This window comes from Streptomyces sp. MAR4 CNX-425 (assembly GCF_048656465.1).
GTDB lineage: Bacteria > Actinomycetota > Actinomycetes > Streptomycetales > Streptomycetaceae > Streptomyces.
The window spans coordinates 455,128-512,379 of record NZ_JBMDLF010000005.1; the positions used below are offsets into that span (position 1 = coordinate 455,128).

Annotated in this window: 45 protein-coding genes, 1 tRNA gene and 1 pseudogene (2 of these 47 cut by a window edge); 29 read left to right on the top strand and 18 right to left on the bottom strand. The window is 74.7% G+C overall.

Going from position 1 to position 57,252, the window contains the following annotated elements; genetic code table 11:
* Together ACHZ99_RS17680 and ACHZ99_RS17685 are read left to right on the top strand one after the other, a co-directional pair.
* Positions 1 to 323 carry the 3' portion of a hypothetical protein gene (locus ACHZ99_RS17680; RefSeq protein WP_420305561.1) on the top strand. It extends 1,156 nt beyond the left edge of the window, so only the last 323 of its 1,479 coding nucleotides appear in the window; its start codon lies off the left edge, out of view; its stop codon occupies positions 321 to 323.
* Between the two features lie 84 nt (positions 324 to 407).
* Positions 408 to 1,064, top strand: a pseudogene (locus tag ACHZ99_RS17685) (SURF1 family protein); the annotation flags it as partial.
* Positions 1,065 to 1,149: 85 nt separating this feature from the next.
* Here the strand turns inward: ACHZ99_RS17685 and ACHZ99_RS17690 are convergent.
* The 3 genes from ACHZ99_RS17690 to ACHZ99_RS17700 form a co-directional block, all read right to left on the bottom strand.
* Positions 1,150 to 3,222: a S9 family peptidase gene (locus ACHZ99_RS17690; protein ID WP_420305562.1), complete on the bottom strand. Its 2,073-nt coding sequence runs from the start codon at positions 3,220 to 3,222 to the stop codon at positions 1,150 to 1,152.
* 102 nt (positions 3,223 to 3,324) lie between these two features.
* Positions 3,325 to 4,620 carry a DNA methyltransferase gene (locus ACHZ99_RS17695; protein WP_420305563.1) on the bottom strand — a complete coding sequence of 432 codons (1,296 nt, stop codon included), beginning with the start codon at positions 4,618 to 4,620 and terminating at the stop codon, positions 3,325 to 3,327.
* A gap of 204 nt (positions 4,621 to 4,824) precedes the next feature.
* On the bottom strand, positions 4,825 to 5,430 hold the full coding sequence (locus ACHZ99_RS17700; RefSeq protein ID WP_420305564.1) for a superoxide dismutase: 606 nt from the start codon (positions 5,428 to 5,430) through the stop codon (positions 4,825 to 4,827).
* A gap of 309 nt (positions 5,431 to 5,739) precedes the next feature.
* Between ACHZ99_RS17700 and ACHZ99_RS17705 the strand changes: the two genes are divergently transcribed.
* Positions 5,740 to 8,319, top strand: coding sequence for a polysaccharide lyase family 8 super-sandwich domain-containing protein (locus ACHZ99_RS17705; RefSeq protein WP_420305565.1), 2,580 nt, complete (start codon positions 5,740 to 5,742; stop codon positions 8,317 to 8,319).
* Between the two features lie 112 nt (positions 8,320 to 8,431).
* Complete coding sequence (locus tag ACHZ99_RS17710; RefSeq protein ID WP_420305566.1) at positions 8,432 to 9,028, top strand: hypothetical protein; 597 nt, start codon at positions 8,432 to 8,434, stop codon at positions 9,026 to 9,028.
* A gap of 153 nt (positions 9,029 to 9,181) precedes the next feature.
* On the opposite strand, the gene ACHZ99_RS17715 is transcribed toward ACHZ99_RS17710, so the two are convergent.
* Complete coding sequence (locus ACHZ99_RS17715) at positions 9,182 to 9,523, bottom strand: VOC family protein (RefSeq protein ID WP_420305567.1); 342 nt, start codon at positions 9,521 to 9,523, stop codon at positions 9,182 to 9,184.
* Between the two features lie 170 nt (positions 9,524 to 9,693).
* On the opposite strand from ACHZ99_RS17715, the gene ACHZ99_RS17720 reads away from it, so the two are divergent.
* The 9 genes from ACHZ99_RS17720 (at position 9,694) to ACHZ99_RS17760 (ending at position 18,807) form a co-directional block, all read left to right on the top strand.
* Positions 9,694 to 10,182, top strand: a complete 489-nt coding sequence (locus ACHZ99_RS17720) for a hypothetical protein (protein WP_420305568.1) — start codon at positions 9,694 to 9,696, stop codon at positions 10,180 to 10,182.
* A gap of 115 nt (positions 10,183 to 10,297) precedes the next feature.
* Positions 10,298 to 11,455, top strand: coding sequence for a PLP-dependent cysteine synthase family protein (locus ACHZ99_RS17725; protein ID WP_420305569.1), 1,158 nt, complete (start codon positions 10,298 to 10,300; stop codon positions 11,453 to 11,455).
* Entirely contained in the window at positions 11,452 to 12,738 is a 1,287-nt protein-coding gene (locus ACHZ99_RS17730) for an MFS transporter (RefSeq protein WP_420305682.1), read from the top strand. The genes ACHZ99_RS17725 and ACHZ99_RS17730 overlap by 4 nt, the downstream gene beginning before the upstream one ends.
* 130 nt (positions 12,739 to 12,868) lie before the next feature.
* Positions 12,869 to 13,519: a class I SAM-dependent methyltransferase gene (locus ACHZ99_RS17735; protein ID WP_420305570.1), complete on the top strand. Its 651-nt coding sequence runs from the start codon at positions 12,869 to 12,871 to the stop codon at positions 13,517 to 13,519.
* Between the two features lie 77 nt (positions 13,520 to 13,596).
* Positions 13,597 to 14,160, top strand: a complete 564-nt coding sequence (locus ACHZ99_RS17740; RefSeq protein WP_420305571.1) for a DUF664 domain-containing protein — start codon at positions 13,597 to 13,599, stop codon at positions 14,158 to 14,160.
* 128 nt (positions 14,161 to 14,288) lie between these two features.
* Complete coding sequence (locus ACHZ99_RS17745; RefSeq protein WP_420305572.1) at positions 14,289 to 14,828, top strand: SigE family RNA polymerase sigma factor; 540 nt, start codon at positions 14,289 to 14,291, stop codon at positions 14,826 to 14,828.
* The gene (locus ACHZ99_RS17750) at positions 14,809 to 15,714 is read left to right on the top strand and encodes a hypothetical protein (protein WP_420305573.1); all 906 of its coding nucleotides are present in this window, start codon (positions 14,809 to 14,811) and stop codon (positions 15,712 to 15,714) included. The genes ACHZ99_RS17745 and ACHZ99_RS17750 overlap by 20 nt, the downstream gene beginning before the upstream one ends.
* On the top strand, positions 15,711 to 16,469 hold the full coding sequence (locus ACHZ99_RS17755; protein ID WP_420305574.1) for a hypothetical protein: 759 nt from the start codon (positions 15,711 to 15,713) through the stop codon (positions 16,467 to 16,469). The genes ACHZ99_RS17750 and ACHZ99_RS17755 overlap by 4 nt, the downstream gene beginning before the upstream one ends.
* 37 nt (positions 16,470 to 16,506) lie before the next feature.
* On the top strand, positions 16,507 to 18,807 hold the full coding sequence (locus ACHZ99_RS17760; RefSeq protein ID WP_420305575.1) for an NB-ARC domain-containing protein: 2,301 nt from the start codon (positions 16,507 to 16,509) through the stop codon (positions 18,805 to 18,807).
* On the opposite strand, the gene ACHZ99_RS17765 is transcribed toward ACHZ99_RS17760, so the two are convergent.
* Positions 18,767 to 20,371 (bottom strand): hypothetical protein, encoded by a 1,605-nt coding sequence (locus ACHZ99_RS17765; protein WP_420305576.1) that lies wholly within the window; start codon positions 20,369 to 20,371, stop codon positions 18,767 to 18,769. The genes ACHZ99_RS17760 and ACHZ99_RS17765 overlap by 41 nt on opposite strands.
* A gap of 335 nt (positions 20,372 to 20,706) precedes the next feature.
* On the opposite strand from ACHZ99_RS17765, the gene ACHZ99_RS17770 reads away from it, so the two are divergent.
* Entirely contained in the window at positions 20,707 to 22,827 is a 2,121-nt protein-coding gene (locus ACHZ99_RS17770; protein ID WP_420305577.1) for a tetratricopeptide repeat protein, read from the top strand.
* Here the strand turns inward: ACHZ99_RS17770 and ACHZ99_RS17775 are convergent.
* Positions 22,808 to 24,622, bottom strand: coding sequence for a hypothetical protein (locus tag ACHZ99_RS17775; RefSeq protein ID WP_420305578.1), 1,815 nt, complete (start codon positions 24,620 to 24,622; stop codon positions 22,808 to 22,810). The two genes, ACHZ99_RS17770 and ACHZ99_RS17775, sit on opposite strands and share 20 nt — an antisense overlap.
* A 103-nt stretch (positions 24,623 to 24,725) precedes the next feature.
* Here ACHZ99_RS17775 and ACHZ99_RS17780 point away from each other — a divergent pair, with 103 nt between their 5' ends.
* Positions 24,726 to 25,310: a toll/interleukin-1 receptor domain-containing protein gene (locus tag ACHZ99_RS17780; protein WP_420305579.1), complete on the top strand. Its 585-nt coding sequence runs from the start codon at positions 24,726 to 24,728 to the stop codon at positions 25,308 to 25,310.
* Here ACHZ99_RS17780 and ACHZ99_RS17785 read toward each other — a convergent pair.
* The 3 genes from ACHZ99_RS17785 to ACHZ99_RS17795 form a co-directional block, all read right to left on the bottom strand.
* Positions 25,296 to 27,242, bottom strand: coding sequence for an SPFH domain-containing protein (locus ACHZ99_RS17785; RefSeq protein ID WP_420305580.1), 1,947 nt, complete (start codon positions 27,240 to 27,242; stop codon positions 25,296 to 25,298). The two genes, ACHZ99_RS17780 and ACHZ99_RS17785, sit on opposite strands and share 15 nt — an antisense overlap.
* Positions 27,239 to 28,636, bottom strand: coding sequence for a TIR domain-containing protein (locus ACHZ99_RS17790; RefSeq protein ID WP_420305581.1), 1,398 nt, complete (start codon positions 28,634 to 28,636; stop codon positions 27,239 to 27,241). The genes ACHZ99_RS17785 and ACHZ99_RS17790 overlap by 4 nt, the downstream gene beginning before the upstream one ends.
* A gap of 93 nt (positions 28,637 to 28,729) precedes the next feature.
* Positions 28,730 to 29,632: an SDR family oxidoreductase gene (locus ACHZ99_RS17795; RefSeq protein WP_420305582.1), complete on the bottom strand. Its 903-nt coding sequence runs from the start codon at positions 29,630 to 29,632 to the stop codon at positions 28,730 to 28,732.
* A 78-nt stretch (positions 29,633 to 29,710) separates the two neighbouring features.
* Here ACHZ99_RS17795 and ACHZ99_RS17800 point away from each other — a divergent pair, with 78 nt between their 5' ends.
* The 5 genes from ACHZ99_RS17800 (at position 29,711) to ACHZ99_RS17820 (ending at position 39,195) form a co-directional block, all read left to right on the top strand.
* A complete protein-coding gene (locus tag ACHZ99_RS17800; protein WP_420305583.1) occupies positions 29,711 to 30,307 on the top strand; it encodes a TetR/AcrR family transcriptional regulator in 597 nt (198 codons plus the stop codon).
* 110 nt (positions 30,308 to 30,417) lie between these two features.
* On the top strand, positions 30,418 to 31,989 hold the full coding sequence (locus tag ACHZ99_RS17805) for a protein kinase domain-containing protein (RefSeq protein ID WP_420305584.1): 1,572 nt from the start codon (positions 30,418 to 30,420) through the stop codon (positions 31,987 to 31,989).
* A gap of 382 nt (positions 31,990 to 32,371) precedes the next feature.
* Positions 32,372 to 34,537 carry a M4 family metallopeptidase gene (locus tag ACHZ99_RS17810; protein ID WP_420305585.1) on the top strand — a complete coding sequence of 722 codons (2,166 nt, stop codon included), beginning with the start codon at positions 32,372 to 32,374 and terminating at the stop codon, positions 34,535 to 34,537.
* Between the two features lie 91 nt (positions 34,538 to 34,628).
* Positions 34,629 to 36,233 (top strand): M28 family peptidase, encoded by a 1,605-nt coding sequence (locus tag ACHZ99_RS17815; RefSeq protein WP_420305586.1) that lies wholly within the window; start codon positions 34,629 to 34,631, stop codon positions 36,231 to 36,233.
* A gap of 145 nt (positions 36,234 to 36,378) precedes the next feature.
* Positions 36,379 to 39,195 (top strand): AAA family ATPase, encoded by a 2,817-nt coding sequence (locus ACHZ99_RS17820; RefSeq protein WP_420305587.1) that lies wholly within the window; start codon positions 36,379 to 36,381, stop codon positions 39,193 to 39,195.
* Between the two features lie 57 nt (positions 39,196 to 39,252).
* On the opposite strand, the gene ACHZ99_RS17825 is transcribed toward ACHZ99_RS17820, so the two are convergent.
* Entirely contained in the window at positions 39,253 to 39,678 is a 426-nt protein-coding gene (locus tag ACHZ99_RS17825; RefSeq protein ID WP_420305588.1) for an ArsI/CadI family heavy metal resistance metalloenzyme, read from the bottom strand.
* A gap of 132 nt (positions 39,679 to 39,810) precedes the next feature.
* Between ACHZ99_RS17825 and ACHZ99_RS17830 the strand changes: the two genes are divergently transcribed.
* Positions 39,811 to 40,863, top strand: a complete 1,053-nt coding sequence (locus tag ACHZ99_RS17830; protein ID WP_420305589.1) for a flavin-containing monooxygenase — start codon at positions 39,811 to 39,813, stop codon at positions 40,861 to 40,863.
* 543 nt (positions 40,864 to 41,406) lie between these two features.
* On the opposite strand, the gene ACHZ99_RS17835 is transcribed toward ACHZ99_RS17830, so the two are convergent.
* The 3 genes from ACHZ99_RS17835 to ACHZ99_RS17845 form a co-directional block, all read right to left on the bottom strand.
* Entirely contained in the window at positions 41,407 to 41,670 is a 264-nt protein-coding gene (locus ACHZ99_RS17835) for a GNAT family N-acetyltransferase (protein WP_420305590.1), read from the bottom strand.
* A gap of 239 nt (positions 41,671 to 41,909) precedes the next feature.
* A tRNA-Pro gene (locus ACHZ99_RS17840) sits at positions 41,910 to 41,983 on the bottom strand.
* A 51-nt stretch (positions 41,984 to 42,034) separates the two neighbouring features.
* Positions 42,035 to 42,967 carry a metallophosphoesterase gene (locus ACHZ99_RS17845; protein ID WP_420305591.1) on the bottom strand — a complete coding sequence of 311 codons (933 nt, stop codon included), beginning with the start codon at positions 42,965 to 42,967 and terminating at the stop codon, positions 42,035 to 42,037.
* Between the two features lie 94 nt (positions 42,968 to 43,061).
* On the opposite strand from ACHZ99_RS17845, the gene ACHZ99_RS17850 reads away from it, so the two are divergent.
* On the top strand, positions 43,062 to 43,532 hold the full coding sequence (locus ACHZ99_RS17850) for a GatB/YqeY domain-containing protein (RefSeq protein WP_420305592.1): 471 nt from the start codon (positions 43,062 to 43,064) through the stop codon (positions 43,530 to 43,532).
* A gap of 187 nt (positions 43,533 to 43,719) precedes the next feature.
* Here the strand turns inward: ACHZ99_RS17850 and ACHZ99_RS17855 are convergent, their stop codons facing one another.
* Positions 43,720 to 46,026, bottom strand: a complete 2,307-nt coding sequence (locus ACHZ99_RS17855) for a transglycosylase domain-containing protein (protein ID WP_420305593.1) — start codon at positions 46,024 to 46,026, stop codon at positions 43,720 to 43,722.
* A 385-nt stretch (positions 46,027 to 46,411) separates the two neighbouring features.
* On the opposite strand from ACHZ99_RS17855, the gene ACHZ99_RS17860 reads away from it, so the two are divergent.
* The gene (locus ACHZ99_RS17860) at positions 46,412 to 46,768 is read left to right on the top strand and encodes a WhiB family transcriptional regulator (protein WP_027753002.1); all 357 of its coding nucleotides are present in this window, start codon (positions 46,412 to 46,414) and stop codon (positions 46,766 to 46,768) included.
* 162 nt (positions 46,769 to 46,930) lie between these two features.
* Here ACHZ99_RS17860 and ACHZ99_RS17865 read toward each other — a convergent pair whose 3' ends face one another.
* The gene (locus tag ACHZ99_RS17865; RefSeq protein ID WP_420305594.1) at positions 46,931 to 48,166 is read right to left on the bottom strand and encodes an ArsA family ATPase; all 1,236 of its coding nucleotides are present in this window, start codon (positions 48,164 to 48,166) and stop codon (positions 46,931 to 46,933) included.
* Positions 48,163 to 49,146, bottom strand: coding sequence for an ArsA-related P-loop ATPase (locus ACHZ99_RS17870; RefSeq protein ID WP_420305595.1), 984 nt, complete (start codon positions 49,144 to 49,146; stop codon positions 48,163 to 48,165). Before ACHZ99_RS17870 ends, ACHZ99_RS17865 begins: the two co-directional genes overlap by 4 nt.
* 144 nt (positions 49,147 to 49,290) lie before the next feature.
* Between ACHZ99_RS17870 and ACHZ99_RS17875 the strand changes: the two genes are divergently transcribed.
* The 4 genes from ACHZ99_RS17875 (at position 49,291) to ACHZ99_RS17890 (ending at position 52,048) form a co-directional block, all read left to right on the top strand.
* Positions 49,291 to 49,446, top strand: a complete 156-nt coding sequence (locus ACHZ99_RS17875) for a DUF4177 domain-containing protein (RefSeq protein WP_106963055.1) — start codon at positions 49,291 to 49,293, stop codon at positions 49,444 to 49,446.
* The gene (locus ACHZ99_RS17880) at positions 49,446 to 49,913 is read left to right on the top strand and encodes a RidA family protein (RefSeq protein WP_420305596.1); all 468 of its coding nucleotides are present in this window, start codon (positions 49,446 to 49,448) and stop codon (positions 49,911 to 49,913) included. Before ACHZ99_RS17875 ends, ACHZ99_RS17880 begins: the two co-directional genes overlap by 1 nt.
* A gap of 100 nt (positions 49,914 to 50,013) precedes the next feature.
* The gene (locus ACHZ99_RS17885) at positions 50,014 to 51,009 is read left to right on the top strand and encodes an NUDIX hydrolase (RefSeq protein WP_420305597.1); all 996 of its coding nucleotides are present in this window, start codon (positions 50,014 to 50,016) and stop codon (positions 51,007 to 51,009) included.
* A 205-nt stretch (positions 51,010 to 51,214) separates the two neighbouring features.
* Positions 51,215 to 52,048, top strand: a complete 834-nt coding sequence (locus tag ACHZ99_RS17890) for an MBL fold metallo-hydrolase (protein ID WP_420305598.1) — start codon at positions 51,215 to 51,217, stop codon at positions 52,046 to 52,048.
* Between the two features lie 64 nt (positions 52,049 to 52,112).
* Here ACHZ99_RS17890 and ACHZ99_RS17895 read toward each other — a convergent pair whose 3' ends face one another.
* Positions 52,113 to 52,787 carry a Crp/Fnr family transcriptional regulator gene (locus ACHZ99_RS17895; protein ID WP_420305599.1) on the bottom strand — a complete coding sequence of 225 codons (675 nt, stop codon included), beginning with the start codon at positions 52,785 to 52,787 and terminating at the stop codon, positions 52,113 to 52,115.
* 427 nt (positions 52,788 to 53,214) lie between these two features.
* Here ACHZ99_RS17895 and ACHZ99_RS17900 point away from each other — a divergent pair, with 427 nt between their 5' ends.
* Both ACHZ99_RS17900 and ACHZ99_RS17905 read left to right on the top strand, forming a co-directional pair.
* Positions 53,215 to 54,243, top strand: a complete 1,029-nt coding sequence (locus ACHZ99_RS17900) for an ATP-binding cassette domain-containing protein (RefSeq protein WP_420305600.1) — start codon at positions 53,215 to 53,217, stop codon at positions 54,241 to 54,243.
* Entirely contained in the window at positions 54,240 to 55,061 is an 822-nt protein-coding gene (locus ACHZ99_RS17905; RefSeq protein ID WP_420305601.1) for an ABC transporter permease, read from the top strand. The genes ACHZ99_RS17900 and ACHZ99_RS17905 overlap by 4 nt, the downstream gene beginning before the upstream one ends.
* Here ACHZ99_RS17905 and ACHZ99_RS17910 read toward each other — a convergent pair.
* Positions 55,058 to 57,252, bottom strand: partial view of an AfsR/SARP family transcriptional regulator gene (locus ACHZ99_RS17910; RefSeq protein WP_420305602.1) — the 3' portion only. The gene runs 1,279 nt beyond the window's last position; the window shows 2,195 of its 3,474 coding nt (coding positions 1,280-3,474); the start codon falls outside the window, past its right edge — the gene reads right to left on this strand; it ends in the stop codon at positions 55,058 to 55,060. The two genes, ACHZ99_RS17905 and ACHZ99_RS17910, sit on opposite strands and share 4 nt — an antisense overlap.

Here is a 57,252-nt window from a genome sequence, read left to right on the forward strand (position 1 = left end):
GGGTGCCGGAGGCCAGCGGCGACGGCGGCTGCACCACCTCCCACGCCTCGCCCAGCCCGGACCCCAGCGACGGGACGGACACGGCCACGCAGGACGAGACCCAGTCCGAGCCGGACCAGGGGACCGACGCCGGCGGTACCGAAGCCGGCGGCACCGACACCGGCGGCGGGACCGGCGAACCGGGCGACGGCGACGGCAACGCCGAAGGCTCCGTCACCCTGACCCACTCGCCGGAGGCCGACTCCTCCGCCGTGGCCGAGGTCACGGTCGAGAACGCCTGCGCGGGCACCGTCTACTACACGGAACCCCTCCCGAACGCCTGACCCTGGGACGGGCGCCCGCCGGGGAGGCCGTACCGTGGTGGCGTGTACCGGTTCCTGCTGACGCCCCGCTGGTGGGTCGTCAACGTGCTCGCCGCGCTCGCCATCCCGGTCTGCCTCGTCATGGGCAGCTGGCAGCTGGGCCGCTTCGAGACGCGGGTGGACACCCACCGGGAACAGCAGGAGCAGCGGGCGGAGCAGGCAGGCGACGGCGTCGCCGGCCGGCCGATGGGCGAGCTGCTGCCCGTGACCCAGGACACCACCGGCGAACCGGCCACGGTCACCGGCCGCTACGGTCCCCAACTCCTCGTCCCCGACCGCACCCTCGACGGCGAGACCGGCTTCTACGTCCTGACCCTCCTGCGCACCGACGACCCCGTGGGCGGCGACGGCGACACCGGAGCCCCTACCTCCGTTCCCGTTCTGCGTGGCTGGCTGCCCGGCGAGGCCGACCCGGCGCAGGCTCCCGAGCCGCCCGCCGGCGAGGTCACCGTCACCGGCGCGCTGCAGGCGTCCGAGCACCGGGGCTCCCCCGGCGTGCACACCGAGGGCGGCCTGCCCCGCGGCCAGGTCGGCATGATCAGCGCCGCGGCGCTGGTCAACGTCGTGGACGACCAGGTCTCCACGGCCTGGATCACCCTCCTTGAGGCCGACGGCGGGATGCGGCCCGTCCCCGCCGAGGTGCCGCAGGGCAGCGGGCTCGACCTCAAGGCGTTCCAGAACCTCGGCTACACGGCCCAGTGGTTCGTCTTCGCCGGCTTCGTGATCTTCATGTGGTACCGGCTGTTCCGCCGCGAGGCGGAGGTCGCACGCGACGCGGCCCTGGGCCTCACCTCCCCCGGTCCTGCGGCGGCCGCCGGGAACCCGGACCCGGATCCGGATCAGGACGCTGCGGATGCTGTGGGCGCTGCGGATGCCACGGACGCGGAGCCGTCGGCCCAGCAGGCAGATGACGCCGGGCGAAGTCCAGCTCCAGCCTCAACTGCTTGATCCGCTCCGCGACGACCAGGGAGCCGTGTCCCGCGTCGTAGCGGTACACCTCGTGCGGATGGCCGCGCTCCGCCAGCCGGCCGATGTAGTTCTCCACCTGCCGGATCGGGCACCGCGGGTCGTTGAGCCCCGCGGAGACGAACACCGGCGCCCGCACCCGGTCCACGTACGTCAGAGGCGACGACGCGGCGTAGCGCTCCGGGACCTCCTCGGGTGAGCCGCCCATCAGCGTGCGGTCCATCGCCTTCAGGGCCTCCATCTCGTCCCGGTACGCCGCCACGTAGTCGGCGACGGGCACTGCCGCCAGGCCCAGCGCCCAGCTGTCCGGCTGGGTGCCGAGGGCGAGGAGCGTCAGATACCCGCCCCACGAGCCGCCGCCGATCACCAGCCGCTCCGGGTCCGCGAGTCCGGAGGCGACGGCCCACTCCCGCACCGCCGCGATGTCCTCCAGCTCGATCAGCCCCACCCGGTGCTTCAGCGCGTCGGTCCACTCCCGGCCGTAGCCGGTGGAGCCGCGGTAGTTGACGCGGACCACGGCGAAGCCGTGGTCGACCCAGGCCGCCGGGCCGGCCGCGAAGGCGTCGTCGTCCTGCGCCGTCGGCCCGCCGTGCACGTCGAACAGGCACGGGAACGGGCCCTCGCCCGGCGGCCGCTGCACCAGGGCGTGGATCCGCCCGCCGGGCCCGTCCACCCAGGCGTCCGCCACGGGCACCGAGCGCGGCGCCGCGGGCCCCGGCGGCCGCAGCACCACGGCCCCGTCGGCGGACCGCACCTGCGGCGGCTCCGCGCCCGACGACCAGTGGAACTCCACCGCGCCGTCGGGCCGCGCCGTCGCCCCCGAGATCGTCCCCGGCGGGGTCTCCACCCGGGTCAGCGCGCCGGAGCCGGCGCCCTCCAGCCCGTACCGCCAGAGCTCGCTGCGGGCCTGGTACGTGTGCAGCAGGAGCAGCGCGCTGCCGTCCGGATACCACTCCGCGGACACGTCCCCCGGTAGATCCAGCTCCAGCTCCGTCGTCCGCCCGGCGACCGGGTCCCAGATCATCGGCTCCCACCGGCCGCGCCGCTGGTGCCCGACGAGCAGCCGGGTGTCGCCCGCCACCGGCGCGAAGCCCAGCACCTCCAGGCCCAGCTCCTCCCGGCCGCCCTTGGTGTCGTCCAGCTCGGCGACCGTGACGTCCGCGCCGGGGGCACCGCCGATCCGCAGCACGCGCAGGGCGGCGTGCATGGCGTCGCCGTGCTCGGTGTGCTCGACGGCGAGCAGCCCGCCGTCGTACGAGAGGTCGCCGACGCCGGCGGACTCCGGGTGCCGGTAGATCTCGCTCGGCTCGCCGCCGGGCCGGACGAGGTGGATCGTCGTGCCCGTCTCCTCCGTGGAGCGGCCGACCACCGCCGTGCCGTCCCGCGCGAGCGCGAGGCCCGCCGAGTAGGCCGGGGGGAGGCCGGGCGCCGCGGCCCGGTCCTGCCCCGGGGCGGCGCCGGCGAACGGCTGCCGCCGCCACACCCCGAACTCGTCCCCGTCGGTGTCGCAGAACCACCAGACCCACTCGCCGTCCGGCGTCAGCGCGCCGTCCGTCGTGCCGTTCGGCCGGTCGGTGACCTGGCGGACGCCGCCCGTGCGCCGGTCCCAGGCGTACAGCTCGAACGTGCCCGTCACGTTCGACACGTACAGCGCGCGGTCCGGCGCGTCCTCCGCCCACCCGGGCAGGCTGATCCGCGGCGCCCGGAACCGCTGCTCCCACACCGGCGCCGCACCCGCGGGCGCTCCGCTGTCGCCGCCTCCGCTGTCGCCGCCTCCGCTGTCGGCGCCTCCTCTGCTCCCGCCGCCTCCGCCGCCTCCGGCCTCGTCGCCCCCGCCGGCGCCGCCCACGACGCCACCGGCACCTGCCGCTTTGCCCCCGTCGATCTCGCTCATGCCGACATTCTGCGGCCTGGCCGGAGCCCGGCGGCGCCCGCAGCGCCAATCTGTGGACAACTCCCCAGTTGTGGATAAAACCTGCCGCCGCCGGCGCCGCGCCTACCGCCGCACGCCCGACACCGCGTACTCGAAGAGCGCCTTGTTGCTGTTCCGCTTCCGGATGACCTCCACCTCCACCCCCGCGAACCCCGCCGCCCCGAGCAGCGCCGCGTACCACTCCTGCGCCGGTACCTGGTTCCCGTAGAAGGTCGAGTTCCCGATCACGTAGACCGCCCGGCCGCCGCCGCGCACGTTCTTGTACGCGGCCCGGAAGTGCCCCCACATGTCGTGCACGTACTTGCCCACGTAGTTGGCCAGCAGCGGCCCGTTCCGCCCGCCGTCCCGCCGGATCGCCGCCTGCGTCCGGGCCAGCTCGCCCGCGACCGGCTCCGGCACCCCCGCCGCCGGACCCGGCGGGATCCAGGCCCGTACGCGCGAGGTGGCCGCGCCCCAGGTGCCGCCGATCGCCTGCCAGTCCAGCCGGCCCGCGTCCTCCGCCCGCCGCAGGTGCCGCATCCAGTACATGTACGGGCGCAGCTCCCGGATGTACGACATCCGGTTGACGTACGGCGGCGAGGTCAGCAGCAGGTCGCAGGGGAGGAGCCGGCCGGCGGCGGGCTGCATGTCGCGGGAGTCGCCGTACAGCACGCGCGCGGTGCCGGGCAGCGGTGCCGCGGCGCTCGCGAGCGTGGTGTCGGCCTCGCGCCGGAAGTCCTCCAGCACGGCCCGGGCGGCGTCGAGGCCGAGCGCCCGGAGAGCGGCCGCGTCCGCCGCGGGCGGCGTGCTCTCCTCCCGCTCCTGTTTGAAGGACATGCTCTGGTGGTTGAACGCCGCGTTGCTCGACGCGATCAGCGTCCTGCAGAACGCCACGTCCAGCAGGTCCCGGCCGCCCGGCGGCAGCCCGCCCGCCGCGACGTCCAGCGCCCGGCGCACCGCCTTCAGCGCGTCCAGCGCGCTCCACGCCCACCACCGGCCGATGTTGTGCAGCTCCGGCTGCCACAGCCCGCCGGCCTCCGGCAGCAGCTCCTCGGCGCGGCGCACCAGCGGGGCGAGCGCCTGCCGGGTCTCGCGCAGGTGCGCGGGCTCGTACGCGGCCGTCTTCGTCTTCCCGAGCCAGATCAGGAACGGGTTCACGTCGAGCGACTGCCCCGTCAGCCCGTGCTCGGCGGCGGCGAGCGGGGTGGTGCCGGTGCCGGAGAAGGGGTCGGTGACGACGGATCCGGGCGGCATCTCGGCGGCGTAGCGGCGCACCAGGCTCACGGAGTAGGCGGGCGTCAGCCGGAGCCAGCCGTGGCGGCCGGCGCCGGCGTTGGCGCGGTAGGTGAGGTGCGCGTTCTGGCGCGTGTCCGACCGCATGCTCTCGCTCTCGCCGACGGAGGTGGGGGTTGCGTGGATCGTAGTCGGCGGCGGGTGCCCGGCCCGTGGGAACGGCCAAGTCCCCTCCTGCGGAACGTACGGAACGGCGGCGCAACGCAACGGCCGCCCCCTCGCCGTGCGCGAGAGAGCGGCCCGTCGACTTCTTACGGTGTTTCCCGTGAAACCTCCGCCCGCTGCCGGATCTCAGCCGCGCGCCGTGGCCTCCGCGTAGCGTGCCGCGACGTCCTCCCAGTTCACGAGGTCCCAGAGCTTCTGGACGTAGTCCGGGCGGACGTTCTTGTACTGCAAGTAGTACGCGTGCTCCCAGGCGTCGAAGACCAGCAGCGGCGTGCTGCCCTGGCCGACGTTGCCGTGGTGGTCGTAGACCTGTTCGACGATCAGCCGCCGGCCCAGCGGCTCCCACGCCAGCACGCCCCAGCCCGAGCCCTGCACCGACGCCGTGGCCGCGCTCAGCTGCTTCCGGAACGCCTCGAAGCCGCCCAGGTGCTCGTCGATCGCGTCGGCGAGGGCGCCGTCGGGGCGGTCGCCGCCGTCCGGGGAGAGGTTCTCCCAGAAGATCGTGTGCAGTACGTGCCCGGAGAGGTTGAAGGCGTAGGTCTTCTCCAGCCCGACCAGGCTGCCGAACTGCTCCTTGTCGCGCGCCTCGGCGAGCTGCTCCAGCGTGTCGTTGGCGCCCTTGACGTAGGCGGCGTGGTGCTTGGCGTGGTGCAGTTCGAGGATCTGCCCGGTGATGGCGGGCTCCAGTGCGGCGTAGTCGTAGGGCAGATCCGGTAGCGCGTACGTGCTCATGGGGCGCTGCTCCTTTCGTGGGACGTCCGTCCGGGGATCACCCTACGCGCTTATTGCACAGGACTTGCAACAACTTCTTGTGTGCATCAAGCTGGTTGTGCCGGGCGGGGCCCGGCGGTAGGCGATCGTCTTCCCGCCGGTGCGCTCCGGCTACCTGTGCGCCGGGCCCCACCCCTCACGACGCCTGATGCCCCGGACCGACCGCCGGGCCCGTTCTCCCGTACGGGCCTCGCAAGCGCTTGTCGGCGCCTCGCCCGTCTGCTTGACTCCGGCTGCCAGTGCCCCAACGCACCGGAAGAGGACGACCCCATGGACTTCACCCGCAGACGCCTGCTGTCCACCCTGCCCGCCGCCGGCCTGCTGGCCGTCCTCCCGGCCCGCGCGGCCGCCGGGGCCACGGAGAGCGCCGCGGAGAGCGCCGCGGCCGGAGACGCCGCCCTCCTCCTCGCCCACGTCCGCGCCGTCTTCGCCGGCACGCCCGGGACCAACGCCCGCCCCGAGACCGCCGCCAAGGTCGCCGACGTCCACGACACCGCCCGCGCCAACCTCGCCGCCATGGCCGACCCCGGCGCCGCCACCGACGAACTCTTCGCCGGCGTCCCCCTCGGCACCAGCGACGTCAACCTCACCACCTCGTACCGCAAGCTCTACGAGATCGTCCTCGCCACCCGCGCCCCCGGCGGCGGCCTCCACGACGACGCCGCCGCCCAGCGCCGCGCCGTCGACGGCCTGGTGTGGCTGCACGAGCGCTACTACGGCGACCAGTCCCGGGGCTACTACGGCAACTGGCACAACTGGGAGATCGGCATCTCCACCCACGTCAGCAAGACGTTCGCGCTCCTCGCCGACGTCCCCGGCGCCGTCCCCGCCGGCCTGCTCACGACGTACGTCGCGTCCATGGACGCGTACCTCCGCAACGGCAAGGACGGCGACGTCGACCTCGACTCCCGCTTCCACACCGGCGCCAACCTCGCCGACATCACCACCAACCGCCTCATCCAGGGCGCCCTGCTCACGGCGTCCGGGGAGGCCGACGGCGGACCCCGTACCGCCAAGGCCCTCGAAGACCAGCTCACCGTCTTCGCCACCATCGACCCGTACGACATCCGCCACGGCAACACCGACGGCTACTACGCCGACGGTTCGTTCATCCAGCACCACTCGGTCGCGTACACCGGCTCGTACGGCAAGGCGCTCCTCACCCGCGTCGTCCAGACGCTCAAGTTCCTCGACGGCACCGGCTACGCGAACACCGGCGCGCTCGTGCCCGTCGTGCAGCGCTGGGTGCGCGACGGCTTCGCGCCGCTGATCTTCGAGGGCTGGATGATGGAGGTCGTCAAGGGCCGCGCCGTGTCCCGCACGACCTCCGGCTACACCGACGTCGCGATCGTCGTCGAGGCCGTCGTCGACCTCGCCGACTACACCACCGGCGCCGACGCCGCCGCGCTCAGGAGCTACGTCAAGCACATCCGCGCCACCTCGCGCGCCGCGCTCGACCCCACCCGGTTCGTCTCCCCCGTCAGCATCGTGCGCTACGCCGACATCGTCGGAGACGACTCCGTCCCGCCCGCCGACCTCAACCCCGCCGCGCGCAGCGTCGCGTTCAACGCCATGGACCGGCACGTCCACCGCCGCCCCGGCTACGCCTTCGCGCTCGCCCGCAGCTCGGACCGCATCAGCAAGTACGAGTACATGAGCGGCGAGAACCTGATGCCCTGGTTCCAGGGCGACGGCGCGTACTACCTCTACCTCTCCGGCCAGGACCAGACGCGCTCGTACGGCGTCGACTACTACACCGTCGTCTCCCCCTACGGCCTCGCCGGCACCACCGCCCCTGTCGAGCGCCGCGGCACCGTACCGGAGCTGTACGACGGCATGCTCTGGTACGAGAACCCGGGCCACCCGCTGAACTTCACCTCGTCGTCCGAGTCGCAGAACAAGTACGTCTACTTCCCGCGCGGCACCAACCGCCACTCCGGCGGCGCCGTCCTCGGCGCGTACGGGACGGCCTCGGTGGTGCAGTCCGACGACGTCGCCTACGCCGAACGCGACGTCCTCCCCGACGACTTCGTCGTCTACCGCAACGCGACCGCCGTCAAGTCGTGGTTCATGCTCGACGACGAGATCGTCGTCCTCGCCGCCGGCGTCGGCGACCGTGCCGGACGCACAGTAACTACTACCGTCGACGCGCGCACCGCGGACCCGTCCGCCGCCGTCTCCGTCACCGGCGCGCGCCGCGACGGCCGCGCCTGGGAAGGCCCGGGCACGGCAGAGCTGCGCTGGCTGCGGTACGCCGACGCCGCGGAGGGCACCGCCGTCGGCTACGTCTTCCTGGACGCCCCGCGCGTCCGGGTCGGGCTGGAGGACGTCACCCGCAGCCGCCGCGTCGTACGGACCAGGAACCCCGACACGGCGGTGACGCGCACCGTCTTCAGCGCGACCGTCGACCACGAGCCGCGGCGCGGGCTCGCGCGCCTGGCGTACGCGCTGGTGCCGCACGCCTCCGCCGGGCAGTTGGACACGTACCGCCGCCGCGGCCCGCTCACCGTGACCGCCAACACCCCGCACCTCCAGGCCGTCCGCCACACCGGCCTCCGCCTGACCGCCGCCAACGCCTTCGGCCCCGGCCGCCACCACACCGCCGGGCTGAGCGTCGACGGCCCGGCCTCGGTGCTCGTACGGGCCGGGGACGACGGGCGGGTGGAGGTGGCCGTCGCGGACCCGACGATGGACCGCGACACGGTCACGGTGGTGCTGCGCGGCCGGCCGCTGCGGAAGGCGGCGGGGGACGACGGGGTGCGGGTGAGCCGGGTGCCCGGGGGGACGAAGCTGGAGGTGAACACCCGGCAGGCGTACGGCAGGAGTCTGACGGCAAGCCTGGAGAAGTAGGCGACCGGGCCCCGCTTGTCCGGTACGGGGGCATGTGCGGGGAGGTGAGGGGGTCTACGCTGGAGTGACAGGGCTCGTGCAGGGCCGGTCGGGCCGGACCGGGGGAGGACGAGTGGCTGAGTTGTTCCTACGTGGGCTGAGCCGCTGGCAGGCGGACACGCAGCGGGAGGCCGTGGCGGACGTCTACGTCGCCTCGTACAACGGGCGGGCCGGCGGGACGGTGGGAGCCGGCGGCGCCGGCGGCGCCGGTGGTGCCGTCGGGTCCGGTGCGATCGGTGGCGCGGCGGCCGGGCGGGAGGACTTTCTGCGCCGGCTCGAAGACCACGTGCAGCGGCCGGGCTTCGAGATGGTCCTGGCCGGCGGCGACCGCCCGGTGGGCTGCGCGTACGGCTTCCGGGCGGACCGCTCCGGCGCGTGGTGGCCGGACTTCCCGGAGGGGCCGCCGCTGGCGCTGACGGAGGTCACGTCGTCCCCGCGGGCGTTCGTGGTGGCGGAGTTGATGGTCGTCCCCGACCAGCGCCGCCGGCACATCGCCACGCGCCTCCAGCAGCACCTGCTGGCACGCTGGACCCCGTCCCCGGCGGTGGCGCTGTTCCCGCGGGGCAACGAGGCGGCGGGCGCGGCGTACCGCACGTGGGGCTGGACCCGTACGGGCAGCCTCCACCCGGCCCCGCCGACGCCCCCGCTGGACCTCTGGACGCACAGGTAGGACGCCGCGCGCGTTCTCCTCGGGGGCCGCCTGCGCACATCCGGGCCGACGACGGGAGCGGAGGCTCCCGGACGGGCCGCTGACCCCGCCCTGCGGCGGGCGTACCGGCGCGGCACCCGCGCCGCGACGCGGGTCCGCCACCGCGCCGCCGGTTCAGGCCGGCGCGCCCCCGAGGCCGATCTCGTTGCCGTCCGGGTCGCGGTACAGCGCCTTCCGGACCCCGTTGCCGTACGTCTCCCGCCGCACCGGCTCCACGCCGCGGGCGGATATCGCCGCGACCCGGTCGTCGAAGTCGTCGACGAAGACGGTGTTCAGGGCGTGTCCGGCGTGCTCCGGGCGGTGCTCGACGGCCAGCGACCGGTGCTCCGCCAGCTCCCACACCACCTCCTCCGGGGACGCCACGAAGGTCGGCGGGGTGCCGAGCAGGCGCTCGTACCAGGCCAGTGCCGCGGCGAAGTCCCGTACGGGGACGCCGGCGAAGAGGTCGACGCTCATGCCCGCAAGCGTACGGACCGACACTGACACCCGCCGGGCCCTCGGCGCCAACGTGCCGCTGGAGCCGTCCCGGACCGCCCGCGGGAGCGGTCGGCAACCCGCTCTTCCCGATTTCACCCGGATGGGTCGAATAGAGTGCGGATGGGGCAGAAGTGGCTACGCTCTGTCGGGTGCCGGGTACTCACGCCGCCGTCCTGCCGCGGGTCTGCCGCGCCGTGGTCGCCCTTCTCGCGGGACTGGCGATCGTCGCGCTGGCGCCGGTGTTCGCGTGCGTGGACGCCGGTTCGCCGCACCACGAGGGCGGGGAGAGCCTGCGGGGGAGCACGCTCGCGGTGACGCTGTCCCCGGAGGCGTACGCGGACGCGGAGGAGGACCACCGGACCGCCCGCCACCGCACGGGCAGCCACCTCGACGCCCACGGCAGCCACGCCGACTGCCGCGACCGGTGCTGCGAGCCCGCCGCCGCCCTCCCCGGCGCCGTCCTGCGCGACGACTCCCCCGGCTCCGCCGCCCACCCCGTGCGCGCCCCCGACGCCCCGTCCGCCCGCGCCTCCGTGACCCCCGCCGGCCACCCGGTGTCCGCGGCCGCCGGCCCGCGCCCGGCGGCCCGCCGCGCCGGGCCCGTCCTCCTCCGCCTGGTCTGCGTCAGCCGTACGTGACGGCCCCCCGCGCGCCGCGCCCGCCCCGCAGCGCGCCGCGCGCCCGCCACGCCCCCACGCACGTACGCGCACACCCGGCCGCGCACCGGCACGGCCGCGGAAGGACCGACCCCCCATGCACCCAGCCACGCCCCCGGCCGCGCACCCCGTCTCGCACCCGCTCCGCACCGTCTCCCCCGCCGAACTCCGCGGCTTCGCCGCCGCGCACCACCTCCCCGGCCCGGCCGGCGGCGCCCGCAGCACGCCCGCCGGGCTCGTCGGCAACACCCCCGTCCTGTGGATCGGCGAGCCCTTCAGCCCGCCCGGCCACGGCTTCTGGGCCAAGCTGGAGTGCGCCAACCCCGGCGGGCTCAAGGACCGCTCCGCGCTGCACATGGTCGCCGCCGCCCGCCGCCGCGGCGAACTGGCGCCCGGCGCGCCCGTCGTCGAGTCGACCAGCGGCACGCTGGGCCTCGGCCTCGCGCTCGCGGGGATCACCTTCGGCCACCCGGTGACCCTCGTCACCGACCCGGGGCTGGAGCCGCTGCTGCGGCACCAGCTGACCGCGTACGGGGCGTGCGTCGACGTCGTACGCGCCCCGCACCCCGCCGGCGGCTGGCAGCAGGCCCGCCGCGACCGGGTCGCGGAACTGCTCGCCGCGCGGCCCGGCGCCTGGTGCCCGGACCAGTACCACAACCCCGACAACCCCGCCGCGTACGACGCCCTCGCCCTCGAACTCGCCGTCCAGCTCGGCCGCGTCGACGTCCTCGTCACCGCCGTCGGCACCGGCGGCCACTCCGCCGGCGTCGCCCGCGCGCTGCGCGCGTTCTCGCCGGGCATGCGGCTGGTCGGGGTGGACTCGGTGCGCAGCACGGTCTTCGGGCAGCCGGCCGGCGAACGGCTGATGCGCGGGCTCGGCAGCAGCATCCATCCGCGCAACGTCGACCACGCGGCGTTCGACGAGTGCCACTGGGTCGCGGCGCACGAGGCGGTGTGGGCGGCCCGCCGGCTGGTGCGGCACCACTACGCGGGGGGCGGCTGGAGCGTCGGCGCGGTCGCGCTGGTCGCCGGGTGGCTGGCGCGTACGCACGGGCCGTCGGCCCGTATCGCCGCAGTCTTCCCCGACGGCGTACAGCGCTACTGGAACACCGTCTTCAGCGACGACCACTGCCGCGCCCACGACCTGCTCGACCGCCCGCCGGCCGCGGACCCGGACGAGATCGGGCACCCGGCGGAGCGGACGGTGGAGCGCTGGACGCGGTGCGCCAACGTGACGGCGGTGCCGGCGCGGTGAGGGGCGTGGCGCGGGAGTTCCGCTCGTACGGCGGCGGGGTGCGGCTGCTGATGGTGCAGCAGTTCACCATCAACACCGCCTTCTACATGCTGATGCCCTACCTCGCCGCGCATCTCGCGGACGGGCTGGGCATGGCGGCGTGGGCGGTGGGCCTGGTGCTGGGCGTACGGAACTTCTCCCAGCAGGGCATGTTCCTCCTCGGCGGCACGCTGGCCGACCGGCTGGGCTGCAAGCCCATGATGGTCGCGGGATGCGTGCTGCGGACGGCCGGGTTCGGGCTGCTGGGCTTCGTGCAGTCGCTGCCGGCGCTGGTGGCGGCGTCGGCGATGACGGGCTTCGCGGGGGCGCTGTTCAACCCGGCGGTACGGACGTATCTCGCCCAGGCCGTCGGCGAGGAGCGGCGGGTGGGGGCGTTCGCGCTGTTCAACGTCTTCTACCAGACCGGGATGTTCGTCGGCCCGCTGGTCGGGCTGGCGCTGCTGGCGGCCGACTTCCGGCTGGTGTGCACGGTCGCTGCGCTGCTGTTCCTGGGGCTGACGGCGGTGCAGGTGCTGGCGCTGCCCGAAGGGGACCGGGGGACGGTACGGGCCGTGCGCCCGGGGGCGCGCGGGGTGCTGGCCGACTGGCGCACCGTCGTGACCAACCGCCCCTTCATGCTCTTCTCCGCCGCCATGATCGGCTCGTACGTCCTCTCCTTCCAGGTGTATCTGGCGCTCCCCCTCCAGGCCCACCGCGCCTTCCCGGGCGCCGGCGACGGCGTGACCACCGCGCTCTTCGCCGTCTCGGCGGGCGTGGCGGCGGCGGGCCAGCTGCGCGTCACGGGCTGGGCCAGGAAACGCTGGCCGGCACAGCGCGCCCTGGTGTACGGGATCGCGCTGATGAGCGCCGCCTTTCTGCCGCTGCTGCTCGCCGGCGCCCCGCTCGACGGCGACGGCACGGCGGCCCGGACGGCGGCGCTGGCCCCGCTGCTGCTCGCCGCGGCGCTGCTGGCGCTGGGCACGGCGCTGGCGTACCCGTACGAGATGGACACGGTCGTGTCCCTGTCCGGCGGCCACCTCGTCGCCACCCACTACGGCCTGTACAACACCGTCTCCGGCCTCGGCATCACGCTCGGCAACCTGGCGACGGGCGCCCTGTGGGACGCCGCGGAACGGTACCCCCGGCTCCCGTGGCTGGCCCTGACCGCCACGGGAGTCGCCTGCGCGGCGGCCCTGGCGGCACTGTCCCACGGCGGCCGCCTGCGCACGCCGCACCCGCAACCGGCGGCGAGGACCCCGGCCTGACCACGCACGCGCGCGTCCGACGTCGCCGGCCCTCGCCGAGGCTCCCGTCCCCCAGGCCGCCGAAGCGCGCGCGTGAACGGCGGTGCGGGGGACGGGAGACGGCGGGCCGCGCCCGGCTAGCGTGGGGCGCATGGCGGTTCTCGACGTGCTGTGCCGTTTCAACCGGCGGCATCCCTGGAGCCACAACGACCACTACGCGCCGTGGATCGCCCGCCGCGTGGCCGAGTCGGGGGCGCGGGACGTCCTGGACGTCGGATGCGGGGCGGGGAACCTGCTCGGGGTGCTGCGGCGGCGGGCCGGGGCCGCCGTGACCGGGCTCGAACCCGACGCCGCGCTCGCCGCCGTCGCCGCCGGGCGGTTCGACGGCGATCCCGCGGTCACCGTCGTACGCACCGACTTCGCCGGCCGGGAACGGGGGCGGCGCTGGGACGCCGTCACGCTCGTCGCCGTCCTGCACCACCTGCCGCTCCGCCCCACGCTGCGCGAGCTGCGCGACTGCCTCGCGCCGGGCGGGCGGCTGGTCGTCGTCGGGTGCTACCGCGAGGCCGGCACCGCCGACGTCGTCGCCTCCCTGCCGGCCGTGGTCGCCAACCCCGTCGTCGGCTTCGCCAAGCACCCGGCCCGCGCCGCCGACGTACCGGTCCACATGACCGCGCCCACCGCCGAACCCCGGGAGACGCTGGCCGAGATCCGGGCCGCGGCGGCGGCGGAGCTGCCGGGCGCGCGGGTCCGGCGGCGGCTGTTCTGGCGGTACAGCCTGCTCTACGACGCGCCCGTGTGACGCCCTTCCCCGGCCGGGGGCGGCCCCGGGGCGAAATTCGCTTGCACGTCCGGGCGTCGGTCAGCATCGTGTGTACGGTGAGTGACGACGACGTACCCGAGCGGTGGACCGCGGCAAGCGTCTACCCCGACATGTGGGCGGACCCCGACCGGGACCCCCGCAACAACGACTCCAGTCCCGACGGCGAGTTGGCGACGCTGCAGGACTTCCTCGCCGGCTACCGGCTGACCCTGACCATGAAGTGCGAGGGGCTCGACGCCGAGCAGCTGGCGCGCCGTTCCGTCCCGCCGTCGACCATGTCCCTCCTCGGGCTGGTACGCCACCTCGCCGAGGTGGAGCGGGACTGGCGCAACTGGGTCGAGCCGGAGAACCCCGCCCCCCGGATCTACGGCGAGCGCGACGCCGACTTCGCGGGCGCCGCCGCCGATCCGGCCCTCGTCGACGCCGCCTTCGCCGACCTCGCGCGCGAGCAGGCGGCGTGCGACGCGGTGCTCACCTCGCACACCGACCTCGGCACCCGCCTGGCCAAGGGCGACACATCGGTGCGCGAGTTGTGGGTACACCGGGTGGAGGAGTACGCGCGGCACTGCGGTCACGCGGACCTGCTGCGCGAATGCGTCGACGGCCGGGTGGGTCAGTAGGGTGGTACGGGGGTGATTCGCGGGGCGACCCGGCACAGCTGACCGGCCGGGCAACCAGGCGCGGCTCTCATCGCGTTCGACGAGTGTGCGACGTGAAATGAGGACCGGATGGCAGGAACAGGCGCAGGATGCTGAGGCGGGGCGCGGCGCAGCCGCCCGGGTTCGAGGAGTTCGTGGCCGCCCGGGGGCCCCGGCTGCTCCGCGTGGCCTGGCTGCTGACCGGGGACGCCCAGCTCGCCGAGGACCTGCTGCAGACCGTGCTGGCCAAGGTGTGGCCCAAGTGGGAGCAGATAGCGGACGGCAGCCCCGAGGCGTACGTCCGTACGGCGATGGTGAACACCCACATCTCCTGGTGGCGCCGCCGCTGGTGGGGCGAGGTGCCGCACGCCGAGCTGCCGGACACCCCGGCCCCGGCCGACCCGTTCGCGCGGGTGGACCTGGAGCAGTCCCTCGCCGCCGCGATACGGAGCCTGCCGCAGCGGCAGCGCGCGGTGGTCGTCCTGCGCTACTTCGAGGACCTGAGCGTGCAGGACACCGCGGAGACGCTCGGCTGCGCCACGGGCACGGTCAAGAGTCAGGCCGCGAAGGCGCTGCGCACGCTGCGCGGGCTGCTGCCCGCCGCCGAACTGGTGGAGGGCGGTGAGCCGGGTGGCCGGGAGTGCCGCTGAGCCGGGCGGGCGGCCGGAGTGGGCCGAGCCGGCCGACAGAGCCGAGTGGTCCGGCGGAGCGGAGTGGGCCGACCCGGCCGGGTCGGCCGAGGAGGAGCACGAGCTGCGGGTGCTGCTGGAGCGGGCCGTTCCGCGCCCCGTCGCGCCCGCCGAGCGGATGGAGCGGATACGGGGCCGGGTGCTGCGCCGCCGCCGCCGGCGGCGCGCGCTGTGGGGCGCGACCGCGACGGTGGCCGCCATCGGCGTCCTCCTGCCGCAGCTGCTCCCCGCCGACGACCCGCCACCCCGCTACGCGCCCCCCGCCGCCGGGGCGCCGGAGGGGGAACCGCGGAAGGCGGAGAGGCGTTTGTCGGAGCTGTCCGACCTCACGCTGCGGGTCCCCGCGGGGTGGAGCAGCCGCACGGTCCGTACGGACTCGCCGGAGGGCGCGTACGTCGGCTACGTCGCGAGCCAGTCCCTCAAACCCTCCCCCGAGCCCTGCCCCACCGGCAAGGACGGCACCTGCACCACGCCGCCGCGGCAACTGCCCCGGCACGGCACGCTGATCACCCTGAAGCTGCACTACGGGGCGGAGAGGACCGATCGCGGCCTGCGGAAGCGCGAGGTGGGCAAGCCGTGCGTCGTCGCCGGCGGCACCCGGGAGCTGTGGGCCGTACGGCGTCCGGCGGGCGCGGCGGACGGGGTGCAGGTGCTGGCGACGGTGTGCCTGGCGGCACCGGCGAACGGGGACGTGGCGGAGGCCCGTACCGTCCTCGGCTCGATGCGCTTCGAGTCCGGCACGCAGCCCGGCAGCCGACCGGACGTACCGTCCGGCACCCGGTCGGACCTGCGGTCCGGCGCCGAGCAGAACGTCCAGGTCAGCGGGCGGGGGTGGGGTGGCCGATGACGCTCCCCCGCCGCCGGCTGCTCGCCGCGGCCGCCGGGCTCCCGCTGCTCACGGCGGCCGCCTGCACGGAAGCGGCCTCGCCACGCGCAGAGAACGCTCCGCCGCCGGCCCCGACCCGGACCCCGGCCCGGGCCCGCCCGCGCGTCGCCGCGGCCCCCGCGCGGCTGCCGCGGGACATACCGGGGCTGGGCCCGCGCACCCGCGCCCGCATCCCTGCCGGCACCCGCCAGGCCCTCGTCGTCACCGGCCCTTCCCACCGCTCGTCCACCGCCACCGCCGTGCTCTACGAACGCGGCCCCGACGGCTGGCGCGGCGGCCCCGCCTGGCCCGCGCACAACGCCCTCCGCGGCTGGACCCGCCACCACACGGTGGGCGATCTGCGCACCCCGGCCGGGGTCTACGGCCTCACCGACGCCGGCGGCCTCGACCCCGACCCGGGCACGAAGCTCCCGTACGACCACGGGCCCGCCTTCTCCATCGACGGCCGCGGCTTCGAGGGCGAACCCCTCGCCGGCTCCTTCGACTACGTCATCGCGATCAACTACAACCGCAAGCCGGGCACCACCCCGCTGGACTGGACCCGCCCCCTGGGCGACGAGCGCGGCGGCGGCATCTGGCTCCACGTCGACCACGACGGGCCGACCAGCGGCTGCGTATCGGTGGCGAAACGCCACATGCGCACGCTCCTGCGGACGCTGGAGCCGCGGAAGAAGCCGATGGTGGCGATGGGCCCGGAGAGCTGGCTGGCTCGCTGACACCGGTGCCGCTGTCGGACCCGGGCGCTATCGTGAGGTGACGGAGAGTGAGCTGACCCGGGTCGGGGCAGGGGGCGTGATGGAGTGGGTGATCGGGGCCGCGGGGACGGTGGCCGTCGGTGTGCTCATGGCGGTGCTGTCGTCGGAAGTCACGGACGGCTGGAAGAGGTTGAAGACGCGGCTGGCCGGCCGCGGTGAGCGAGTGGCGGGTAGCGCCGGCCCCGTGCCCGCGGGCGCGGCGTATTTCGTCGACCGCGAGAAGGAAACCGCGCTGGCTGACGCCACCTTACTGCCGCCGGCCGGGCGGGGCGGCGCGTCCGGGGCGGCCGGGTCGGCCGGGGCCGTGCGGCCGGAGGGGGCGCCGCCGCCCGTCGCGATGCTCGCGATCAGCGGGCTGCCCGGCATGGGGAAGAGCGCCTTCCAGTCGCGCTGGGTGAACGCGAACAGGGGGCGGTTCTCCGGCACACCGGTGTACGTGAACTTCGAGGAGCTTCCCGGCGGCACGCGGACCGCGCGGCTGTCCGCGGCCCTCACCGAGGCCCTGCAGCAGCTGGAGGTGGGCCCGAACCATCTGCCGGCCTCGCTTGCCGGACTGACGCGGCTGTACCGGCGTGAGTCGGAGCGGCGCCGGCTCCTCGTCGTCCTTGACGAGATCACCGAGGCCGCGCAGGTCCGCGCGCTCCTCCCGAGCGGCCCCGGCAGCGCCGTGCTGGCGGCGGGCCCGTCGCGGATCGGCGAGCTGACGCTCATGGGTGCGCAACCGCTCCAGTTGCAGCCCCTGGAGCCCGAACACGGCCTGCAACTCCTGACGCACCTGGTGCGGGACGGCAGCCGCATCCGGGCGGAGCCCGAAGCGGCCCGGCAGGCGGTGGAGTTCTGCGCGGGGCTGCCGGTGGCCTTAGGCATCGTCGGGGCCAGGCTCGCCATGGAGCCGCGGCTGACGCTGCGCGCGCTGGTGGCCGAGCTGTCGGACGAGGAGGGGCGGCTGGAGGGCCTGTCGATCCCCGGGGAGGAGCTGGGCGTGTCCGCGGTGATCGAAATGGCGTACGGGAGACTGCCCGCGGAGGCCGCCCGGCTGTACGGCCGGCTCGGGCTGCTTCCGGGGCCGCGGTTCGACGACGAGGTCGCGGCGGCCGCCGGCGGGCTGCGGGCCCCGGCCGCCCGGCGGGCGCTGGCCACACTGGAGTCGGCGGGCCTGGTCGAGGCGGCGGACGGGCACGGGCGCCGCCGGTTCGTGAGCCTGGTGGGCCTGCACGCGCGCGCCCGCGGGACGGCCGAGCCGGAGGCCGAGCGGAACGCCGCGCTGACGCGGGTGATCCGCCACTACGTGCGGCGCGTGGCGCAGGCCGACCGGGCGGTCATGGGAACGCGCCTGCGCGTCACGGATCACGCGGAGCTGCTGGGGGACGTGCCGCCCGGCCCGTTCGCGGGCGACGGGGCCAAGAGCGCCGCGCTGGAGTGGCTGCACGGTGAGCGCGCCGAGCTGCTGGCCGTGCACGAGGCCGCGGCCGCGGCCGGAGACCACCGCGCCGTCTGGCAGCTGGCCGAGGGTCTGACGGCCCTCTTCCTCAACCACCGGTATCTGCAGGACTGGACGGCCACGGGTCTGCGCGGCGTGGAGGCCGCCGCGCGCGACGGCGAGCCCGCGGCGGAGGCGCGGCTGGCCGCGCTGACCTCACGGCCGCTGACCGACCTCGACCGGCTGGACGAGGCGCAGGCCCTCCTCGAACGCGCCGACGCCCGGCTGTCCGACGTATGCCAGGGGCACGCGGGCTACGCGGACCTGCCCGTGCTGCGCCCTTCCGTGCTGGAGTTCACCGGGCGGCTCTGGGACCGGCTGGACCCGCCGCGCGCCATCGCGACGTACGAGGCGGCGCTGGCGGCGTACCGCGAGGCCGGGGAGGAACGCGGCGCGGCCATCGCCCGCTATCTGCTCGGCCGCGCGCTGGACGCGGCCGGCCGCCCCGCGGAGGCCGCGGAGGCGCTGCGTGCGGCCGTCGGCGGCTTCGAGGGCCTGTCCGGCCACGGGCCCCGAGGCGACCGGCGCATGGCCGGGCGCGCCCGGGCTGCCGCCGGCGACGTACTGCTGCATCTGGGGCGCCGCGCCGAGGCACAGGAGGAGTACCTCGCCGCGGCACGGCTGCTCCAGGCCGAAAAGGCCTCGCACTACGAGGCGGCGGTGCACGAGAAACTGGCCGCGCTGGCGCGCGAGGACGGCAACATATCCGGGCACCGCGAGCATCTGGCCCGGGCCGCCGAGCTGTACGGGAAGGAGGGGAACCCCCGCGCCGCGGAACTCAGGGACGAGCTGCGGCGGCTGTACCCGGAAGCGGAGTGAGCAGCACGTCCTCGGTGCGGCCCGCGAAGCTCAGGTCGGCTGTCCCCGGCAGCGGGACGCCGCAGCGCAGCCGCGCGTACGCCACGGCCGCCGCCACTCCGGCGTCCACCGGCGTCCCGGTGACCGCGACCTCCACCGCCGCCGCGCCGCGGACGGCCACGACGTGGGTGCCGCCGGTCGTCGGCACGCCGGCGGCGAGGCCGCCCGGGAAGTCGTCGAGGAGCGCGCGTGCCGCGCGCGCGGCGGCGTGGGCACCGCGGGCGGCGCCGGGCCGGGTGAGCACGGAGGCCCGTTCCGCCGCGGCGGAACGGCCGTCGCGCAGCTCGCAGGACAGGTGCCGGAAGGCGTACGGGCCTTCGGGCGCCGCGTGGTCGCCGGGATGGCGGGAGGCCGCCGCGGCGGGGTAGCGGGTGACGGAGACGGTGTGCCCGTCCGCGGCGCCGCTCACCGTGGTCCGTACGACGGCGGCGGTGTCGCCGGGGGGCGCCTCGCCCGGCGGCTGGCCGCCCGGGGGCGGGTCACGGGGCTCGGCGCGGGGACGGGGGAACGGCGGCGGCCGCGGGGGCTCCCAGGCGGGTTCGGGCAGCCGGAGCAGGCCGTAGAGCGCGGTCCGCAGAAGGCTCTGCGCCTGCCCGGGGGCCTGGAACGCCCGTGCCGCCACGTCCGCCGCCCCCGCGGTGTCCTGCTCCGCCGCCGCCCGGTCGATCTGCGGACGCAGCGGGCGCGCCGCGTCGAGCCGTACGGCCGTGCGGCCCAGCTCCGCCATGGGCGTGCCCGGCACCACCTCGTCGCCGAACGCCGCCTGCAGTAGGGGGATCCCGAGGGCGGCGGCGTAGAAGGTGACCGAGCCGTGGTCGCCGACGACGGCGTCGGCGGCGAGGAGCGTGGCCTGCCAGCCCTGCGTGGGCGGGATGACGAGCAGCCCGGCCTCCCGCGCGGCCGCGAGGGCCGTGCGCAGCCGCCAGGAGCCGTGGGCGGAACGCACGTTGGGGTGGGTGACGAGGGCGACGCGGTGGGTGTCGGCGGGCAGGTCCGCGAGCAGCCGCAGCGGCAGCTCCGGATCCCGCCCGAGGAGCGACTGCGGCCCCCAGGTGCTGCTGACGAGCACGAGCCGCCCGGCTGCCGGGACGCCGAGGGCCGCGCGGTACGCGGCGCGCGATGTGCCGGAGACGAGGAGGCGGTCGTAGCAGGGATCGCCGGCGTGGACGACGTGGGCGGCGGCGCGCGGGGCGTGGGCGAGGAGGGTGTCCGCCTGCCCGGGGTACGACACCACGTACCACGCGCGCTCCGGCTGGAGCAGGGCGGCCGGGACCACGCCCGCGAGCCGCCGCCCGGAGCCGCGGGAGTCGGGGACGAACTTGTGGAAGCCCACGCCGTGAGGGAGCACCAGGACGGGGCCGCGGGTGCGGCTGAGGTCGGCGTTCTCGCTCGCGGTGACGATGGCGTCGTAGTCCAGGCCGGGGAGGTCGCCCCAGTCGGCGGTCACGGCGCCGGCCGTGGCCAGCAGCTCGCGTACGCCGTGGTGGAAGGCGGAGGTGGGGTCGAGGACGAAGACGACGTCCACGCGGGGGTCGTCGCGGAGGAGGGCGGGGAGGGTTTCCAGCAGGCGGACGGTGGAAGTGACGGTGCGCGCTACGGCGACGAGGGTCCGTTCGGCCGGGAGCGTGCGCCAGCGTTCGCGGTTCGCGGTTCGCGGTTCGCGGTTCGCGGTTCGCGGTTCGCGGTTCGCGGTTCGCGGTTCGCGGTATTTTCCGTGGCACTGCCTATGTCAACCCCCGGCGGGTAGTTCCTTCCCTGCGCTGCTGTCACCGTAGCCTCAGCCTCCGATGTCATTCTCCCGCGTTACTCTTCGGAGTCGTACCAACTCGCTACGGTGCGATGGCAGGGGAGGGGTGTGTGATGACGGATCCGGTGTCGTTCGCCGCGATCTCCGGGGCGGCGCTCGGCGCGGTCGGCATGGGGATGGCCAACGAGGCGGGCAGGGCGGCGTGGGAGACGGCGGGGGCGCTGGTGCGCAGGATCACCGGCCGCGAGGTCCCCGCCCCGCGGCGCCCCGCGGAGCTGGAGCGCGTCGCCGCGCTGCTGCGGGAGGCCGCCGAGCACGATCCCGAACTCGCCCGCGCGTGGGAGCGGTTCGCCTCCACGCTCCCGGCCGGTGCCGTCCCCGCCGGGACTCCGCGGCTCCCCGCCGCCTCGCGGCACTTCACCGACCGCCGGCGGGCGTTACGGCTGCTGGACCGGGAGGCGGACCGCAGGTTCGACGGCCGTCCGCGGGTGGCGCTGCTCCACGGCCCGGAGGGCATCGGGAAGACGGCCACCGCCCTGTACTGGGGCGGCGGGCACGCCGACGGCTTCCCCGACGGGCAGGCGCACGTCGACCTGCACGGCTGGTCGTCGCAGCGCGCCCTCGGCCCCGCCGAGGCGGCCGGGCGCCTGCTGCGGGAGCTGGGCGTGCCGGCGGCGGAGACGCCGCACGCGGGGGACGACCGGCTGGCGCTGTGGCGGCGGCTCGTCGCCGACCTGCGGCTGCTGGTCGTCCTCGACCACGCCTACTCCGCCGCCCAGGTGCGCCCGCTGCTGACCTCCGCCCCCGGGGTGTTCACGGTCGTCACGGCCCGCCATCCGCTGCCCGGGCTGGACGCCGTGCCCGTGGCGCTGGGCCCGCTCGCGGCGCGGGACTCCCGGCGGCTGTTCACGCACTTCGCCGGCGCCGAGGCCGTGGCCGCGGCGCCGGAGGCGGCGAAGGACCTGCTGGTGCGCTGCGCGGGGTCGCCGTACGCGCTGCGTACGGCCGCGCCCCTGCTCTCGGCGCACGGCGGCCCGCGGCCGGGCACCGTGGACACCGGGCCGGTCGCGGCCCTGACCGGATCCGCCTACCGGGCGCTCGACGCGGACGCCGCCCGGCTGTACCGGCTGCTGGCTCTGCGGGACTGGCCCCACGTCGACGCCCGGACCGCCGCCTGGGCGACGCGGACGGACTCGGCGTCCGATCCGGATCCGGCCCGCGCCGCCGCCCTCCTCGGCCTGCTCGCCGACCGCGGCCTGCTGGAGTCCGACGGCTCCGAGCGGTACCGGTTCCGGCCCGCGGTCCGCCGCCACGCCGAGCTGCTCGCCCGGCACGAGGACGGCCCGGAGGCGTGCGCGGAGTCGGTCGCCCGCGTCGTCCGGGGGTACGCGGATTTCGCCGAGGGCGCCGCCCGCGGGGCGCTGCCGCAGAGTTGGCGCGTACCGGGACCGGCCGCGCCCGGCCCGAACGCGAACCCCGCCGAGGCCCTCGGCGCCCTGGTACGGGAGGCGGCGAACCTCGCCGAGGCCGTGCGGGCCGCGGTGGACACCGGGGACCCGGTCGCGGCCGTACGCCTGGGGCGTTCCCTCTGGCCGCTGCAACTCAAGGCCGGATGGCACACCGAGGCCGTCCCCGTCCTCCGCGCGGCCCTCCGCCTCCCCGCCGGCCCCCGTGACCGCGCCGCTCTCCGCTTCCAGCTGGCCATGAGCCTCACGGAGCTGGGAGAGCACGAGGAGGCCGAGACCGAGTTCCGGGCCGCGGCCGAGGACGAGCGGACGGCCGGTGACATACGGGGGCACGCCTCGGTGGTCGAGGCGCTGGGCCTGCTGCGGCTGCGGCAGTGGAAGGGACGGGAGGCGCTCGCCTTCTTCGACGAGGCGGAGGCGCTGTACGGGACCATCGCCCCCGGCGACGAAGGCCACGCCGATCTGCGTCGCGCCCTGCCGCTGATCGTGCGGCACCGCGGGCGGGCGATGCGCGTGGACGGCCGTTTCGGGGAGGCGGTCACGCTCCTGGGCGCGGCCGTGGAGTCCTTCGAGGTGATCGGGGACGACTACAACCGCGCGCGTGCCCTGACCGACCTCGCCGACACCCACGAGCTGGCGGGCGCGCCCGCCGCGGCCCTGCCGCTGATCGACCAGGCGATAGCCCTGCTGGGCGCGCAGGAGGCCACGTACCCGCTGGCCTTTGCGCGGTCCGTACGGGCGCGGTGCGTCATGCCGGGAGCCGGGTGACGAGCACGCGGTGCTCGCGCGCGCCGGTGCGCACCAGCAGGCCGTGCGCGGCCAGTTCGGCCGCGGTCCGCCCGGCCGCCAGCCAGGCGTGCGCGGCGGAGGCGTACGCCGCGGGGTCGGCGCCGGCCGCGGGGTCGGCGGCGGGCGCGTCGGGCGCGGCGGGCGCGGCGGAGAGGGTGAGCGCGTCGCCGTCGCGGGTGCGGACGGTGCAGTCGCCGGGGCCGGTGACGTAGGCGGCGAGGGCGCAGTGGGCGTACCGCCGCAGGGTCTCCGCGCACCAGGCGGCGGGGGAGCCGAAGCGGGGGTCGTCGGGTGTGCCGTGGCGGAGGATGACGTCGGCGAAGTCGAGGCGGCCGGGGTCGCGGGTGTCCTCGGGTACGGCGGTGTGGACCGCGCCGTCGCCGGCGGGTTCGTACGCGGGATCGGCCCAGCGCCGCAGGACGACGGTGTACGCGCCCGCCCCACCGGCGCCCTCCGCCCCGCCGTCGCCCCCGTCCGCGCCGCCCAGCCGGGTGAGCACGCGCATCGGCGCGCTGCGCCGGACCGGTTCGTAGGCCGGCAGCGGCAGCGGCTCCAGCAGCGCCGGCCGCTCGGGCTCGGGCAGCCCCAAGTACCCGTAGAACAGCGTCCGCAGCCGCCGCGCCGACTCGCCGGGCAGCGAGGTGGTGAACCGCGCGGGCCCCGGCTGCGGCCGGTGACCCGCGAGCAGTGCGTCGAGCTGCTCGGGCAACGGCGCGTACGGGTCCAGCCGCGGCGACTCGGAGAGGAAGGCGGCCAGCGGCGCGCGCGGGTCGACGTGGGCGAGCGGCGCCGCCGCCAGCACGACCGGCACGCCCAGGGCCGCGGCGTAGTACGTCACCGCCCCGTGATCGCCGATCACCGCGTCCGCCGCGAGCAGTGCCTGCCGCCACGCGCCCAGCGGATCGACGAGCCCCAGCCCGCCGCGCCGCGCCCCGTCGAGCCATGCCCGCACCTGCCCGGGGCCGTGCCCCTGCCAGATGTTGGGGTGCAGGACGGCCACCACCCGGTACTCGTCGGCCGCCAACTCACCCGTCAGCCGCGGCAGCAGCGCCGCCAGCGCGTCGTCCGCCCCGCCGTCGCCGAACAGCCCCTCGGGGTTCCACGTGGCGGACAGCACGACGAGCCGCTGCCCTTCCCGTACGCCCAGCGCGCGCCGGAACCGGTCCCGGTGGCCGCGGGCGGCGAGCATCCGGTCGAAGCAGGGATCCCCGGCCAGCACCGCGGTCCCGGCCGCCTCGGGGCACGACTCCCGCAGCCGCTCGGCCTGCTCCGGGTGCGAGAGCACGAGGGCGTCGGCCACGGGCTGCCCGTCCTCGTCGAGCAGCCACTCCGGCGCCAGCCCGAAGACGGGAGCCCGGCGTCCGGCGACCGGCGACCGGCGACCGGCGACCGGCGACCTGAGCCTCTTAGTATATCCAACGCCGTGCGACAAAACTGCCAATTTGCCCCGCAAGGCACTGATATGACCGCCCAGGCTTGCGGAGACGGCCAGGTCCACGGGCGTCCGCACCGCCTGCTCCCAGGGCAGCACCGGCACCCCCACCTCCGCCAGCAGCTCGCCGACACCCCCCTGGAACGGCGAAGAGCCGGTGCACGTCGCCAGCATCTGCACCCGCAGGTCGTCGTCGAACAGCGGCATCACGTCCAGCAGCCGGGTGGCGGACGTGACGTTGTGCACGACGAACAGCACCCGCCGGCACCGCCCCCGGGAGGCCCACCGCCGCGCCCCGTCCCCCACCGGAACCCGTACCCAGTCCTCCCGCCCCTCCGCCATCAAGCCCCCACAGCCCCACAGCCCCCGCAGCCGGCCGGTCCGACGTGACCCGCCAGCCTAAACGGTGCGGTGCGGCACCGGCAGACGGCGCTAGCCTGCTGGGATGGGCATGGCGGAGTTCGTCCTCACCGCGGTGGGCACCCTGGCCGGTGTCGTCGGCACGTACTTCGCCTACGTCTCCGTACGCGGCCGCTCCGCCCGCCGCCGCCCGCCGCTCCCGGCCCCCGCGCCAGCCCCGGCCCCAGCCGCGGACCCGGCGGCCCCCGCGGCCCCGGCCACCCCCGCCGCGTACGACGTCTACGTCTCCCACAGCCCCGCCGACGCCGCCTGGGCGCGCGCCTTCGCCGGCCGCCTGCGCGCGAGCGGCCTGCGCGTGGCCGACGACGAGGTGGTGCGCACCCCCGGCGGCCTGCGGGTGCACGCGGTCGAGCAGGCCATCCGCGACTCCGCCCACGGACTGCTGGTCTTCAGCCCGCGGTCGGCGGACGACGGGTGGGTGCTCCAGGAGTACGCCGCGCTGATGGAGCGTTCGATCGAGTCCGGCCGGCTGTTCATCCCCGTTCTCGTCGGTGACGTCGTCCTGCCCGAGTTCGCGCGTACGCGCTTCAGCGCGGACTTCCGCGACGTGGACGACGACACCTACGCGCGCAGACTGGAGCAGACGGTCCGGGCGTTACGACGCGGCTGACCCCTCGTCCGTCTCGGGGTCGTCCTCCTCCACCGTGTCCACGACTCCCAGGGACTCCACAGCGCCCTCGATGCTCTTCGCCGCCTCGTCGCCCTTCCCCAGCCGTGTCTTTCCGGCGTGCCGCTGGGCGCTCTCGACCAGCGCCAGGGCGCGCTGAAGCGGAAGGTGGCGCAGCAGCTCGTCCGCGTTTCCGCTCACGACCTCCGGCACGCCCATGTCCTTCAGCTGGCGCAGGAACATCTCCATGGCGATGGTGTCGCGCCCGAGCACCTCGATCTTCCGCTCCAGCACGACCGTCTCCAGCTCCAGGTCCGCCCGCTCGCCGCGCCGTTCGCGGTCGCGGATGCGTTCGCGGATGACGGAGTTCTCCTCCTCGGCCTCCAGTTCGCGGGTTTCCATCTGCTTGTCGGCGAGTCGCCGCCGGGCCCGGTCGAGTTCGGGGTCGGCGGACTCGAACTCGCCGAGGGTCGTCCCCCGCGCCTCGATTCCCCAGGCGGCGAGCGCGTTGCGTACCTGGGAGGAGACGTCCGTCCGCGTGCTCGCGTACATGCTGAGGAACTCCTCCACGGTGGAGGCCGAGGCGATGGCGTTGAAGTACGTCTCGACCAGTCCTCCCAGCACCCGTTCCACGAACCGCTGCACCGGAAGGGGGTCGTCCACCAGGCCGCCCAGGCGGGAGGTGTGGGCGCCGCCGAACCGGCTGACCAGCGCCGGCGCGGCCGGCTCCGGGATCTCCAGGGTCTGCGAGATGTCCACCTGCAACCGGTGCCCCTGGACGTTCACCATGATGGGCTTCAGGGCGGCGTCGTAGTTGCTCGACAGGCGCTCCTTCTTCGTCCACTCGATGACGATCGTGCGCGTGGGAATGAGCACGACGCGCACGAACCAGGGGTTCAGGGCGTAGACGGAACCCTCGCCCAGGGTTTCCTCCTGCACGCCCCGCTGCCCGCCTCTGGCGAGGAACTCCCAGGGCAGCCGGAAGCTGCTGTGGCCCGGAATGACCGGCCCGATGGGCCGCTCGTCCTTCCGTGCCTCGATCCCGTCGAGGGTGACCACCACGCCGGTCTGGCCGATCTGGATGGCGATTTCCTTGAGGTGGTCGGCGGTGAGCCCGTCCGCGCGCGCGGTTCCCACGGTCGCGGTGCTGATGACCTCGAAGAGGTCCGGATTGATGTTGTAGTACGACCCGCCGGTGAGGATGGCCAGCTGCCGGCCCTGTTCGCCGCCGTCGCGGAGGAACGCCTCGCCGTCCTGGAAGTTGTCGCACTCCACGTGCCGGCCGAAGGGCCGGTCCGGCGGCCGCACGTTTCCGTCCTTCGCGATGACGAGGGCGACGGTCCCCGGCTCCACATAGGTGCGGGGCGCCAGTTCGACGTCGAAAAGCTCCGTGTTGATGTAGTACGAGGAGTCACCGGGGAGGATGGCGATCTGCCGGCCCTGTTCGCCGCCGTCGCGGAGGAACGCCTCGCCGTCCTGGAAGCAGTCGCACTCCACCCGCCGGCCCAGCGTCCGCTGCGGGGGCCGCCGGGTGCCTTCGCGGGCCGTCACGAGCCCGACCTTGTCCGCCGGCACGTGTGTCCGCGGCACCAGCTTCACCCGGTACAGCACGGGGGAGAGCCAGTAGGGACGGCCCGGGACGAGCACGCGGGCCTGCACGCCGCGGCTGTTCCGGTACGGCGTGACGTACTTGAACCGCCGCTCGGGGTCGCCGCGGCCGAAGCGGCGCGTGACGATGCCCACCTTGCCCGCGGGCACCACGTGCACGCCGAAGTTGATCCGCGGCCCCCCGGAGCCCGGGGGCCGGTGCGGCGCGGGTGTGTCCGACCGGGCCCTGGGGAGGGAGGCGGACCGGCGCTCGTGTTTCTCCAGGGCGAACAGGCCGACAAACAGCACGACCACGACGAGGATTCCTACGAGTAATACGCCGATCATACGATTCCACCCTCCGCTCGCAAACGCAGGTGCACGGCAAGCACGGTTTCCGTCCACTGGTCGTACCAGTCCGGATAGCGCTCGTTCTGCGGGTTACGAAGCGTGGGAAAGAACCCGGGGGGCCGGTCCGGACCGCCGAACGCACGGTATTCCGATACGGCGTCCTCCACCGAACCACGCCAGCCGTACGCCAACGAGAGTGCCAGGAAATCGCGGTGACGCGCACTCGCGGGACGTGCCCTTTCCCGTTGTGTCCGAAACCCGTACCTGCCGCCCGAAGCCTCCGCCCACGCGGCGTCCACCTCGCGCAGCAGCCCGGCGGGCAGCCGGCGCCCGTCGCCGCGCCGCAGCCAGCCGCTCTCCAGCCGGTCGACGGCCCGCAGGAGCAGCGCGGTGGTCAGCACGTCCGCGTGCTCCCACTCCTCCTCCGCGAGCAGCGCACCGAGCCGTACCCCGGCGGGCGCGGGCCCCGCCGCCGGAGCGGGCGTGACACGCGGCGCCGGCACCGTGGGCGGGGGCGGCGCGGCGGAAGGCGTGCCCGCGTCGGTGAGGCGGCGTAGCTGATCGAGTTCCACGTGTCCGGGGAGTGCGCCCGTACGGGCGTCGAAATGCCACGTACTTCCGAGCAGAAAATGCCGGTCGCCCCGGATGAGGATGGGAAAGAAGGGGCGGCTGTGGCGCTGTCCCTCCAGGATTTCCCGGGTGATGTCCGCGGAGCCCTCGGCGTCCGGGGACATCAGGACGATGATTCCCAGCGCGTGCCGGATCTGCTCGCGAATCGTCCACAGGACGTCGTCGCCCCACGTCAGATGGCTGATGGACCAGGCGGGCAGATCGGCACGGGACAGCGCGGCCAGCAGCCGGCGCGCGTAGTCCGCTTCCGGACGCGCGTAGCAGACGACGAAGGAGGGCTCCGCCGGCGGGCCGGGGGAAGGGGCGGGCCGGTCGCGGAGGTCCATCGCCTCCGACTCGCCGCTGCCGGCGGGCTCCTCGCCGCGGATCACCCGGGCCAGCTCGCCGACCTTGTCGTGGAAGGCGGCCCCGGTGACCTCCCGGAAGTCGACCCATAAGCGGGTGGCGGCGAAAGGCAGCGCACCGATGTCGACGCCGCTGTGGAGTACGGGGATGAGCCGCAGCCCGCGCCGCGTCGAGGCGTCCAGCAGCGCCGCGTACTCCTGGAGCACCCAGGGCTTGTGCACGGCGACGGGGCTCAGCACCTGAATGCCGTGCGTGGAGCGGCGGATGGCGGCTTCCAGCTGGTGTACGACGACGTCGCCGGGCAGCAGGCTGCACTCGTCGAAGAAGACCCGCACCCCGTTGCGCTGGAGCCCCGCCGCCAGTTCTCCCGTCCACGCGCGGTCCTCGGCCGCGTAGGAGATGAAGACGTCCGCCACGCGGCTCCCTTCGCCAGACGCGCCATCGCTCCGCGTGTCCAGCATAAGGGCGGAGGGTCACGAGAGCCGCGTGGCGCGGGCGGTGCGGCGGGGTCAGTGGGTGCGGGAGCCGGGGGTGAAGTAGTGGCCCTTGTCGAGGTCTTCCAGGAGGCCGGGGCCGGCCGGGTGCCAGCCGAGCAGTTCGCGGGTCAGCGCGCCGGAGGCCGGCTGGTCGAGGGAGAGGACCGTGCCCAGGAAGCCGAAGTCCCCGGCCGGACGGGAGGCCGTGGGCACGCCGAGGTGACGGCCGATGACCTCGGCGATGTCGCGGATCGGCACCCCCTCGTCGCCGACCGCGTGCAGCATCGATCCCGCGGGGGCCTGCTCCACGGCGAGCCGGAACAGCGGGCCGGTATCCGCCACATGCACCGCCGGCCAGCGCTGGGAGCCGTCGCCGACATAGCCTGCGGCCCTTTTCTCCCGGGCGTGGGCGATCAGCATGGAGACGAAGCCCCGGTCCCCTTCGCCGTGGACGGTCCGGGGCAGTCCCACGACGGACGAGCGGATGCCGTGCGAGGCCAGGTCGAGAGCCGCCCGGGCGTTCGCGGCCCGGCCGGCGGTGGGAGCGCCGGGCGGGAGCCCGGGGCGGTCGCGTTCGGTCGCCACCTCGCCCGGGATCGCGGGTGTGCCGGCGGTGACGACCAGCGGCTTGCCGGTGCCCTCCAGCGCCGCGCCGAAGGTCTCGACGGCGCGCGCGTCGGTCCGCACCGAGGCGTCGAACCGGGAGAAGTCGTGGCCGAAGGCCAGGTGGACGACCCCGTCGCAGGCAGCCGCGCCGGTGCGCAGGGTGTCCAGGTCGTCGAGTCCGCCGCGGAGCACCTCCGCGCCCCGGGCGGCGACGGTCTCGGCCGCGGCGTCCGACCTGGCGAGCCCGAGGACCCGGTGCCCGGCGCCGATGAGTTCGGGAACGACGGCCGAGCCGACCCAGCCGGACGCGCCCGTGACGAATACCCGCATGGAAACCTCCGTGATGTCAGGAACTGTCATCAGCGTAGCAGAGTGATGGCAGCGACTGTCATCACGTAGAATCGCGCCATGGGCAGATGGGAGCCGAACGCGCGGGGACGGCTGGCCGAGGCGGCCCTGAAGCTCTACGTGGAGCAGGGGTTCGAGAGGACCACCGTCACCGAGATCGCCGAGGCGGCGGGGCTGACCGAGCGGACCTTCTTCCGGCACTTCGCCGACAAACGCGAGGTGCTGTTCTACGGGACCGAGTTGGCGCTGGACATGCTCACCCGCACCATCGCGGAGGCACCGGCCCCGGCGTCCCCGATGGACGCCGTGGGAGCGGCGCTGGAGTCCTTCGGGGCCTTCTTCGAGGAGGACCCGGAGCGTGTCCGGCGGCGGGACGCGGTCATCTCCGCCAGCGCCGAGCTGCGCGAACGCGAGCTGGTCAAGCTGGATGCCCTCGCCTCGGCGATGGCCGGCGCGCTGCGTGAACGCGGCACGCCGGAGCCGGCCGCCGGCCTGGCCGCCGAAGCGGGTGTCGCGGCCTTCAAGGTCGCCTACGCCCAGTGGGTCGCCGCCGGGCCGGGCCAGGCGGACGGGACGGGCGGGCAGCGGCTGCCGCGGCTCGTGCGCACAGCGCTGACGGAACTGCGGGCTGTCCTTGCGGACCGCGCGCCGGTGTAGCGGCGGCTTCTCCGGTACCGGCCCCGGCCCTCGGGGCGTCGGAAGCCGGGCGACTATCGTGTCGAGGTCACGACACCGGACACGGGGAGCACGACGTGGGGGACGGCACGGTGGCTGACGGGCCCGGGCGGCTGATCGCCGGGCGGTACCGCTTGCTGGAGCGGATCGGCCGCGGGGGCATGGGCACCGTATGGCACGCCGAGGACGAGGTTCTCGGACGGCAGGTCGCGCTCAAGAAGCTGCATGTGCCACCGCACCTCAAGGAGGCCGAGCAGGCGACCCTCTTCGAGCGCACCAGACGCGAGGCGCGCAGCGCCGCCCGGATCACGCATCCCAACGTCGTCGTGGTGCACGACGTGGTGGACGACGCGGGGCTGCCCTGCATCGTCATGGAGCACGTGCCCGCCCCCGCGCTCGACGAGGTGCTGAAGAAGGACGGGCCGCTGGCGCCCGCCGAGGCGGTCCGCATCGGCATCGGCGTGATCGCGGCGCTGCGGGCGGCGCACGCCGCCGGGGTCCTGCACCGCGACGTGAAGCCCGGCAACGTGCTGCTCGGCCCCGACGGGCGCGTGGTCCTGACGGACTTCGGCATAGCCGTCGTCGCCGACACCTCCACCCTCACGCGCACCGGGGAACTCGTCGGTTCCGTCGACTTCTGCGCCCCCGAACGCCTCCGGGGGGCGGACCCGGCGCCCGCGTCCGACCTGTGGGCCCTGGGCGCGACCCTCTACCAGGCCGTGCAGGGCCGGCCGCCGTTCCGCCGGGCCACGCCGCTGGAGACCGCCTACGCGATCGCCGTCGACCCGCTCGAACACCCGGCCGCCGCCGGGCCGCTGGCCCCGCTGATATCCGAACTGCTCGCCCGGGAGCCGGCGGCCCGCCCCTCGGCCGCCGAGGCCGAGCGGCGGCTGCGGCAGCTGGCCGAGGCCGGTTCCGGGTTCGTGGCCGAGACGCGCCGTGACGTTCCCGCGGATCCGGCCCCCCTGCGGGAGGCGCCCCCGGTGTACGGGGCCGGGGCCACCGCCGGACGCGGGGGCCGGCGGCGACGGCGTACCGGCGTGTGGGCGGCCGTGCTCGCGCTCACGGTGCCGGCGCTCGTCGGCGCGTACCTCATGCTGCCCGACGACAGCGCGGACTCCGGCAAGGCGGGCGGCAAGGAGCCCTCCGCGAGCGCCACCCCCCGGCCCGGCCCCGCGCCGGTGCCGGAGGGCTATCACCTGGTGCGGGAAGAGCAGTACGAGGTCGCCTTTCCCGTGCCGGACGGCTGGACCCGCAAGGACCTGGAGGAGGAGGGCGAGGGCGTCGCCTACATAGACCCGACCGGCATGATCGGCCTGCGGGTCGTCGCCCTCGACTACGCGAGCAGCGACCCGTTGCAGCACTTCAAGGACAACGCGGCCAAGTCCGTCCAGGAGGGGAAGCTGCCCGGCTACCGCGAGCTGCGGATGCAGAGCACGACCTACCGGGGGATGCCGGCCGCGATCTGGGAGTTCACCTGGCAGGGCCGGACCCGCGAGTGGCGCGCCCGGGACCTCGGGTTCGGGCGGGCGGGCGAGAAGGAGTACGCGATCTACCTCTCCACCCCGAGTACGGAGTGGGAGCGCTACGAGCCGGTGTTCAACCACGCGGTCGACGGAGTCCGTCTCGGCCCCGACGCGGGCGGGGCGCGCCCGGCGCGTTGACCCCGCGTCCGGCCGCGGGCCCCGGACCGTCCGCTCGCACGGGCGATGACCGCCCCCGGTACGCGCCGCCCGTACGCGCCGTGACCCGGCGCCGCCGCGGCGGCCGGTGCCGCGTGCGCAAGGGATTTCCCTGCAACTCCCCCTCGGACTGCGAGGGGTTTCTCTGATTCGGCGCGCCCCCGGCGTCCCTAACTTGCTCTCGACGCCGCCTGCGAGGTCTCCCGGCAGGAACTCCTCGGCCGGGCGACCGCCCGGTGTGGGGCAGAGCGCCGGAGGAGGCTGCGTCACCGGCCGGTGGGCGCGTACCCGTGCGTCCGCCGCCGGACTTCGCTGACCCCCGCCGTTCCGGACCGGAACGGCTGCGACGTGAGGAGTCTCCGCAGTGAAACGCCTGAGATCGACCGTACTGCTCGCCGCGCTGGCCCTGGCCGGCACGACGCTGGCCGCGGCGCCGCCCGCCGGCGCGCGGTCCCCCGCCCCCGAACCGGCCCCCACGGCGGCGGACATCGCCAGCGCCGCCGACGCCTACGTCGCCGGCCACCCCGGGAAGGTGCACCGGAGCCCGGACGACACCCTCGTACGCAAGGACGTGGAGCGCGGCGCGGACGGCCTGCGCTACGTGTCGTACGAACGCCGCTACGGCGACCTGCCGGTGGTCGGCGGCGACGTCGTCGTGATGACCGACGCGGACGGCTCCGTGCTCTCCGCCTCCGTCGCCCAGGACGAGGCCATCGACACCGGCACGAAGGCCCGCGTAGGCGCCGGGAAGGCCCGGGCCGTGTCCCGGAAGCAGCTGCCCGAGGTGACGGACGTCGGCGCGTCGCGCCTGGTCGTGCTGGCCTGGGGCGAGCCGCGGCTGGCGTGGGAGACGGTGGTCTCCGGCGCCACCCGGACCGCGCCGAGCAAGCTGCACGTGTTCGTCGACGCCCGGACCGGAGCGGTCGCCGCGTCGTACGACGAGGTCCGCGCGGGCACCGGGGACGGGTTCTACAACGGGGACGTCACCGTCGACACGACGGGTTCGGGATCGTCGTTCTCGATGGACGACCCCGGCCGCCCCGGGATCCAGTGCGGCGGCCAGGGCGGCTCCCCGTACACCGGCAGCGACGACAACTGGGGCAACGGCAGCGGCACCAGCCTGGAGACCGCCTGCGTCGACGCGCTCTACGCGGTGCAGCAGGAATGGGAGATGCTCGGCGACTGGCTCGGCCGCGACGGCATCGACGGCGACGGCGGCGGCTTCCCCGCCCGCGTCGGCCTCAACCAGGTCAACGCCTACTGGAACGGCAGCTACACCAACTTCGGCCACTCGCAGGACGGGCAGCGCCAGGCCACGCCGATGGACGTCGTCGGCCACGAGTTCGGCCACGCGATCTTCCAGACGACGCCCGGCGGCGCCGGATACGGCAACGAGAACGGCGGCCTCAACGAGGCCACCGGGGACATATTCGGCGCCCTGACCGAGGCGTACGCGAACAACCCGAACGACCCCGCGGACTATCTCGTCGGCGAGGAGGTCGACCTGGTCGGGAGCGGGCCGATCCGCAACATGTACGACCCGTCCCGGAAGAACCACCCCAACTGCTACTCGTCGGACATCCCGAGGACCGAGGTGCACGCGGCCGCGGGCCCGCTCAACCACTGGTTCTACCTGACGGCCGAGGGGTCGGCGCCCGGCGGCGGCAAGCCGTCCAGCCCGACGTGCGACGGCGGCTCGGTCACCGGCATCGGACTCCAGCAGGCCGGCGAGGTGTATTACAACGCGCTGTTGCAGAAGACCTCGTCCTGGCGCTACGTGGACGTACGGGTGGCGACGCTGAACGCTGCCAAGCAGATGTTCACCGGCTGCACGGAGTTCAACCGCATCAAGGCGGCGTGGAACTCCGTCTCCGTGCCCGCCCAGTCCGGCGAGCCGACCTGCGAGCCGCAGGCCGACCACGACTTCTCGGTGTCGGTGTCGCCGGCGTCGGGTTCGGTGGACGCGGGCGGGTCGCTGACCGCGTCGGTGGCCACCGAGGTGACCAAGGGCAATGCGCAGCAGGTGGCGTTGTCGGCGTCGGGTCTGCCGCAGGGTGTCACCGCGGCGTTCGACCCGGAGACCATCACCTCGGGCGGCAGCGCCGAACTCACCCTGTCGGCCGCTGCTTCGGCGGCGTCGGGACAGCACCGGGTGACGATCACCGCGGCGGGTACGGAGATCACCCGTACCGCCACCTTCGAGCTGACGGTCAACGGGACGTCTTCCTGCCAGGGCGCGCACACGTACACCGGTCAGCTCAGCGATGGCCAGGTGGCCTACCAGCCTGACGGGAGCTACTTCCAGAGTGCGGCGGGCGGTCACAGCGCTTGCCTGGACGGGCCGGAGGGCACCGACTTCGACCTGTACCTCCAGCGGTGGAACGGCTACTCCTGGACGGACGTGGCCCAGGGCACCAGCCCGGGCCCGGATGAGGAGCTGACGTACACCGGCAGCACCGGCTACTACCGCTACCAGGTCCACTCCTACAGCGGCAGCGGCAGCTACACCCTGTCCTACGACACCCCCTGACCCGCGCCACCACACCCGGGCGGCCACCGGCCGCCCCGGGTGCCCTGCCCTGTGCCATGACGACCTGGAAGGACACACCGTGCGTCGACGTATGAGAGCGTCGGCCGGGATTCTGGCCACGGCGGCCGTGCTCGTGGCGACCGTCCACGCGGGTACGCAGACGGCCGCGGCGCAGTCACCTGCGCGGCAGCTCCGATCCGCCGCTCCGGACATCTCCCTGGCCAACGTCAAGGGACACCTCAGCGAACTCCAGCGCATCGCGGACGCCAACGGCGGCAACCGCGCCCACGGCCGCCCCGGTTACCGGGCGTCGGTCGACTACGTCCAGGCCCAGCTCGACGCGGCCGGCTTCGAGACCCGGCTGCAGCCCTTCAGCTACGGGGGATCGACCGGCTGGAACCTCATCGCGGACTGGCCGGGCGGAAACCCGGAAGACGTGCTGATGGTCGGCGCGCACCTCGACAGCGTCACCAGCGGCGCCGGCATCAACGACAACGGCAGCGGCTCGGCGGGCATCCTCGAAGTCGCCCTCCAGGTCGCGCGGTCCGGCTACACGCCGGAGAAGCACCTGCGGTTCGCCTGGTGGGGCGCGGAGGAGCTCGGGCTCATCGGCTCCCGCCACTACGTCAACAGCCTGACCGCCGCCGAGGTGGCGAGGATCGGCGGGTATTACAACTTCGACATGATCGGCTCGCCCAACGGCGGCTACTTCATCTACGACGGCGACGACTCCGACGGCACCGGCTCGGGCCCCGGGCCGGACGGGTCGGCGTACCTCGAAGACGTGCTGGAGGACTACTTCGCCTCGATCGGCGTGCCCAGCCGGGGGACCGACTTCAGCGGGCGCAGCGACTACGGGCCGTTCATCGCGAGGGGCGTGCCCGCGGGCGGCACCTTCACCGGCGCCGAGGGGCGCAAGACCCAGGCGGAGGCCCAGATGTGGGGCGGCACGGCGGGCAGCGCCTACGACCGCTGCTACCACTCCTCCTGCGACGGCATCGGGAACATCAACGACACGATCCTCGACCGCAACGCCGACTCCGTCGCCTACGCCGTGTGGACGGTGGCGGGGCAGGTCGCCGACCACGACTTCTCGGTGTCGGTGTCGCCGGCGTCGGGTTCGGTGGACGCGGGCGGGTCGCTGACCGCGTCGGTGGCCACCGAGGTGACCAAGGGCAATGCGCAGCAGGTGGCGTTGTCGGCGTCGGGTCTGCCACAGGGCGTCACCGCGGCGTTCGACCCGGAGACGGTGACCGCCGGTGGCGGCGCGGAGCTGACGCTGTCGGCCGCTGCTTCGGCGGCGTCGGGGCGGCACCGGGTGACGATCACGGCGGCGGGTACGGAGGTGACCCGTACCGCGTCGTTCGAGTTGACGGTCAACGGGACGTCTTCCTGCCAGGGCGCGCACACGTACACCGGTCAGCTCACCGATGGCCAGGTGGTCTATCAGCCTGACGGGAGCTACTTCCAGAGCGCGGCTGGCGGTCACAGCGCTTGCCTGGACGGGCCGGAGGGCACCGACTTCGACCTGTACCTCCAGCGGTGGAACGGCTACTCCTGGACAGACGTGGCCCAGGGCACCAGCCCCGGCCCGGACGAGGAGCTGACCTACACCGGCAGCACCGGCTACTACCGCTACCAGGTCCACTCCTACAGCGGCAGCGGCAGCTACACCCTGTCCTACGACACCCCCTGACCCGCGCCACCACACCGGGCGGCCACCGGCCGCCCCGGGCTGTATTGAGCTGGACACGTCAGCGGGTCTATCGTTTGGGTACCGTCGGACGACACAAAGGTGCTGTGAGCACGTGCGGGTGACGAGCCGAGACAACGAAGCGCGCGTGCCGTCCCGTCCCCTGGTTGGCCGCGACGACGTGCGCGCCGCGGTCGGAGCCCGCCTCACGGCACACGAGAACGTGGTGCTCACCGGCCCGAGCGGCATCGGCAAGACGGCCATCCTGGACGCCGTGTGCGACACCGCCGCGGCCCGGGGCGAACTGGTCCTGCGCGTCGCCGGTACCGAGAGCGAGCGGTCCATCCCCTACTCCGGGATCGCCGAACTGCTGGAACAGCTTCCCCCCGCCGCCTTTGCCGGGCTGCCCGAGAGCCACCTCGCGCCGCTCGACGCCGTACGGCGCGGCGAGCCGCCGCGCGGCGGCACCGGCCAGTCCCGGCACGCCCTGCTCCTCGCGCTGCGCAGGCTCCTGGCGGGCCACGCCGCGCGGCAGGTCACGCTGCTGTGCGTCGACAACGCGCAGTGGCTCGACCCGCCGTCGATCGACGCGCTGTGCTACGTGGCGCGCCGCTTCGGCGGGCTGCCGGTGCGGGCGGCGGTGGCCGGTACGTGCCCGGACGGCGACGCCCCCGACGCCAGCCACTGCCCGTGGCTCCCGGCGGAGGCGGCGACGGAGATCCCCGTACCGCCCCTGGGACCCGACGGCATCGCCGAACTGCTCGACCCGCACGGGCTGCCCGCCCGCGTCGCCAGCGCCCTGCACGCCGACTCGCGCGGCAACCCCCGGCTGGCGCTCGCGCTCGCCGGCGCGTACCGGGCGCAGCGCACCCGCGTCGGCACGCCCGTACCGCTGACCGGCAGCCTGCGCACGTGGCTCGGCGAGCGGTTCGCCGCGCTGCCCGGGCGGGTGCGGCAGACCCTCCTCGTCGCCGCCCTCGCGGACCGTCCGACGGTCGAGCTGCTGCGGCGTACCCGCGGCGCCGAGGCCGACCGGGACCTGCGGATCGCGGCGTCGGCGGGGTTGCTCGTCGCCGACGGCAGCGCCGTGTGCTTCACCCCGCCCGCGGTGCGGTCGGTGATCGCGGAGTCGTACGACGCGACGCGCCGCGCGGCGGTGCACGTCAGGCTGGCCGCGGTCGTCACCGACAGCGCCGAGCGCGTGTGGCACTCGGCGCTGGTCTCGACCGAGCCGGACGCGGAGGCCGCCCGCGCCCTGGTCGCCGCGGCCCGCACGGCGGCCTGCCGCGGGCCGCGCGGGCTGGCGGCGGAGCTGTACCTGCTGGCCGCGCACCGGGCCCCAGCCGAGCTGAACGCGGAACGCGTCGACTGGCTGGTCGCCGCCGCTGAGACCGGCGCCGCCGCGATGCGGCCGGAGATCGTCCACCGCGCCGCCGACGAGGTCCTCGCCGCCGCCGAGTCGGTACCCGCCCAGCGCGTACGGGCCCGGATGGCCGTGATCGACCTGTCCGGCCAGGCGTTCTCCGTGATGGACGAGGTCTTCGTCGCCGCGCTCGTCGACGCCGAGCACGCCCCCGAGCTGGAGGCGGCGCTGCGGCTGCGGCTGTCCTGGGCGGCCCTGATCCACGGCGACCTCCCGCGCTGCGCGCAGGAGGCCGACCTCGCCGTCCGGCTCGCCGCAGACGTCGGCGACGCGGCCACGGAGTCGATGGCACTGGCGAACCGGGCCACCGTGGCCCGGGCGACCGGCGCGCGCGACTTCCGGGACCCGCTGCGCCGCGCGCTCGCCATTCCGCACGAGGTGCCGGACGGCTGGCTGCACCTGTCCGCGCGGTTCCTCGCCGCCCGCTTCGCGGTCTTCGACGACCAGCTCAAGCCCGCCCGGGACGAGTACCTGCGCATGCTGGCGATGATCGAGCGCGGCACCGGCGAGGAAGTCGTCGAGGTGCTGCGCGGCCTGTCCGAGATCTCCGCCCGGCTCGGCCGGTGCCGCGAGGCCCTCGACTTCGCCGGCCGCGCCATCCGCATCGCCGAGGACGCCGGGCTCAGCCCCGGCCCCTGCTGGCACAGCCGGGCCGTGGCCGAACTCGCCGGCGGCACCATCGAACGGGCCGCGGCCTTCGCGCGGCGCGGCATCCAGGCGTCCGAGCAGGAGGACGACGGCATCTACCTCTGCCGCCACCTGCACGTGCTCGCCCAGACCGAGCTGCGCACCGGCGACGCGCGCGGCGCGGTCGCCACGCTGCGCCGGCTGGCGGAGCTCGAACGCCGGCAGGGCGTCGCCGCGCCGCTGCTGCTGCGCTGGCACGCCGATCTCGCCACCGCTCTCGCCGCCACCGGCGAACTCACCGAAGCCGACGCGGTCATCGCGTCGACCCGCGGCATGCTCGAAGCGGAGGAGTCCGGCGCGGGAGTCGCCGCGCAACTCGACCGGGCCGAAGCGCTCGTACTCGCGGCCCGCGGCCGGGCCGACACGGGCATCGAGCTCCTCGGCGGCGCCGAACGACGCTTCCGCGCCCTCGGGCAGCCGCTGGAGCTGGGCCACTGCCATCTCGTACGCGGCCGACTGGAGCGGCGCCGCCGGCGGCACGGCGCCGCACGGGCGGCGGTGCTGGCCGCCCTGCGCGTCTTCACCAGCCACGAGGCGGCCCCCTGGATCCGGCAGGCCGGCCGCGGCACGGCCCTGGTCGACGCCGGCGGGCCGCACGACGGCCCGGCCACCGGCTCCGGCCCCGCCTCCGGCCGGGCGCGCGGCCTCGCGATGCTCACCGCGGCCGAGCGGCGCATCGCGCGGCTGGTCGGCGACGGCGCGAGCAACCAGGAGGCCGCCGCGCAGGTCGCCCTCAGCGTCAAGACGGTCGAGGCGTCGCTCACGCGGATCTATCGCAAGCTCGGGGTACGCTCGCGCACCCAGCTCAGCTCGCTGCTGCTCCAGACGGACCCGGACCACCGGCTGCGCAGCTGACCCGAGCCGGCACCGCCCCCTCCGCCACCGCCCACGCGTGCCGACAGCGCGCCGGGGTCAGCAGCAGGCGCCCGCGGGGGTGCAACAGGCGCTGTCCTGCTGCCTGGTCAGGGTGCCGGCGTCGGCCTTGACCACGTAGACCTCCCAGGGCTCCTGACCGGGGCCGCGGACCCAGACCTTGTCCTGGAGGGCGTAGCAGCAGGTGGTGTCCGCCTCCTCGGTGGTGGCGAGGCCCGCCCGACCCAGGCGGGCGGTGGCGTCGGCCACGGCCTCGCTGCTCCCGACCTCGACGCCGAGGTGGTCCATGCGGGTGTCGTCGCCGTCGTGTCCTTCGATGAGGACGAGCTTGAGCGGGGGCTCGGCGATGGCGAAGTTGGCGTAGCCGTCGCGGAGCTTGGTCGGCTCGGTACCGAACAGCTTTGTGTAGAAGGCGATCGACGCGTCCAGGTCGGGGACGCGCAGTGCCAGTTGTACGCGGGACATGACCGAACTCCTCGTATACGGGGACACCGCAGGGATACTGTTTCGACTTCCGTCGATGTCTTGCATTTCCATCATGGTCCTTGATTCGATGAACGTCAACATTGAAGAGCATCGAATCAAGGAGCCTTCCCGATGGAACACGTCGACGCCGTCGTGGTCGGCGCGGGGCAGTCCGGCCTGGCCGCGGCGCACGCCCTGCGGGCCGAGGGCCTGCGCCCGGTCGTCCTGGAAGCCGCAGACCAGCCCGCGGGCTCATGGCCGCGCTACTACGACAGCCTCACCCTCTTCTCCCCGGCCCGCTACAGCTCCCTGCCCGGCCTCGCCTTCGGCGGCGACCCCGACCGCTACCCGCACCGCGACGAGGTCGTGGCCTACCTGCTGCGCTACGCCGACCGCCTGGACGCCGACATCCGCACGCGGCAGCGGGTGCGCGAAGTCCGCGCCGACGGGGCGGGCTTCGCGGTGGACCTCGCGTCGGGAGCACGCCTCGGCGCCCGCGCCGTGGTGGCGGCGTCGGGCAGCTTCGGCCGCCCGTACCGGCCCGAACTGCCGGGACTGGAGTCCTTCACCGGCGAGGTGCTCCACGCCGCCGACTACCGCGGCCCCGAGCCGCACGCCGGCCGGCGCGTGGTCGTCGTCGGCTCCGGGAACTCCGCGGTCCAGATCGGCGCCGAACTCGCCCGCCACGCCCGCGTCACCCTCGCCGGCCGCCGCCCCGTCCGCCTCGCCCGGCAGCGCACCCTCGGCCGCGACCTGCACTGGTGGCTGACCCGCAGCGGCCTCGACACGGCCCCGCTGGGCCGCCTGGTACGTACCCCGCCCACCCAACTCGTCATCGACGACGGCCGCTACCGCGCCGCACTCGCCGACGGCGCCCCGGACCACCGCCCGCTGCCCACCGCCGCCGACGGCGCCCGGCTCACCTGGCCCGACGGCACCACCGAGGCCGTCGACACCCTGCTCTTCGCCACCGGCTACCGCCCGGACCTCGACTACCTCTCCCCCCTCGGCGCACTGGACGAGGCGGGGCACCCCCGCCACCGCGACGGCGCCTCCCGCACCCACCCGGGCCTGGCCTTCCTGGGCCCGGAGTGGCAGCGCAGCCTGTCCTCGAACTCGCTACGCGGCGTCGGCCGCGACGCCGCACGCACAGCCCGCCGCCTCGCCCGCCACCCCGGACGCTGACCCGCCCGCCAAGCCCCCCGGGCCGACCAGCCGGTGCCGACGCACGAAAACCGGGCCCCTGGGCGATGCGCACCGCTCCCCGGTGGGGGTGGACCGCCGTTCCGCCCACCAACGCGCCCCCGCACGGCCGTCGGCCGCACGGCGCCCGGCGCCGGTCGCCCCCGGGGAGGCCCGGGCAGCACACGAGTGCCCAACCGCCAACACCCCCGACACCGGCCACCAGGCAGAGCCGGTCAGCCCGCACCCCCACCCCCGCCGGACCAGGCCCCCCGGCCCCCGCCCCAACGATCACCGGAAAGCAGAAAGGGCCCGATCCGACTTCCGGATCAGGTCGTAGAACCAGTAGTTCAGGAACCGGGGATCATCCCCGCGTGGGCGGGGAGCACCCCTCGTTGACCTGCATCCTTTCCGACGTGGGCCGCCGGTTTCAATCACTTTCATAGAATCGGGCATTCTGGTCAATTATGCCTGCGTAGGGCGGAGTCAGGGGCAGTCAATGCGTCTTCCTCTGGAACAACGCCCCCGACCCTCTATGCGGCAGGTCTATGAGGCGGACGAGAGTGAAGCCCTGCTCTCCGTAGTAGCGCTGCAATCCTGGGTTGCTTTTCCCTGCGTCGAGTCGAAGTAGCGGCTTCCCGACTGGGCGGCGCGTTGCGCCGCACAGTCCAGCATCCTGGCCCCTACGCCTTGGCCTGCTGCGGAGCGCGTCACCGCCATGCGGTGAATGTAGAGAGCCTCCTCCGGCTGGTCGTCCGGCACCCAGAACTCAGGGTCGGCGTACTTGTCCAACTGGAGCGTGCCGGCCACCTCATCTCCGATGAAGGCGAGGCAGACCTCCCCGCGCCCGAGGCGGTCTACCGCAAGTAGCTCCGGGCCGTGATCACGCAGGGTGCCGAAGCGATGGATGACTCGCCAAAGATCAGGAAGGAGAGGACGGGGAAGAGGACGACGCGGTGGCCTGATCAAATTCGTTTGGCCCCCCGCTTGGACCCCCTAAGCACGACAGAGGCCCATTCGCGATCTCACGAATGGGCCTCTGACCTGCGTCGGGGTGGCGGGATTTGAACCCACGACCTCTTCGTCCCGAACGAAGCGCGCTGCCAAGCTGCGCCACACCCCGTGGCTGCGAGCACTACTGTAGCCCACCCTGGCGGGTCGGGTGAAATTCGTTTCAGGGTGTGGGGGTCAACGTGAGGAGTGTGGCTTCGGGGGGGCAGGCGAAGCGGAAGGGGGTGTAGCGGTTGGCGCCGCAGCCGGCGGAGACGTGGAGGGCTGCGCGGCGGGGGCCCGTGGTGTGGGTGGAGAGGCCCTTGACGCGGCCGGTGTCCAGGTCGCAGTTGGTCACCAGGGCGCCGTAGAAGGGGATGCAGAGCTGGCCGCCGTGGGTGTGGCCGGCGAGGATCAGGGGGTAGCCGTCGGCGGTGAAGGCGTCGAGGACGCGCAGGTAGGGGGCGTGAACCAGGGCGAGTGAGAAGTCCGTGTCCGGGTCGGGGCCGCCGGCGACCGCGGGGTAGCGGTCGTGCTTGATGTGCGGGTCGTCCAGGCCCGTCAGGCCCAGTACCGTGCCGCTGTCCAGCTTGAGCCGGCCGCGACTGTTGTCCAGGCCCACCCAGCCCGCCGCGTCGAAGGCGTCGCGGATGTCCTCCCAGGGGTTGCGGGGGACGTTGTGGGCGAGGCGGTCGCGGCCGTTGAGGCCGTGGATGCCGCGGGCCTTCTCGATCAGGTAGCGGCCGGGGTTTCGGAACGTCGGCGCGTAGTAGTCGTTCGAGCCGAAGACGTACGTCCCGGGGAACTCCATCAGCGGGCCCAGCGCGTCCAGCAGCTCCGGCACCGCGTCGGGGTCCGACAGGTTGTCCCCCGTGTTGACCACCAGGTCGGGCCGCAGTCCCGCCAGGGAGTGCAGCCATCGCCGCTTCACGCCCTGGCCCGAGACCATGTGGATGTCCGAGACCTGTAGCACGCGCAGCGGGTGCATGCCCTTCGGCAGTACGGGGACGGTGATCCGGCGGAGCCGGAAGGCGCGGGGTTCGACGGCGGCCGCGTAGGCGACACCGCCGGCCGAGAGGGCGGCCAGGCCCAGGGGGACTCCGTATCGCGCGCGCATTCTCCTATCGTCGCAGAGTGGCGGCGTACGGGTCCCGCTGGGCCTTCTCCGGCGCTGTCGGCGGGACGTCGGTGCGGCATGGGAGACTCCGGGCATGACCACGCTCAAGTCGAAGATGCAGGACGACCTCACGGCCGCGATCAAGGGGCGCGACGAGCTGCGCGCCGCCACGCTCCGGATGACGCTCACCGCGGTGACGAAGGAGGAGGTCGCGGGTGAGGCGGCGCGTGAGCTCTCCGACGACGAGGTGCTGCAGGTGATCACCCGTGAGGCCAAGAAGCGGCGTGAGGCCGCGGCCGCCTTCGAGAAGGGCGGGCGGGCCGAGTCCGCGGAGCGGGAGCGCGCCGAGGGCGAGGTGCTCGCGGACTACCTGCCGAAGCAGCTCGGCGACGAGGAGCTGGCCGCGCTGGTCGCCGAGGCCGTCGCGGAGGCGAAGGCGGGTGGCGCGGAGGGGCCGCGGGCCATCGGCGCCGTGATGAAGATCGTGAATCCGAAGGTCGCCGGGCGGGCGGAGGGCGGGCGCGTGGCCGCCGCCGTCAAGCGGGCTCTCGGGGCGGCCGGCTGACGAGGCCGGGCGACGCGGAGGGCCTGTCCCTCCGGGGCGGCTTCCGGCTCGGCCTGCCGTAGGCGTCGGCGTACCCGGCTGCCGGTGTGCCTGGCTGCCGGTGTGCCCGGCAGCCGGTTCGCCCCGCGGTCGGTTCGCCTGGCTGCCGGGGTGGCCCCGGTCGGTTCGCCGGCGCTCCCGGACGGCTCTAGCCGGCGTCCGGCCAGCCGCCCGGGCCGCTGTTGCCGTTCCCGCCGTCCGACCAGCCGCCGTCCAGCGAGCCGCCGTCCGTCGTGCCTCCGTCGAGCGTCCCGCCGTCGAGGTTGCCGCCGCCCGGGCCTCCGCCGCCCGGGCCCCCGCCGCCGTTTCCGCCGCCGATGAGGCCGCCGAGCGGGTTCTCCGGCTTGTCGTCCTCGTCTTCGTCCTCGTCGTCGTCGCCCCGGTCCGGGCGGTCCACCGGGACCGGGACCTTGTAGAGCTCCGGCGACGTCTTGCCGGACAGGGCGCCGTCCATCGCGTCGCGCCAGATCGGGCCGGGGACCGCGCCGCCGAAGACGCTGGCGTGGTAGGTGGGGCCGATCTGGATGTTCTCCATGGAGACGTCCTTCGTGGGGCCGCCGACCCACACGGCGCCGGCGAGGTCCGCCGTGTAGCCCACGAACCAGGCGGCCTTCCGCTCGTCCGTCGTACCGGTCTTGCCCGCGTTGTCGCGCCCGGTCAGGCCCGCCTCCTGGCCGGTGCCGTCCTCGACGACGCCGGACAGCAGGGTGTTGATCGTGCCGGCAGTCTTCTCCGACATGACGCGCTCGCACTTCGACTTCGGCACCGGGAGCTTCCGGCCCTTCGCGTCCTTGATCGACTCGATGGCGATCGGGCTGCAGTACTCGCCGCGGTTGGCGAAGGTCGCGTACGCGTTGGCCATCGCCAGCGGCGCGATGGTCTGGCCGCCGAGGGTGAGCGACGGGCTCTCCTGGAGCTCCTTGCCGTCGCCGCGGTGGACGCCCATGTTCTGCGCGAGCTCCTTGACGGGGCAGATGCCGATGTCGGAGATGAGGGAGACGAAGTAGGTGTTGATGGACTTGGCGGTGGCCTCGCGCATGCTGTACGGGCCGACCTCCTCCTCCGTCTCGTTCTCGACGTCGGAGCCCTCGGTGTTGACCCAGTTCTTGCCCTCCTCGCAGGTCTCCACCGGGCTGGGGTAGGGCATCTCGTTAGGGGACGGGTAGACCTTGGTGTTGGGCACGCCCCGCTCCAGGGCGGCCGCGGCGGTGATCGGCTTGAAGGTGGAGCCGACCTGGAAGCCGTAGTTGGACCCGTTCATGGATTTCTCCACGGACAGGTTGATCACGGTCTCGTTCTTGCCCGAGCCGTACGGCCTGGACTGCCCCATTGCGCGGATCTTGCCGTTGCCGGGCTCCACCATGGTCACGGCGGTGGCGACCTTGTCGTCCTGGTAGACGTGGTTCTTGATCGACTCGTTCGCGGACTTCTGCGCCACCGGGTCGAGGGTGGTGCGGATGGTCAGGCCGCCGCGGTCCCAGCGCCTGAGGCGGTCCTTGCGCGTCTCGCCGAAGCTCTTGTCCTTGAGAAGCACTTCGTGCACGTAGTCGCAGAAGAACGCGGCGCCGCTGCTGGCGGTGATGCACCCGCTGCGCGGCTGGCTGACCTTGAGGCCGAGCGGCTTCGACCTGGCCTTGGCGGCCTCGGCACGGGTGACGTAGTCGTTGCTGACCATGCGCTGCAGGACCGCGTTGCGGCGCTTCTTCGCCGCCTCCGGGTGGGTGATCGGGTCGTACGCGCTCGGTGACTGCACGAGGCCGGCGAGCATCGCCGACTCGGAGAGGGTCAGCTTGTCGGCGGACTTGCTGAAGTAGCGCTCGGAGGCGGCCTCGATGCCGTACGCCTGCTGGCCGAAGAAGGCGATGTTCAGGTAGTTCTCCAGGATCTCGTCCTTGGTCAGTTCCTTCTCGACCTGGATCGCGTACTTCAGCTCCTGGATCTTGCGCCCGAGCGTCTGCCGGGTGGCCTCGGCGACCTTTTCGGCGTTGTTGCCGGCCTCCTCGACGAAGACGTTCTTCACGTACTGCTGGGTGAGGGTGGAGGCGCCCTCGGAGACCGTGCCGGACTGCGCGTTGCTGCTGAGCGCGCGCAGGATGCCCTGGAAGTCGACGGCGCCGTGCTCGTAGAACCGCTCGTCCTCGATCGCGACGATCGCCTGCCGCATCACCGGCGCCATGTCGTCGAGGTCGACGACCGTGCGGTTGCGCGAGTAGACGTCGGCGAGGTGGCCGCCCTCGCGGTCGAGGATGGTGGTCTTCTGGCTGAGCGGCGGGCGCTTGAGGTCCGCGGGGATGTCGTCGAACTCGGACACCGTGCCCTTCGCCGTCAGCCCCAGCAGGCCGGCGGCGGGCAGCGCGAGGCCCGCGAGCACGGTGCCTGCGAGGACGCTGACGCCGAGGAACTTCGCGGCTTGCTGCGTGGCGGTGAGCCCGCCGCCCGGGCGCTTGTAGGCCATGGAGCCCACCCTAACTTCTGATTCCGCGGACAGCCGCCCGTCTGTTCGCCTACTCTGTTTTCGGCCATCACCACCGGCTGCGGATCGTCTCACCCATTGGTTCACTCCTGTGGGTGATGAGGCTTGACCGAATTGACGCCATGTGACGCCGGGGCCTGTTCGCGGGCGGACGCCCCGCCCGTTTTGGCCGGATCGTCCCTGGCGGGGGGCCCTCACTCCGGTGGGTGATCCGCCGCGTACGCATAGTCCGTTCGGGCCATTCAACTTTGGGCCTGACGGGGGTGTTGCGTTGCCGCACTCCTTCCGTAACGTCCTCAACTGGCAACGGTGCATATGCCCTTTGCCGCCGTGGGGGAGCCTCAATTCGGGAGAGGACGGCACCAGCATGAGCTGGGTTACCGACTGGAGCGCACAGGCAGCCTGCCGCACTGCCGATCCGGACGAGTTGTTCGTGCAAGGCGCGGCGCAGAACAGAGCCAAGGCGGTCTGCACCGGATGCCCGGTGCGTACCGAGTGCCTCGCCGACGCCCTCGACAACCGCGTCGAGTTCGGCGTATGGGGCGGCATGACCGAGCGCGAGCGCCGCGCGTTGCTGCGCCGGCGGCCGACGGTCACGTCGTGGCGCAGGCTGCTGGAGACGGCGCGCGAGGAGTACGAGCGCGCGGGGACACCGCTGCACGAGGGCGCCCTGCACGAGGACGCGCTGCGCGCGGCGGAGGAACTGCCGGTCGCCGCAGGCTGACCCCGGGTTCGGGGCCCTGTGCCCGTCAGCGAGCCCGCTCTGAGTTCGTCCTGCCCGCCGCCGCGGGCCGCGCGCCGGCCGTGCGCCGTGCGCCACGGCTTCCACCCCCACGCGCGCGTACGGGCCCGGGAACCCGCCGTCCACGCCCGGGAGGCCGCCCGGCTACGCGCCCGGCTTCTCCTGCGACGTCAGCCGCTCGGCCACGTCCCGTAGCCCCGCGAGGTCGTGCACGTCCCCCGGCAGCGCCGTGACCTGGGTCACGGGGACCTCGGGGTGGAGGGCCGCGAAGCGGTCCCGGGTACGGCGCTCGTGCGCGAGGACCTGCATCCGCTCCGCGTGCAGCCGCAGCAGCGCCGCCGCGCCACCCGAGGTGGCCCCTGCCGCCTCGCCCGCGCCGGCGCTCGTGTCGGCCGTTTCCGCCGCCCCCGTGCTCTGCGCGCCGGCGCCCGCGTCCTCCACACCCCGCTCGTCCAGCGCCTCCGCCGCCGCCAGCGCCCGCTCCGCGCTCAGCTGCGCCGCGTCGCTTTCGTGCACCCGGTTGAGCACCAGGCCCGCCAGCGGCATCCGGTCCGCTTCGAGCCGTTCGACGAAGTACGCCGCTTCCCGCAGCGCGTCCCGCTCCGGCGTCGCCACCACCAGGAAGGCCGTGCCGGGCGCCTGCAACAGCCGGTACGTGGCCTCCGCGCGCGTGCGGAAGCCGCCGAAGAGCGTGTCCATGGCGGCGACGAACGTCTGCACGTCGCGCAGCAGGGACGAGCCCAGCAGCTTGCCGAGCGTGCCCGTCATCATCGACATCCCGACGTTGAGGAACTTCATTCCCGCCCGGCCGCCCGCCTTCGCCGGCGCGGTCAGCATCCTGATGAAGCGCCCGTCGAGGAACGAGCCCAGCCGCTTCGGCGCGTCCAGGAAGTCCAGCGCGGAACGGCTCGGCGGGGTGTCCACGACGATCAGGTCCCAGGAGTCGCGGGCCCGCAGCTGGCCCAGCTTCTCCATCGCCATGTACTCCTGGGTGCCGGCGAACCCGGCCGACAGCGACTGGTAGAAGGGGTTCTCCAGGATGGCGCGGGCCCGGTCTTCGTCCGCGTGCGCCTCGACGATCTCGTCGAAGGTGCGCTTCATGTCGAGCATCATCGCGTACAGCTCGCCGGGGCCCTCGACGCCCTCGACCCGGCGCGGGCTGTTGTCCAGGGCGTCGATGCCCATGGACTGCGCCAGCCGCCTCGCCGGGTCGATGGTGAGCACGACGACGCGACGGCCGCGCTCCGCGGCCCGTACGCCCAGGGCGGCGGCCGTCGTCGTCTTGCCGACGCCGCCGGCGCCGCAGCAGACCACGATGCGCGTCTGCGGGTCGTCGAGGAGCGCGTCGGCGTCCAGCCGCGGCGCGGTGTCGAGGCTCATAGGGGCCACTGCTTTCCCAGCTCGCCGGACAGCCGGTAGAGGCCGGCCAGATCCACTCCCTCGGTGAGCAGCGGCAGCTCGTACTGCGGCAGCTCCAGCCGCGCCAGCGCCGCCCGCTGCGTACGTTCCAGGGCCAGCCGTTCCGTGTGCTCACGCGCCTGCCGCAGCAGCGGGGCGACCAGCCGCTCCGCCCGCGCGCCCCGGCTCGCGCCGCCCAGCCCGGCGGCGGACAGCGCGGTGGCGAGGGCGGCGGGGTCGGCTTCGGCCCGTTCCAGCGCGGCGTCGTCCATGAGGGCCGGGCGGACCATGTTGACCACCGCGGCGCCGACCGGCAGCCCGGCCCCGCGCAGTTCGGCGACGCCGTCGACGGTCTCCTGGACGGGCATGTCCTCCAGGAGGGTGACGAGGTGCACCGCGGTACGGGCCGAGGTCAGCACCCGCATCACGGACCGGGCGTGGTTGTGGATGGGCCCGGCCTTGGCGAGCCCGGCGACCTCGGCGTTGACGCCCAGGAAGCGGGTGATGCGGCCGGTTGGCGGGGCGTCCATGACCACCGCGTCGTACTCGTGCCGCCCGTGCTTGTCCTGCCGGCGGGCCGCCTCGCACGCCTTGCCGGTGAGCAGGACGTCGCGCAGGCCGGGGGCGATGGTGGTGACGAAGTCGATGGCGCCGAGGCGGCGGAGGGCGCGGCCTGCACTGCCCATCCGGTAGAACATCTGCAGGTAGTCGAGGAGGGCCTGTTCGGCGTCGATGGCGAGCGCGTACACGTCGCCGCCGCCGGGGGCCGACGCGATCCGCCGCTCGCCGTACGGCAGCGGCTCGGTCTCGAAGAGCTGGGCGATGCCCTGACGGCCCTCCACCTCGACGAGCAGCGTGCGCCGGCCGTCGGCGGCCAGGGCCAGCGCCAGGGCGGCGGCCACGGTCGTCTTGCCGGTCCCGCCCTTGCCGGTCACCACGTGCAGCCTTTGGAGCCCGCTCATGCCCGCGAGCCTAATTCCTCGTCGCGTATCTCAGCAGACCGCCTCTGCCCGACGGCCCCTGCGGGCCCACTTCGAGGGCCCCGGCGACGGTCCCGGGCGACGGCCCCAAGCGGGGGACAGGCGGGGCGGGCTACAGTCTGGCCCATGACGAAGTGGGAATACGCGACCGTGCCGCTGCTCGTACACGCGACCAAGCAGATCCTGGACCAGTGGGGCGAGGACGGCTGGGAGCTCGTGCAGGTCGTGCCGGGGCCGAACACCGAGCAGCTGGTGGCCTACCTGAAGCGGGAAAAGAGCTGATGGCGGGGCGGGTCGAGGCCAGGCTCGCGGAGCTGGGGCTGAGCCTGCCCGAGGTCGTGCCGCCGCTGGCGTCGTACGTACCGGCGGTGCTGAGCGGGCCGTACGTGTACACCGCCGGACAGCTCCCGATGGTCGACGGCACGCTGCCGGTGACCGGGAAGGTCGGGGCGGAGGTCACGCCGGAGGAGGCCCGGGAGCTGGCGGCGCGCTGTGCGCTGAACGGGCTGGCGGCGATCAGGTCGGTCGCCGGGGACCTGGACCGGGTCGTACGGGTGGTGAAGGTCGTCGGCTTCGTCGCCTCGGCGCCGGACTTCACGGCGCAGCCGGGCGTGATCAACGGGGCGAGCGAGCTGCTCGGCGAGGTGCTGGGCGAGGCGGGCGTGCACGCGCGCAGCGCGGTGGGGGTCGCGGTGCTGCCGCTGGACGCGCCGGTGGAGATCGAGTTCCAGGCGGAGCTGAGGGCGTAGGCCCGGCGCGGGCGGGCCGGGTTGTCCACATGGCGAGGGTTGTCCACAGGCTGAGGCTGCCCCCTCGAACATGCCGACGGCAGCCCGTAGGCTCCTGGTCATGTCCGAAATGAACGCCGCGAGCGGCGGTGCCGCCGGGAGCGCGGCCGGTGCGGCCGGGGCCGCCGCCGGAGCCGGTCCTGACGCGGCCGGTCGTGAGGCGGCCGGCGCCGGGGCCGGTGCTGACGCGGCCGCCGCCGGCGGGAGCGGCCGGTGGATCCCGCCCGCCGAGCGCGTCCGCGCGCTCGCCCGCGGCGAGCTGACGCCCGTCGAGCCGCGCCGCGCGGCGACGGTGCTGCTGCTGCGTGGGGCGGCGCCCGACGGCCCGTGGGTGTACATGCTGCGGCGGCGCGCCTCCATGGCCTTCGCCGCCGGTGCGTACGCCTATCCGGGTGGCGGCGTCGACCCGCGCGACGAGCGCCCGATGGACCCGGCGGCCTGGGCCGGGCCGTCGCCGGCCCGGTGGGCGGCGCGGCTCGGGGTGGCCGAGCCGGTGGCGCAGGCGGTGGTCTGCGCGGCCGTGCGGGAGACGTTCGAGGAGGCCGGGGTGCTGCTGGCCGGGGCCTCGGCGGCGGAGGTGGTCGCGGACACCACGGGGGCGGACTGGGAGGCGGACCGGGCCGCGCTCGTCGCCCGCGAGCTGGGCTTCGCCGACTTCCTCCGGCGCCGCGGCCTGGTCGTGCGGTCCGACCTGCTCGGCGCCTGGGCGCGCTGGATAACCCCGGAGTTCGAGGCCCGGCGGTATGACACCTGGTTCTTCGTCGCCGCCCTCCCCGAGGGCCAGCGCACGCGGAACGCCTCGACGGAGGCGGACCGCGCGGAGTGGGTCAGGCCCGCCGAGGCGGCGGCGCGGTACGACCGGGGCGAGCTGGCGATGATGCCGCCGACGATCGCGACGCTGCGCGGGCTCACGGAGTACGGGTCGGCGGCGGGGGCGCTGGGCGCCGCGGGGGAGCGGGACCTGGCGGCGGTGCTGGCGAAGGCCAGGGTGGAGGGGGACGAGGTGGTGCTGAGCTGGCCGGGACACGAGGAGTTCACCATGAGGCTGCCGTCGTGAGGGCGACGGCGGGGGCAGGGCAGGCGCGGGGCCCGGCGGGAGTCGGCGCGGGCGCGGCGGGAGTCGGCGCGGGCCCGGTGACGGGGCCCGAGACGGCGGTGCGGGCGGCACCTGTGCCCGGCGGAGCTGTGGGCGTGCGCGGCGGTGCGGTGGCCCGGCCCGGGGGCGTGGTGTGCGGGGTCGCGTCGCTCGCGGGGGTGGTCGCGTGACGGACGCGGCGGCGCTGCCCGGGCAGCCCCGGGGCGGCGTGCTCGGTGGGCCGGCGACCGCCCGCGCGACCTGCGTGCTGGCGCCCAACCCCTCGCCCATGACGCTCGACGGTACGAACACGTGGATCGTCGCCGAGCCGGACTCCCCGCGGGCCGTGGTGATCGACCCGGGCCCGCTGGACGAGGGCCATCTGGCGGCAGTCGTGGACACCGCGGAGCGGGCGGGCCTGCGGGTGGCGCTCACGCTGCTCACCCACGGGCACCCGGACCACGCCGAGGGCGCGGCCCGCTTCGCGGAGCTGACCGGGACGAAGGTGCGGGCGCTGGACCCGGCGCTGCGCCTCGGCGACGAGGGGCTGGCCGCGGGGGACGTGGTCGGCGTCGGCGGGCTGGAGCTGCGGGTCGTACCCACGCCTGGGCACACGGCGGACTCGCTCTGCTTCCACCTGCCGGCCGACGCCGCCGTGCTCACCGGCGACACGGTCCTCGGCCGCGGCACGACGGTGGTGGCCCACCCGGACGGCCGCCTGGGGGACTACCTGGACTCGCTGCGCCGGTTGCAGTCCCTGGCGGTGGACGACGGCGTCGCGACGGTGCTGCCGGGCCACGGGCCGGTGCTGGAGGACGCGCAGGGCGCGGTGGAGTACTACCTGGCGCACCGTGCGACGCGGCTGGCGCAGGTCGAGACGGCGGTCGAGAACGGGTACCGGACCGCGGCGGACGTGGTGGCGCACGTGTACGCGGACGTGGACCGTACGCTGTGGCCGGCGGCGGAGCTGTCGGTGCGGGCCCAGCTGGAGTACCTGGAGGAGCACGGCCTGATCACGTGACCGGGCCCGACCGGTCCACAGGCACCCCGCGGGGCCGGTCTGCCGCGGGTCTGCCCGCCCGGCCTCAGCGGCTCCGCTTGGCCAGGCGCTCCACGTCCAGCAGGATCACGGCCCGCGCCTCCAGGCGCAGCCAGCCGCGGCTGGCGAAGTCCGCCAGGGCCTTGTTGACCGTCTCCCGGGAGGCGCCGACCAGCTGGGCCAGCTCCTCCTGCGTCAGGTCGTGCACGACGTGGATGCCCTCGTCCGCCTGCACGCCGAAGCGCCGCGAGAGGTCCAGCAGGGCGCGGGCGACGCGGCCCGGGACGTCGGAGAAGACCAGGTCGGACATCTGGTCGTTGGTGCGCCGCAGCCGGCGGGCGACCGCCCGCAGCAGCGCGGAGGCGACCTCCGGGCGGGCGTTCAGCCAGGGCTGGAGGTCGCCGTGGCCCAGGCCCAGCAGCTTCACCTCGGTCAGCGCCGAGGCGGTCGCCGTGCGCGGGCCCGGGTCGAACAGGGACAGCTCGCCGATCAGCTCGCCGGGGCCGAGCACGGCCAGCATGTTCTCGCGGCCGTCGGGGGAGGTGCGGTGGAGCTTGACCTTGCCGTCGGTGACGACGTACAGCCGGTCGCCGGGCTCGCCCTCGTGGAAGAGCGCGTCACCGCGCGCGAGCGTCGACTCGGTCATGGAGGCACGCAGCTCCGCGGCCTGCTCGTCGTCGAGCGCGGCGAAGAGGGGCGCGCGCCGCAGAACGTCGTCCACGAGTTCTCTCCTTGTCGGGGTGCCCGGGCGACCGCGGGCGGGCCGCCGCTCGGTCGGCCCTTCGTTCTCCATGATGCCGGACAGTAAAACAGTGCGATCAGTCACAAGTTTGACGTACCGCAGCGTGAACCGTACGTCAGGGGTCCGATTGGCGGCACATTTCCGGTGGTCGGCGGAGGGCTCCCGGGGGCGTGCACGGGGGGCGCGCGGGCGGGCGCGGAAGCCCGGGCGGGCGCTCAACGAGCCGGTCGGGGGCGGGCTCGCGCGGGCCGCGCGGGTTGCCCCGTACGGCCCTGTTCCGCTCTCAGCGAACGCACCTCCAGTACCCGATAATCCGGACATCACGCCACCGTGACAGCGTCCTGTGCGCGCCGTGCCAGCGGTCCTCGGCACGCTCCTTCCCGCAGACCGGGAAGGAGACACCCGCATGACCTACGCATTCCGGGCCGAGGGCCTGGTCAAACGGTTCGGCGCGACGACCGCGCTGGCCGGTATCGACCTCGCGGCCCGGCAGGGCACCGTCCTCGGCGTCCTCGGCCCCAACGGCGCCGGCAAGACCACCGCCGTACGCATCCTCGCCACGCTCCTCCGCCCCGACGAGGGCGTCGCGACCGTCGGCGGCCTCGACGTCGTGCGCGACGCCGGCGAGGTGCGCCGGCTGATCGGGCTCACCGGCCAGTACGCCTCGGTGGACGAGGACCTGACCGGCACCGAGAACCTCGTGCTCATCGGCCGGCTCCTCGACCTGCGCACCGGCGACGCCCGGGCGCGCGCCCGGGAACTGCTCGCGCACTTCGAGCTGGCCGAGGCCGCCGGCCGCCCCGTGAAGACGTACTCCGGCGGCATGCGCCGCCGTCTCGACCTCGCCGCCTCCCTCGTCGGCCGGCCCGACGTCATCTACCTCGACGAGCCGACGACGGGCCTGGACCCGGTGCGCCGCGAGGACGTCTGGGGCATCGTCCGTTCCCTCGTCGAGGACGGCGTGACCGTGCTGCTCACCACGCAGTACCTGGAGGAGGCCGACGCGCTCGCCGACGAGATCTCCGTCATCGACCACGGCCGGGTCATCGCCCACGGCACCCCGGGCGAGCTGAAGCAGCGCGTCGGCGGCCGCCACCTCGACCTGCGCCCGCTGGACCCGGCGCGGCTGCTGGAGTCGGCGGAGATCCTCACGGCGGTGGCGGGCACCCATCCGGAGTCGCCGACGCGCGGCACGCTGACCGTCCCCGTCGAGGGCGACGGCATGCTCACCGCGGCCGTACGCCGCCTCGACGAGGCCGGGATAGCGGTGGCCGAGCTGGCGCTGCGGCTGCCCGACCTGGACGACGTGTTCTTCACCCTCACCGGCCACGGCACGGCCGCCCCCGCCGAAGCCCCGGCCGGAGCCCCGGCCGAGGGGGCGGCCGGAGCGGTCGGCGCCACCGGCACGAACCCGACCAAGGAGCCCGTCCGATGACCACGCTCACCGCCCCCGAGCGGACCGCCGCGCCGTCCCGCCGCGCGGGCGCCGCCCGCCCCTTCCCCCTCGTACGGCACAGCGCCGCGCTCGCCGGCCGCAGCCTGATCAAGACCGCGCGCACGCCCGAGCAGCTGATCGACGTGACGTTGCAGCCGATCCTCTTCGTGATCATGTTCCTGTATCTGCTGGGCGGCGCGGTCACCGGCTCGACGCAGGAGTACCTCCAGACCCTGCTGCCCGCGCTCATCGTGATGAACACGGTCTTCGCCTCCGTCCAGACCGGCATCAACCTCAACGACGACATCAAGAAGGGCGTCTTCGACCGCTTCCGGAGCATGCCCATCGCCCGCTCCGCGCCGCTGATCGGCTCGGTGCTCGGGGACCTGATCCGGTTCGTCATCCTGATGACGGTGCAGCTGGGATTCGGTTACGCGGTGGGCTTCCGGATCGAGACGGATCCGCTGTCGGCGCTGGCGGCCTGCCTGCTGGTGATGGTCTTCGCGTTCTGTCTGACGTGGGTGTTCGTGCTGATCGGGATGCTGGTACGGGAACCGGGCGCGGTGCAGGGCATCGGGTTCATGGCGATGTTCCCGCTGACCTTCGGGACCAACGTACTCGTGCCCACCGACACCCTGCCCGGCTGGTTGCAGGCGTGGGTCGACGCCAACCCGGTGACGGCGGTGATGGGGGCCGCGCGCGGGCTGATGACCGGGGGCGCGGTGGCGGGGCCGGTGCTGGAGACGGTGCTGTGGAGTGCGGGGGTGCTCGCGGTGTTCTTCCCGCTGGCGGTACGGGCCTACCGGCGGCGGGCCTAGGCGGTGCCCCCGGTGCCCGGGTGCTCGGCGGTGCCCGGGGGGCCGGTCACGTACGCGCGCAGCAGCTCGATCGCGTCGTTCTGCTTGAGCGCGGCGCCGCGGGCCCGGGCCGGTTCGAAGTCCGTGCCGAGTGCGCGGCGGAGCCGGGCGGCCAGGGCCGTGGCGTCGGGCAGGGAGGCGTCGCCGACTCCGCGGACGGCGTCGGCGGCGCCGAGCAGTTCGGCGGCGGCCCGGGCGGCCGGGGCGTTCCCCGGTGCGGCGTTCCCCGGTGCGGCGGCCGCCGTCTCCGCGTCCGTCGCCGCCAGCGTCGCCACCCCGACCCCGACGATCGCGACCACCGGCATGTCCTTCACGCCGACGCCGATGTCGAGCGCCGTCGCCAGTTCCGTACGGGCGCCGGTCAGGTCGCCCCGTACGCACGCCAGCAGCCCCCGCCCGGTCCGTACGATCGCCTCGATCTGCGGCACCGCCACCCCGCCCCGCCGCAGCGTCGCCAGCGACTCGTCGTACCACCGCGCCGCCTCGTCCCACTCCCCCGCGCAGCGCGCGAGGTCGCCCAGGACGTCCCGGCACAGCGCGGTGACGTGCGAGCGCCCGTCGCGCGCCGCCGTACGCAGCACGTGGTGCAACTCCGCGCGTGCCTCCTCCGTACGCCCCTGCGCCGCGTCGAGCGCCGCGAGCCGTACGCGCAACTGCCCCACGTCGTCCTCGGCGTGCACCTCGCGCATCAGCCGCAGCGCCTCCTCGTACCCCGCCCGCGCCCGCTCGGTGTCCCCCAGCAGCGCGCGGTACTCGCCGAGCTGGTGCAGCGCCATCGCCAGCCCCCACCGGTCGCCGACCTCGCGGAACCCGTCCGCCGCCGCCACCAGGTCCTCCGCCAGCCCCGGCGCGTAGCCCCGGTTCTCCCGGAACGCGGCCCGGATCATCCGCAGCAGCGCCCGCGTCCACGGGTCCGGGTGCGCCAGCCGCGCGTCGACCGCCGCGACCCCGCGCTCCGCGTCGTCCGTGAACATCGCGATGCCCGGTTCCAGCACCGCCAGCATCGGGTGCCCGCCCATCGGGTCGACGCGCGCCACCAGCGCCGTCAGCTCCTCGACGGCCTCGGCGCTGGGCCGGGTGTGGCCGGCGGTGGCGGAGTTGATCAGGTGGAAGCCGAGGGCGACGGCGTGCGGTTCGAGGGGCGGGTCGCCGGGGACGTCGAGTGCGAGGCGCAGCCAGTCGGCGGCCTCGGTGTGGTTGCCGAGGATCATCCAGTAGATGCCGAGGGCGGCGACCAGGCGGACGGCGGTCCCGGCGTCCCCGGCGTCGACGGCGTACCGCAGCGCCGCGAGGAGGTTGTCGTGCTCGGCGTCGAGCAGGGCGATCCAGCCGAGCTGTCCGCGGCCGCGGACCTCGGGGTCGGCGGTCTCGGCGAGCCGGAGGAAGTACGCGGCGTGGGCGGCCCGTACGCGGTCGAGGTCGCCGCTCCCGGCGAGGCGGTCGCGGCCGAACTCGCGGATGGTCTCCAGCATGCGGTAGCGCGGACCGGCGCTCGGCTCGCCCTGCGCGCCCTGCGGTGCCTCCGCGATCTGCAACAGGGACTTGTCGGCCAGGGCCGCGAGCAGGTCGAGTGCCGTGACGACGTCCAGGCCGCACACGCCCGCGACGGACTCGGGCGTAGCGCCGCCCGGGAACACCGACAGCCACTCCGCGAGCCGCCGCTCCTCGCCGTCGAGCAGCTCCCAGCTCCAGGCGACGACGGCCTGGAGCGTCCGGTGCCGGGGCAGCGCGGTCCGGCTGCCGGTGGTCAGCAGCCGGAACCGGTTGTCCAGCCGGGCGGCGACCTGCTCGACGGGCAGCGAACGCAGCCGGGCGGCGGCCAGCTCGATGGCCAGCGGCAGGCCGTCGAGGCGGCGGCAGATCTCGGCGACGGCGGCGGCGTTGCCGGGGCCGACGGCGAAGTCGGGGCGGGCGGCGCGGGCGCGGTCGGCGAAGAGGCGCACGGCGGGGGCGCCGGAATCCGTGGCCTCCGCGGCCGTCGCCGCTTCGGCGGCTGCCGTGGCTTCGGCGGCTGCCGTGGCGGTCGGCCGCGGCAGGCCCAGGGGCGGGACGGGGCAGAGGGCCTCGCCGTCGATGCCCAGCGGCTCGCGGCTGGTGGCGAGGACGCGCAGCTCCGGGCAGCGGCGCAGCAGGTGGTCGGCGAGGTGGGCGG

Coding starts and splice junctions, on each gene's coding strand:
- ACHZ99_RS17690 (WP_420305562.1), bottom strand. CDS start 3,222: ATGAGCGAGATCGACGGGGGCAAAGCGGCAGGTGCCGGTGGCGTCGTG.
- ACHZ99_RS17695 (WP_420305563.1), bottom strand. CDS start 4,620: ATGCGGTCGGACACGCGCCAGAACGCGCACCTCACCTACCGCGCCAAC.
- ACHZ99_RS17700 (WP_420305564.1), bottom strand. CDS start 5,430: ATGAGCACGTACGCGCTACCGGATCTGCCCTACGACTACGCCGCACTG.
- ACHZ99_RS17705 (WP_420305565.1), top strand. CDS start 5,740: ATGGACTTCACCCGCAGACGCCTGCTGTCCACCCTGCCCGCCGCCGGC.
- ACHZ99_RS17715 (WP_420305567.1), bottom strand. CDS start 9,523: ATGAGCGTCGACCTCTTCGCCGGCGTCCCCGTACGGGACTTCGCCGCG.
- ACHZ99_RS17725 (WP_420305569.1), top strand. CDS start 10,298: ATGCACCCAGCCACGCCCCCGGCCGCGCACCCCGTCTCGCACCCGCTC.
- ACHZ99_RS17735 (WP_420305570.1), top strand. CDS start 12,869: ATGGCGGTTCTCGACGTGCTGTGCCGTTTCAACCGGCGGCATCCCTGG.
- ACHZ99_RS17745 (WP_420305572.1), top strand. CDS start 14,289: ATGCTGAGGCGGGGCGCGGCGCAGCCGCCCGGGTTCGAGGAGTTCGTG.
- ACHZ99_RS17755 (WP_420305574.1), top strand. CDS start 15,711: ATGACGCTCCCCCGCCGCCGGCTGCTCGCCGCGGCCGCCGGGCTCCCG.
- ACHZ99_RS17770 (WP_420305577.1), top strand. CDS start 20,707: ATGACGGATCCGGTGTCGTTCGCCGCGATCTCCGGGGCGGCGCTCGGC.
- ACHZ99_RS17775 (WP_420305578.1), bottom strand. CDS start 24,622: ATGGCGGAGGGGCGGGAGGACTGGGTACGGGTTCCGGTGGGGGACGGG.
- ACHZ99_RS17780 (WP_420305579.1), top strand. CDS start 24,726: ATGGGCATGGCGGAGTTCGTCCTCACCGCGGTGGGCACCCTGGCCGGT.
- ACHZ99_RS17785 (WP_420305580.1), bottom strand. CDS start 27,242: ATGATCGGCGTATTACTCGTAGGAATCCTCGTCGTGGTCGTGCTGTTT.
- ACHZ99_RS17795 (WP_420305582.1), bottom strand. CDS start 29,632: ATGCGGGTATTCGTCACGGGCGCGTCCGGCTGGGTCGGCTCGGCCGTC.
- ACHZ99_RS17800 (WP_420305583.1), top strand. CDS start 29,711: ATGGGCAGATGGGAGCCGAACGCGCGGGGACGGCTGGCCGAGGCGGCC.
- ACHZ99_RS17815 (WP_420305586.1), top strand. CDS start 34,629: ATGAGAGCGTCGGCCGGGATTCTGGCCACGGCGGCCGTGCTCGTGGCG.
- ACHZ99_RS17825 (WP_420305588.1), bottom strand. CDS start 39,678: ATGTCCCGCGTACAACTGGCACTGCGCGTCCCCGACCTGGACGCGTCG.
- ACHZ99_RS17830 (WP_420305589.1), top strand. CDS start 39,811: ATGGAACACGTCGACGCCGTCGTGGTCGGCGCGGGGCAGTCCGGCCTG.
- ACHZ99_RS17845 (WP_420305591.1), bottom strand. CDS start 42,967: ATGCGCGCGCGATACGGAGTCCCCCTGGGCCTGGCCGCCCTCTCGGCC.
- ACHZ99_RS17850 (WP_420305592.1), top strand. CDS start 43,062: ATGACCACGCTCAAGTCGAAGATGCAGGACGACCTCACGGCCGCGATC.
- ACHZ99_RS17855 (WP_420305593.1), bottom strand. CDS start 46,026: ATGGCCTACAAGCGCCCGGGCGGCGGGCTCACCGCCACGCAGCAAGCC.
- ACHZ99_RS17860 (WP_027753002.1), top strand. CDS start 46,412: ATGAGCTGGGTTACCGACTGGAGCGCACAGGCAGCCTGCCGCACTGCC.
- ACHZ99_RS17865 (WP_420305594.1), bottom strand. CDS start 48,166: ATGAGCCTCGACACCGCGCCGCGGCTGGACGCCGACGCGCTCCTCGAC.
- ACHZ99_RS17870 (WP_420305595.1), bottom strand. CDS start 49,146: ATGAGCGGGCTCCAAAGGCTGCACGTGGTGACCGGCAAGGGCGGGACC.
- ACHZ99_RS17875 (WP_106963055.1), top strand. CDS start 49,291: ATGACGAAGTGGGAATACGCGACCGTGCCGCTGCTCGTACACGCGACC.
- ACHZ99_RS17880 (WP_420305596.1), top strand. CDS start 49,446: ATGGCGGGGCGGGTCGAGGCCAGGCTCGCGGAGCTGGGGCTGAGCCTG.
- ACHZ99_RS17885 (WP_420305597.1), top strand. CDS start 50,014: ATGTCCGAAATGAACGCCGCGAGCGGCGGTGCCGCCGGGAGCGCGGCC.
- ACHZ99_RS17900 (WP_420305600.1), top strand. CDS start 53,215: ATGACCTACGCATTCCGGGCCGAGGGCCTGGTCAAACGGTTCGGCGCG.
- ACHZ99_RS17905 (WP_420305601.1), top strand. CDS start 54,240: ATGACCACGCTCACCGCCCCCGAGCGGACCGCCGCGCCGTCCCGCCGC.